The organism is Halobellus ordinarius, from assembly GCF_031823395.1.
In the GTDB taxonomy this organism is placed as follows: domain Archaea; phylum Halobacteriota; class Halobacteria; order Halobacteriales; family Haloferacaceae; genus Haloquadratum; species Haloquadratum ordinarius.
In genome coordinates, this window is the sequence record NZ_JAVQKJ010000010.1 from 57322 (window position 1) to 114992 (window position 57671).

Annotated in this window: 45 protein-coding genes and 2 pseudogenes (1 of these 47 running past the window's edge); 8 read left to right on the forward strand and 39 right to left on the reverse strand. The window is 57.3% G+C overall.

Going from position 1 to position 57671, the window contains the following annotated elements; genetic code table 11:
- From RJT48_RS15560 to RJT48_RS15595, 8 genes and pseudogenes are all read right to left on the reverse strand, one after another.
- On the reverse strand, positions 1–18 hold the start of the coding sequence (locus tag RJT48_RS15560) for a hypothetical protein (protein ID WP_311173269.1). Its footprint begins 189 nt before the window's first position; 18 of the gene's 207 nt are visible here — the first part of the coding sequence; the start codon lies at positions 16–18; the stop codon falls past the left edge of the window.
- Positions 18–749, reverse strand: coding sequence for a DNA polymerase sliding clamp (locus RJT48_RS15565; protein ID WP_311173362.1), 732 nt, complete (start codon positions 747–749; stop codon positions 18–20). Before RJT48_RS15565 ends, RJT48_RS15560 begins: the two co-directional genes overlap by 1 nt.
- Before the next feature lie 402 nt (positions 750–1151).
- Positions 1152–1526, reverse strand: a complete 375-nt coding sequence (locus RJT48_RS15570; RefSeq protein WP_311173270.1) for a hypothetical protein — start codon at positions 1524–1526, stop codon at positions 1152–1154.
- Positions 1527–1859: 333 nt separating this feature from the next.
- Positions 1860–2534, reverse strand: a complete 675-nt coding sequence (locus RJT48_RS15575) for an RPA family protein (RefSeq protein ID WP_425604727.1) — start codon at positions 2532–2534, stop codon at positions 1860–1862.
- Positions 2517–3425 (reverse strand): annotated as a pseudogene (locus tag RJT48_RS15580) (replication factor A); the annotation flags it as partial. The gene RJT48_RS15575 and the pseudogene RJT48_RS15580, both read right to left, overlap by 18 nt.
- 249 nt (positions 3426–3674) lie before the next feature.
- Complete coding sequence (locus RJT48_RS15585; protein WP_311173271.1) at positions 3675–4301, reverse strand: hypothetical protein; 627 nt, start codon at positions 4299–4301, stop codon at positions 3675–3677.
- Positions 4302–4710: 409 nt separating this feature from the next.
- Complete coding sequence (locus RJT48_RS15590; protein ID WP_311173272.1) at positions 4711–6069, reverse strand: hypothetical protein; 1359 nt, start codon at positions 6067–6069, stop codon at positions 4711–4713.
- A gap of 3137 nt (positions 6070–9206) precedes the next feature.
- Positions 9207–16325: a P-loop NTPase family protein gene (locus tag RJT48_RS15595; RefSeq protein WP_311173273.1), complete on the reverse strand. Its 7119-nt coding sequence runs from the start codon at positions 16323–16325 to the stop codon at positions 9207–9209.
- A gap of 1231 nt (positions 16326–17556) precedes the next feature.
- Here RJT48_RS15595 and RJT48_RS15600 point away from each other — a divergent pair.
- Entirely contained in the window at positions 17557–18885 is a 1329-nt protein-coding gene (locus tag RJT48_RS15600; RefSeq protein WP_311173274.1) for a M48 family metallopeptidase, read from the forward strand.
- A 95-nt stretch (positions 18886–18980) separates the two neighbouring features.
- Here the strand turns inward: RJT48_RS15600 and RJT48_RS15605 are convergent, their stop codons facing one another.
- From RJT48_RS15605 to RJT48_RS15615, 3 genes are all read right to left on the reverse strand, one after another.
- Complete coding sequence (locus tag RJT48_RS15605; protein ID WP_123623000.1) at positions 18981–19439, reverse strand: hypothetical protein; 459 nt, start codon at positions 19437–19439, stop codon at positions 18981–18983.
- Between the two features lie 160 nt (positions 19440–19599).
- On the reverse strand, positions 19600–22017 hold the full coding sequence (locus tag RJT48_RS15610; protein WP_311173275.1) for a VirB4 family type IV secretion system protein: 2418 nt from the start codon (positions 22015–22017) through the stop codon (positions 19600–19602).
- A 442-nt stretch (positions 22018–22459) separates the two neighbouring features.
- Positions 22460–23737: a TraC-like domain-containing protein gene (locus tag RJT48_RS15615; protein ID WP_311173276.1), complete on the reverse strand. Its 1278-nt coding sequence runs from the start codon at positions 23735–23737 to the stop codon at positions 22460–22462.
- Between the two features lie 139 nt (positions 23738–23876).
- Here RJT48_RS15615 and RJT48_RS15620 point away from each other — a divergent pair, with 139 nt between their 5' ends.
- Both RJT48_RS15620 and RJT48_RS15625 read left to right on the forward strand, forming a co-directional pair.
- Entirely contained in the window at positions 23877–24335 is a 459-nt protein-coding gene (locus tag RJT48_RS15620) for a MarR family transcriptional regulator (protein WP_049987726.1), read from the forward strand.
- Positions 24336–24338: 3 nt separating this feature from the next.
- Positions 24339–24680, forward strand: coding sequence for a type II toxin-antitoxin system PemK/MazF family toxin (locus RJT48_RS15625; RefSeq protein ID WP_081927557.1), 342 nt, complete (start codon positions 24339–24341; stop codon positions 24678–24680).
- 116 nt (positions 24681–24796) lie between these two features.
- Here the strand turns inward: RJT48_RS15625 and RJT48_RS15630 are convergent, their stop codons facing one another.
- From RJT48_RS15630 to RJT48_RS15660, 7 genes are all read right to left on the reverse strand, one after another.
- Complete coding sequence (locus RJT48_RS15630) at positions 24797–25858, reverse strand: hypothetical protein (protein ID WP_311173277.1); 1062 nt, start codon at positions 25856–25858, stop codon at positions 24797–24799.
- A 270-nt stretch (positions 25859–26128) separates the two neighbouring features.
- On the reverse strand, positions 26129–27934 hold the full coding sequence (locus RJT48_RS15635) for a hypothetical protein (RefSeq protein WP_311173278.1): 1806 nt from the start codon (positions 27932–27934) through the stop codon (positions 26129–26131).
- Between the two features lie 384 nt (positions 27935–28318).
- Positions 28319–30439 (reverse strand): DUF8186 domain-containing protein, encoded by a 2121-nt coding sequence (locus RJT48_RS15640; RefSeq protein ID WP_311173279.1) that lies wholly within the window; start codon positions 30437–30439, stop codon positions 28319–28321.
- 276 nt (positions 30440–30715) lie between these two features.
- A complete protein-coding gene (locus RJT48_RS15645) occupies positions 30716–32506 on the reverse strand; it encodes an archaea-specific SMC-related protein (protein ID WP_311173280.1) in 1791 nt (596 codons plus the stop codon).
- A 2-nt stretch (positions 32507–32508) separates the two neighbouring features.
- Positions 32509–33339, reverse strand: a complete 831-nt coding sequence (gene rdfA, locus RJT48_RS15650; RefSeq protein ID WP_156105788.1) for a rod-determining factor RdfA — start codon at positions 33337–33339, stop codon at positions 32509–32511.
- A gap of 184 nt (positions 33340–33523) precedes the next feature.
- Positions 33524–33925 carry a hypothetical protein gene (locus tag RJT48_RS15655; RefSeq protein WP_139175807.1) on the reverse strand — a complete coding sequence of 134 codons (402 nt, stop codon included), beginning with the start codon at positions 33923–33925 and terminating at the stop codon, positions 33524–33526.
- A 330-nt stretch (positions 33926–34255) separates the two neighbouring features.
- Positions 34256–35641 (reverse strand): cytochrome P450, encoded by a 1386-nt coding sequence (locus tag RJT48_RS15660; RefSeq protein ID WP_311173281.1) that lies wholly within the window; start codon positions 35639–35641, stop codon positions 34256–34258.
- Positions 35642–35803: 162 nt separating this feature from the next.
- On the opposite strand from RJT48_RS15660, the gene RJT48_RS15665 reads away from it, so the two are divergent.
- Positions 35804–36886, forward strand: a complete 1083-nt coding sequence (locus RJT48_RS15665) for a transcriptional regulator FilR1 domain-containing protein (protein WP_254841475.1) — start codon at positions 35804–35806, stop codon at positions 36884–36886.
- A gap of 20 nt (positions 36887–36906) precedes the next feature.
- Here the strand turns inward: RJT48_RS15665 and RJT48_RS15670 are convergent, their stop codons facing one another.
- The 7 genes from RJT48_RS15670 to RJT48_RS15695 form a co-directional block, all read right to left on the reverse strand.
- Positions 36907–37887, reverse strand: a complete 981-nt coding sequence (locus RJT48_RS15670; RefSeq protein ID WP_254841474.1) for a hypothetical protein — start codon at positions 37885–37887, stop codon at positions 36907–36909.
- Between the two features lie 111 nt (positions 37888–37998).
- Positions 37999–38217: a DUF8129 domain-containing protein gene (locus RJT48_RS15675; RefSeq protein ID WP_254841473.1), complete on the reverse strand. Its 219-nt coding sequence runs from the start codon at positions 38215–38217 to the stop codon at positions 37999–38001.
- Between the two features lie 28 nt (positions 38218–38245).
- Positions 38246–38521, reverse strand: coding sequence for a hypothetical protein (locus tag RJT48_RS15680; RefSeq protein WP_311173283.1), 276 nt, complete (start codon positions 38519–38521; stop codon positions 38246–38248).
- A 138-nt stretch (positions 38522–38659) separates the two neighbouring features.
- Complete coding sequence (locus RJT48_RS15685) at positions 38660–39718, reverse strand: DUF6610 family protein (RefSeq protein ID WP_311173284.1); 1059 nt, start codon at positions 39716–39718, stop codon at positions 38660–38662.
- Positions 39719–39980: 262 nt separating this feature from the next.
- Complete coding sequence (locus tag RJT48_RS20805) at positions 39981–40226, reverse strand: HalOD1 output domain-containing protein (RefSeq protein WP_396276144.1); 246 nt, start codon at positions 40224–40226, stop codon at positions 39981–39983.
- A 719-nt stretch (positions 40227–40945) separates the two neighbouring features.
- On the reverse strand, positions 40946–41227 hold the full coding sequence (locus RJT48_RS15690; protein ID WP_311173285.1) for a hypothetical protein: 282 nt from the start codon (positions 41225–41227) through the stop codon (positions 40946–40948).
- Between the two features lie 23 nt (positions 41228–41250).
- The gene (locus tag RJT48_RS15695; protein ID WP_311173286.1) at positions 41251–42717 is read right to left on the reverse strand and encodes a hypothetical protein; all 1467 of its coding nucleotides are present in this window, start codon (positions 42715–42717) and stop codon (positions 41251–41253) included.
- A gap of 251 nt (positions 42718–42968) precedes the next feature.
- On the opposite strand from RJT48_RS15695, the gene RJT48_RS15700 reads away from it, so the two are divergent.
- Entirely contained in the window at positions 42969–43136 is a 168-nt protein-coding gene (locus tag RJT48_RS15700; protein WP_311173287.1) for a DUF1931 domain-containing protein, read from the forward strand.
- A 73-nt stretch (positions 43137–43209) separates the two neighbouring features.
- Here the strand turns inward: RJT48_RS15700 and RJT48_RS15705 are convergent, their stop codons facing one another.
- From RJT48_RS15705 to RJT48_RS15715, 3 genes are all read right to left on the reverse strand, one after another.
- The gene (locus RJT48_RS15705) at positions 43210–43725 is read right to left on the reverse strand and encodes a hypothetical protein (protein WP_311173288.1); all 516 of its coding nucleotides are present in this window, start codon (positions 43723–43725) and stop codon (positions 43210–43212) included.
- Between the two features lie 21 nt (positions 43726–43746).
- Positions 43747–44214: a hypothetical protein gene (locus RJT48_RS15710; RefSeq protein WP_311173289.1), complete on the reverse strand. Its 468-nt coding sequence runs from the start codon at positions 44212–44214 to the stop codon at positions 43747–43749.
- A 488-nt stretch (positions 44215–44702) separates the two neighbouring features.
- Complete coding sequence (locus RJT48_RS15715) at positions 44703–44924, reverse strand: hypothetical protein (protein ID WP_311173290.1); 222 nt, start codon at positions 44922–44924, stop codon at positions 44703–44705.
- 99 nt (positions 44925–45023) lie between these two features.
- Between RJT48_RS15715 and RJT48_RS15720 the strand changes: the two genes are divergently transcribed.
- The gene (locus RJT48_RS15720) at positions 45024–45311 is read left to right on the forward strand and encodes a HalOD1 output domain-containing protein (protein ID WP_311173291.1); all 288 of its coding nucleotides are present in this window, start codon (positions 45024–45026) and stop codon (positions 45309–45311) included.
- 368 nt (positions 45312–45679) lie between these two features.
- On the opposite strand, the gene RJT48_RS15725 is transcribed toward RJT48_RS15720, so the two are convergent.
- From RJT48_RS15725 to RJT48_RS15735, 3 genes are all read right to left on the reverse strand, one after another.
- The gene (locus tag RJT48_RS15725) at positions 45680–46216 is read right to left on the reverse strand and encodes a metal-dependent hydrolase (protein WP_311173292.1); all 537 of its coding nucleotides are present in this window, start codon (positions 46214–46216) and stop codon (positions 45680–45682) included.
- 69 nt (positions 46217–46285) lie between these two features.
- Positions 46286–47077 carry a hypothetical protein gene (locus tag RJT48_RS15730; protein ID WP_311173293.1) on the reverse strand — a complete coding sequence of 264 codons (792 nt, stop codon included), beginning with the start codon at positions 47075–47077 and terminating at the stop codon, positions 46286–46288.
- 869 nt (positions 47078–47946) lie between these two features.
- On the reverse strand, positions 47947–48729 hold the full coding sequence (locus tag RJT48_RS15735) for an N-6 DNA methylase (protein ID WP_311173294.1): 783 nt from the start codon (positions 48727–48729) through the stop codon (positions 47947–47949).
- A gap of 977 nt (positions 48730–49706) precedes the next feature.
- Between RJT48_RS15735 and RJT48_RS15740 the strand changes: the two genes are divergently transcribed.
- Entirely contained in the window at positions 49707–51104 is a 1398-nt protein-coding gene (locus tag RJT48_RS15740; RefSeq protein WP_311173295.1) for a Cdc6/Cdc18 family protein, read from the forward strand.
- A 965-nt stretch (positions 51105–52069) separates the two neighbouring features.
- Here the strand turns inward: RJT48_RS15740 and RJT48_RS15745 are convergent.
- From RJT48_RS15745 to RJT48_RS15765, 5 genes and pseudogenes are all read right to left on the reverse strand, one after another.
- The gene (locus tag RJT48_RS15745; protein ID WP_311173296.1) at positions 52070–52375 is read right to left on the reverse strand and encodes a hypothetical protein; all 306 of its coding nucleotides are present in this window, start codon (positions 52373–52375) and stop codon (positions 52070–52072) included.
- Between the two features lie 6 nt (positions 52376–52381).
- Complete coding sequence (locus tag RJT48_RS15750) at positions 52382–52981, reverse strand: DUF7995 family protein (RefSeq protein WP_311173297.1); 600 nt, start codon at positions 52979–52981, stop codon at positions 52382–52384.
- Between the two features lie 86 nt (positions 52982–53067).
- Positions 53068–53352: pseudogene (locus RJT48_RS15755) on the reverse strand (transposase); the annotation flags it as partial.
- A complete protein-coding gene (locus RJT48_RS15760) occupies positions 53313–53552 on the reverse strand; it encodes a hypothetical protein (RefSeq protein WP_311173363.1) in 240 nt (79 codons plus the stop codon). The pseudogene RJT48_RS15755 and the gene RJT48_RS15760, both read right to left, overlap by 40 nt.
- Positions 53553–53695: 143 nt before the next feature.
- On the reverse strand, positions 53696–54580 hold the full coding sequence (locus RJT48_RS15765; protein ID WP_311173298.1) for a hypothetical protein: 885 nt from the start codon (positions 54578–54580) through the stop codon (positions 53696–53698).
- Between the two features lie 152 nt (positions 54581–54732).
- Between RJT48_RS15765 and RJT48_RS15770 the strand changes: the two genes are divergently transcribed.
- A complete protein-coding gene (locus tag RJT48_RS15770) occupies positions 54733–55545 on the forward strand; it encodes a hypothetical protein (protein ID WP_311173299.1) in 813 nt (270 codons plus the stop codon).
- A gap of 67 nt (positions 55546–55612) precedes the next feature.
- Here RJT48_RS15770 and RJT48_RS15775 read toward each other — a convergent pair whose 3' ends face one another.
- From RJT48_RS15775 to RJT48_RS15785, 3 genes are all read right to left on the reverse strand, one after another.
- Positions 55613–56284: a hypothetical protein gene (locus tag RJT48_RS15775; RefSeq protein WP_311173300.1), complete on the reverse strand. Its 672-nt coding sequence runs from the start codon at positions 56282–56284 to the stop codon at positions 55613–55615.
- 67 nt (positions 56285–56351) lie between these two features.
- Positions 56352–56705, reverse strand: coding sequence for a hypothetical protein (locus RJT48_RS15780; protein ID WP_311173301.1), 354 nt, complete (start codon positions 56703–56705; stop codon positions 56352–56354).
- A gap of 5 nt (positions 56706–56710) precedes the next feature.
- Positions 56711–57592, reverse strand: coding sequence for a hypothetical protein (locus tag RJT48_RS15785; RefSeq protein ID WP_311173302.1), 882 nt, complete (start codon positions 57590–57592; stop codon positions 56711–56713).
- Positions 57593–57671 lie beyond the last annotated feature (79 nt).

Here is a 57671-nt window from a genome sequence, read left to right on the forward strand (position 1 = left end):
CATGGATTCTGGAGACATCAGTCACTTTGAATCCGGGGGGCGAGCATCTGGGTGACAGTGGCGGCGCCGTCGGCGTACTCGTAGTTGAACTTCGCGGGGAAGTCCTCGCCGAGGAGGATTTCGACGTCGGCGTCCTTCGGGATCGCCTTGTTGAGATCCTTGAGGTAGTCCAGCGAGAAGAGCGAGTCGGCAGCGCCGATCTCGAGGTCGATGAGGTCGTCGCGACTGAGTTCGAGGTCGACATCGTCGGTATCGCCTTCGGCGTGGACGCGGAAGGCCTCGTCGTCGGGATCGACGATGAGTTCGACGTGGTCGGAGACCATATCGGCGGCCCGAACAGCACGGTCGATGTCGCGACCTTCGAGGACGACGCGTGCTGGGAGGTCGAGGTCGGGGATGTCGGGCTCTTGGCGGATCGTGTCGGGGTCGAGGAGTGCGAGCGTGTACTCGAGACCGCCGAACTCGATGATGAGCTTGCGGGTCTCCGGGTCGAGCGACATCTGGATGAGGTCGTCGTTGTCAGCCATACCGACGACGTCGGCGAGCTTGGTGAGGTCGACGCCGAGGACGCCACCATCGGCCTGATAAGACTCGAAGGCGGTTTCGGTGATGTTCGTCTCGTCCATCGCGACGTTCGCGGGATCGACAGCGGCGAGGCGAAGGCCGAGATCGTTCAGGTGGACGCGAGACTCGTCGACGAGGACGCTAAGCGTGGTGATCGTCTGGTCGAGGCGGTCAGCCTCGATGATCGCCGAGAACGCCTGGGGTGGGCGGGAGTCGGACGGCGACTCCTCATCGCTGCCGTCACTATCGGTCTCAGCGTCATCTGCTTCCTCGACTTCCGTCCCGTCAGCGTCGGGGGCTTCGGCCTCCGTGTCAGAGGCGTCAACCTCAGTATCGGCCTCGACGCCGATGTCGGGCTCGTCATTTGGGTCGGTGTCTGTACCGTTGGGTGATTCGGGTGTGGATTCTGCCATAGGTGTGATGGATTGTGATCGTTGGGATCGTCGTGATTGTCGGTAGACGCGAGTAGACTGTTCTTGAGGGGGTGTGGGACGTCTCACTCGAGCTTACATCTCCCGTGGAGTGCGAAAAACGGCCGTACTGGACGGACCCGTGAGTCCTTGGTGGAGGCATCGTAGTCTCGACGGTCAGTCCAAGTGGAGGGTCGTCCAGAGATCGAACGCGGCGTCCTTGTAGAGGACAGTCTCGCAGTCCGCGCACTGATACTCGACGGCGCCGAGCCGGTCACCTCCGCCGAGCCGCGTGACTTTGCCGCCACGATGCCGCGCAATTTCCGTCCCGATGAAGGAGGACACGATCAGTCTCGATCCACAGTGCGGGCACGGCTGCCCCGGCTTCCAGTCCGGAGGGCGACTCGTATGCACGTGATGAGCAATGCCATTCGAGCTCGGCGAAGTGACGGCGTACGGTTTGTACTCCGCGAGGGGGTCGTACTCCTCATCGGCGAGCACGGAGTCATCCGAGTGCTGGTTCGGAGACTGTCCGTCACCATTGTCAGTCATAGGAAATCCCTCACTCTCGGCAGGGGAGAACAAACTACTGCCTGTCCGATACGCGAGCGGACGGGTCTAGAGGAGTAGAGGTACTCGACGGAGATTGAGTAGTCCACGATCGATTCTCTTTCGTCGACAGATGCGAGGGACTGCGCTTCGTCGATGAGCCAGTTGTTCGCGGCGTCGACAGCCGGTTCTACATCGTGACCGAGCGCAGGGTGGGGTCGGGAGCGTATGCGAAAAAATCTTGCCGGGGAGAAACCCCCGAAGCGTGGATATGGAAGTGCGTGAGACGAGTCGAACGACGGAGGGAGAGACAGCGTCAGCGGGGAGTGCGCCGCCCTACTCGTCGTCCTCTCCTTCGTTGATCTCGCCAGCCTCGAGGTCGTCGAGAGCGTTGCTGACCATCGCCTCGTAGGCATCGAGGTCAGGGTCGTAGAGGTCGACCGCCATCGCATCGTAGTTGCGCTCGTCGTCGTTCTCGGTGGGGTCGTCGGGGTCGAACGCCTCGAGCCGTGCCTTCGTCTGCTCGGCGGTTTCCGCGACCCACGCGTCCCGAGCCTCACCGTCGACAATGTTGATCGACTCGGGACGGATGGAGACGTTGACGTCACCGTCGTCGGTCTCGTAGGTGCGCGCCTTGCCGACCACTGCGACGTACGCCGGGGCTTCCGCATTCCGCAGGACGCTGGCGGCCTCGGGCTGGTACTGCCCAGCATAGGCGAAGAACGTCCCGGTCGGGCCCACGATGCGGGCCTGCCAGTACTCGGAGTCGTTGCCGACGTCCGTCGTCTCGGTCAGCGTTCCGACCACGAAGACACGATTGGCCTTCTCACCCGACGGCAGCAGCGAGTACACGGGCGCACGGTCTTCGTCGGATTCGGTGAAAGTGCTCGTTGCGTTGTTGAACTCCTCGGCGAAGACGCGCTTGGCGACCTCGCGATCACCATTCGCTGCGCTGCCGGGCGAGACAGCGTCTTCGGAGAGAGTGTTGCCCGCCTCACAGTCGTTGACCACGAGGTAGTTGCCGATGACCGGCCCTGAGACCGTGTAGGAATGTCCGAGGATCTCCTCCTCGACGGCATCGGCGACGACGCTCGTGTCGAGAGCGTCCATCGCCATCTGCTTGGCCTCCTCGATGGTGATGCCGGTGAGATCCTCGGTGGCTTCCTGATTGAAGAGGACGTCGTAGGCCGTCTGGCCGTCGTCGATGACCGCCTTCACGCGGAGATCGAACTCGCCGTCGACCTCGCCGTGTTCGGAGCAGCGCCCGTTCTGGAGAACGCGCGTGCAGTCCTCGCCGGGACATCGCTTGACGAGGCCGCTTCCGGGTTGGACAGCCACGACTGCGCCAGCGGCCTCGACATCGGTCGAGCCGACTTCGAGGTCGGCGGCGTCCTCGTCGTCGACGGGAACGATGTCGGACGCGGAGTTGACCTGGACGCTGAGTCGGTCCTGGTACTCGTCGGAGACGACGTTCTCGAATCGGTACACGCCATCTTCCTCGATGGTCGGTGCGTCGGCGGACTCCCACACAGTCACCTTGATGGTGCCGGTCTCGTCACCGATGAGGCCGACTTGAGCGATGGAGTCGACGTCGTTGTCCCAGAGCTGGACGACCTTCGCCGTGACCGAGAGCCACTCGTTCGGACCCTCAACAGTCGCGATCTCGCGCTCGTCGGCCGGACCGCTAGAACCGCTCTGACCGTCTAAATCGTCGTAGTCGAGTCCGTACGCGTCGAGGAAGTAGTTCCGCGTGGTGCGGACGGCCTCGTCCTTCGGGACGCGGTACTCGTCGACGAGCATCGAGAATCGCTCGGCGATCTCTGCTTCGTCTACGTCGACGTCGTCCGGGAATTGGTCAGCGAGCTCTGCCGCTTCGTCGGGAATGGAATTAGCTACTGCCATCGTTGGTCACTCCGATTCGCGTTCGCGAATCGGCTGGTGGGACGTCTCGAGTCAGGTCGACGCCCTGCGCGCCTTCCTGCTCACGCCCCTGCACCCCAATCCGGGGGAAATAAACCGCCGTTGCGACGGGAACGCGGGTGGTGGGTGTCGCCACGCGCGCCGGGATTCGGCTCATTACCTGCATAGTCGTGAGTCCCCCTTCACCCCGCGCGGGGGGATAAACCGCGTGCGGTGCGTTTCGGTCGTTGGTCAGAGGCGATGCTCGGCCAGCCTCCGGCGAGCGGTGCGGATCGTCGAGGCAAGACGGGCGACAATCCGTGTCCTCCAAATGCGTCTGTAGGTAGAGGCGGCGGTGCCGTCATCTGTCTCCCGCGAATCGGCGTCAAGGATATCTGAGTCGTCGGAGCCAGGGTCGGCGCGGTCGGATGTGGACGACCACTCGTGGTCGTCAAGACTGGGGATCGCGGCCGCGACCTCAGCATCGGTTGCACCCGTTGGAACGCCCGTTGCCGAGTCGAGGCCAGAGTCGGGATCGGCCGGGTCCGCGGGGTCGTACTTCCGGCGGACGACAGCAGAGGCGTCCTCAAGAGGGACACTCCAGTTGGCGAGGAATTCGAGATCCTCGACGACCGCGTCACGGGTCGGCGGCGTCTCAGTCGTCCGAGCGAGATGGGTGACGAGGTACTCCGCCACTCCCTCGCGGGACGCAGTGAGGTACTGCCGAGTGGCTGTCTGTGCACGATCTACAGAGAGGCCGTAGTCCGCGACGAGTCGCTGCATATGCTGGTCGACGATGTCCTCGGACGCGACGTCAGCCGGAAGGTCGTTCATCAGCTCGTTGACCGCCCGTTCGATGCGAAGCGTCCGTTCGGTCATCGATCTTCACCTGCCTTCCCAGGCCACCAGTCGTCGTCCTCGATCGTCGGTGGCTCGTAGAGCCCCGGTTCGCGGGGTCGCCGACGGAAGTCGGACAGCTGTGCTTGACGCGGTCGCGATCGCTCACGGGGAGCTGCTGCGCTGGACATCTGTGAAGTCACCTCACCCCCTGTTGGGAGGGACAAACTCACGTCGGTCGCCACGGGTGATGGCGTCGCCGAGCGCCCCCACGGGCCACGCGGTGCTGTCGAGGTTGTGGCTGCGCGCGCAGCGACGCTCGCGTCGCGAGCACGGAGCGGTGGGTGGGGCGGTGGATAGTGGGTGCCGGGAGCCACACACTAACCAGCCGGTTGCGATGCCTACCTGAGGACTACTCGCGGCACACGCAAAAAAGCGGCCGAGCGATGGCCTACTCGTCGTCCCGCCGTCCGAGCGTGACCTCGATCGCCCGCTCCATATCGATGTGGTTGATCCACGCGTGCTGGTCGCTATCGGCCGACCACGGAGCGATTGTCGGATCATCCGACTGCCGCTTCCGCCGCGTCATCGGGCCGTCACCCCGGTCGAGGATGGTGAGGTCCGTATCACCGACGACTGCCAGGGTCGCATCACCCTTGTAGGCGTTGACACGCACCCGCTCCGCCCGAATCCGGTCGCCCACCGCGAGCGTCGGCTTGTCACCCGCCGCGAACCAGACCGTGAACTTCGCCGTTTCGCCGGCCTCGTCTTGCACCAGTCCCACCTGGTACTGCGACCGATGCTTCGGCGTCCACAGCGTGGTCACCTCCGCCTCGACCGTCGTCTCCCACTGCTCGTAGGGATCGATCGACCCGATGGGCTGCTTGATCTCGAACATCCGCTCGAGTGTCTCCTTGACGGCGATCGTCGCGTTCATCACGTCCGACCCGTCCTGGATGTGCCGGGCGATGCACTTCCCGAACGTCGCTCTGGACATCGCTGCTTCGCCTTGGAAGTGCTCGGCCAGCCGCGCCGCGCCCTTGTTCACCTGGGCGAGCGTCTCCTGGTCAAGTGACGCCCGCGGGTCAGGGCCGTCACTCACGGACGTCGTCGTGACCGGTTCGTCGTCTGCCGGATCAACGCGCTTGACGCCGACCGTCTCTGCCGGCGGGCCCTCCCACGGGTCGTCGCTCTCTGAGACGGAGTGGCGAATCGGCACCCGCGTCCGCATATCGTCTCGCGACCGCGCCGCTCGGTCGATGCCCGCCACCTCTGCCGCGATCGCCTTCGCGCGGTTCCGCTCATCGGCCTCGAACTCGCCGCGCATTCGCTCTTCAGTCGCTAGCGTGTAGTGCTCCGGGGACACCTCCGCGAACGGCGCTTGCAGGTCGCGTCGAGGCTCGGGGATGTCCATTTCCGCGAGTGCCTGCTCCCAGTAGACCCCAGTGGAGACACCACGCACCAGCTCGCCGACATCGCCCTCAACGACGTCGCCCAACTGCTGGCCGTGCATCACTGCCTGAACATCCGCGTAGGTGCCACCTGCGCGGCCGGTCATCTCGCGCCTGTGGGGGAGCCCCGTCTCGTCATCTTGGTCGTCCTCGTCCGACGTTTCGTGCTGTGAGGCAGCCGCCCGGTACTGCGCGTCCATCCGCGCCGAGCGTTCTCGCGCATAGTTTCCAGGAACGAGTTCCTGCCCCCGGCTGTCCTCGACCGGTTCGTCGTTCGGGGTCGGGGGGCGTTTGTCGATGTCCACACCGACCACGTTATCGCCGTTCTCCAGATGGGGACTGCTGTAGAGCAGATCCATCTCGAGTTCGTCGTACTTGTCAGGCTGTCCAACCGCCGATGGGCTTTTTTGCCCTGAGTTGAAACTAGACATTGCTGTTTCACGGGGAGTGATCCCCTGTTGGGCGCGCTCCACCGCGCCCGCCTTCTGACCGCCGACCGACGGGTGTATTCGTACACCCTTCACCCCGCGGAGGGGCGAACAAACCCACCGCGGGGCGCGCCTGAGCGGCCGACGTTCCGCACGCCGACCGCCCGGCGCCGCCTGCCGACGGCCCGACGCCCTGTCACGGGCTACCTGACTCTATGATTTCAATCCCCCTCAACAGTTGGAAGGGACTGTGCGTCTTGGCCGCTGGCGCGGCCGATTTCGGGAGAAGGGACCCGCGGCGCACCGACCGGATGCGCCGCGGGTAGTGTCTGCCGGAATCGAGGCCCGCGCCCAGCGCCACAAGCTGGAAGGCGTCCGGCGGGTGCACCCCTGACGCGGGCGCGTTCGGGAGAAGGGACCCGCCGAAGGCGGGTAGTGTCTGCCGAAGGCGGCCGCGATCAGGGGAATGCACGCGCCAGAGGCATCCGGCAAGTGGTCTCCCCAAGACGTGGAGTTCATATCCGACAAGTGGGGGGGATGGTTTCCTCTTAAGCGTTCCTTCCGACACGGCGAGAGGTACTGAGGCGGCCGATTCCGTGGAGAAGGGGCCCGCGCGAAGCGCGGGAAGTATCTCCGCGGAATCGCGGCCCGCGTCAGGGCCTCGAGCTTGTCGGAACGACGGCGCTCGCGCGTGTGTGATAGCGCGAGCGCCGTCGGGTACCGGCAGGGGAGCCGGCTGCCGTCGTGAGCTGGCCGATGTCAGTGGAAGGGACCCGCGCGAACGTGTGAGCGCGGGTAGGGTCCGCTGAGATCGTGCCAGGTCAGGAACGGCACGGCGGCTTCCCCCGCCCGTCCCGTGGACGCTTAAGAGGAAAGAAATTAATTTTTGCTCGGCGGCTTCTGGCGGGTGGCCCGTACCGCCAGAACGAAGCCCGGTGCGGGGCCCTGCCCGCCGAGGTACGGGAGTCGCGAACCCGGCAGATGCGGCCGATGAACAACGTGAACCAGCCGCGCACGGCCGATTCCGGGAGAAGGGACCCGCCGAAGGCGGGTAGTGTCTGCCGGAATCGAGGTCCGGGTGCGGGTCGGTGAACGCAGATGAATCGGCCGCATATGGCCGGGCTGAGTCGTGCGTCGCCGCGCGCTGGACCGGTCGATTTCGTGTGGAAGGGGCCCGCGCGAGCTTGCGAGCGCGGGAAGGTATCCGCGCGAAATCGTGACCCGGTCCGGTTCAGCGTGCTGGCGACGTATGACTCAGGCGAACGGAGTGAGCGACGCGATCTCCCGTGCCTTCGGCTCGGCAGGCCCCGTGCCCGGCTTCGCCCCGACTCGCCGGGAGGCCGACAGAGGCGCCCGATTTCCGTGGAAGGGACCCGCCCCGGTGGGGGCGGGTAGGGTCCGCGGAAATCGCTGGTGGCTCCGGCGGCCCCTCCCGGTGAGTGCGCGGCGCGCGCTACTGCACGCGCCAGCGCAAGGGGGCCGACCGAGTGAGGAAACCTGGTCGTAGCACGACCCGATGTCTCCCGAGGCCGCCGAATCCGCTCGATGAGCGGTGTTACGAGGCGCCGTCGCGGACTGGAAGGGACCCGCGAGCGGGTTGCGCTCGCGGGTAGGGTCCGGTTCGCGTCGGTGTCTCGTGACCGCGCAATCCGCGGACTTCGGCGGGTGAGTGGACGACATCGGCTCCCACGGACTGGCCGGTGAGGCGGCCGATTTCGGGGAAAGCTACGCGATTCCCCGAAATCGTGGCCCGCCGTCAGCGGCCAGAGCGTGTGGAGCAGGTCCCGGAAATCAGCCGCCGCTACGACGCGGTCCTAATTCACCCACGGAGACCGTCCGACGAGCTCTGCTCGTCGCGGCGGTCTCGATCCAAAGCGCGCGCGACCCCGACGCGCGCGGCACCCTTCTCGAGACACACCGATTGGGCATCCATACGCGCCAGAGCAGCGAGCCGACGGCCGTCACGCCGGAACGCGGTGGCGACAGCGACCACTCGGCCGCCGAGGCCACACCACTATGCTCTATCGACAGCCCACGGCGTCTCACGACGGCGCGACCCCCCGCCTCGAGTACAGCCGACAGCCCCTCGCGAAGTCGACGTCACCGTGCCCAATCCTCACGCTGAGAACGAACCACGAGGCGAGAGCCGCGATACGCAGCACGTCCTAGCCTGTTTGAGATACGCACCCTGACGTCCCCGTGCGATAGCCAGCAGACCCTAGTGTAGGCACCACCGCGACACGACCATCCACTCCCACTCGCTCGTACGCAAAGCCGTATGTTCCCCACGCGCGCTCGATGCTACACCTCGACGCCACCCACCAGCTCCTACGTTACGACAGGCCGCGCTCTCCACGCGACACACAACGGCTATTCACCTCGGCTTCGGCTACCGACTTCTCCACAATCTGATACGCATCAGACACTCGTCTTCGACGACCGCCCAGGGGGCCAGCCTGTACCCGCTGCCAGGGTACCCGCTCGCCGGAACACATCGGTACCCCCCTTTCACACGAATCTGCCCCCTCTATACTAGTGGGAAAGGGGGTGTTCCAGTTTCTCAATAGCCGGGGATAATCACTAGACTGCGTAGCGTTCCAGTTTCGAGAGTGCGGAGAGTCGCTCGAAGGGTGTTCTGAGCACGGAGTTGACTATAGGCCCGAAATCGCAAGACTGCGCGGAGTTCCAGTTTATCGAGATGCTGGTGTGTGGTGGTGCGTAGATGTGTCCAGGTTTCCGGTGAAAACCGCAAGACTGCACGGTGTTCCAGTTTGCAAAAGGATCCGGTCCTTTCGGGAGTGTATGCTAATGATTGACGTTCCAGTTTACCATCCCGACGCTATATGGTGATTTTGTGAGTCCTCAGAGATTCGCGTTCCGATTTACCGTTCCAGTATTGTATTACCGTTCCGTCCGGTGGTTTATCCAAAATATGCTATTCAGTAATAGTTCTAGAAAATCGAGGATTAAGGGACACCGTCAGAAGGGAAATTGTCGGAAATGTCAGTTTGAGTTCATAGTATTAGACGGGAGATCGAGGCGGTAGACTGAGAGAGAAAATCAAGAGGCTACTCGCGCCACTCGAGGTGCGTATAGCACCGCGTAGGCGACCCGTCGATCCGCCGGCGTTTCCGTTCGACCGAGACGCCGAACAGCACCGCACCCCAGATTTGGAGGAACCGTTTGAACGTCACACTCGAACCTCGGTCAGGGAGAGACTCGAATCCCCAGTCGGTGACGGTGTCGACGTATTCGTCATAGGTTTCCGAACTCGGAAGCGCTCCGTCAGGGTCGGACGTGAGCTGGTTCGCAATGAACGCCGCACCACCTGCCGACTGCTCGGGCGCTGCTTCCGTCAAGAACGACGTGTCTTCTTCTGTGGGATCAACCATCTTCACACCCAATATAACGGTTCGAGTGCTGTCTTCGTTTCCACCTGACGTTGAGACAATATTGAATCCCTCTTCGAGGGCACTGATGACGTCGCGATCGATGTCGAAGAGGTCTCCGTCGATTCCGGTGTCCGTGTCGAACGCATCGAAGAGGGAATCGATCGTTTCTGCGAACTCGTCCTCTGATTCTGGTGAGACGAGGTTGTGCGTGCTCGCGAATTCCTGACAACGGTCGAAGGCGATATCCACGTCCACGACGTTGTTCGGTGCAGGACGGAGGTAAGCCGCGATGAACGCGGCGGTAGCTGCTTTCCCCTCATCCTGGAGTGGTTCGGAAGTATCGTCTGTCTCTCCCTCCTCGGACTGCGTTGTGTCAGTATCATCACCGTCAAGCTCTTCGTCCTTGTTGTCAGATGGCTCGGGAGTGGATTCGCCTGGTGCCTCGTCCGTCGATGATGACGCGCCAGTGTCTTCCTCATCCACTTCAGAGTCTTGCGCTTCGTCGGTCGAGACTTCGTCTTCGTGAGTCCATTCGGGTGCCGTTCCGGGGTCAGCGGACGCCGGCTTGAGTTCGCCCGTCTGAATCGCTTCGATGAGGTCCTCGACGGGCCGAAGCGTCCCCATCTCCTCGTCGCCCGAGGTCCGATGATCGAACCAGGCGATACGTGCCTGTGCGTCGTCGCCGGCGCGGGGCGGCTCGTATCGGACGAGGGTGGCATATGCGGTTTCTGGGTAGTCCTGGTGCCGGAATTCGATGTCGGGTACGAATGGCTTGTTGACGCGGACCCAATCCTCACGGAACCGCTCTTCCGTCTCGTACTTGTACGTCTGTTCGCTACCCGGAGTCTCGACGATATAGCGAGCTGATTCGTTTGCACTTCTCGGGGGACATGTCGCCCGGTACGGGATGCTCGAGGGAGTGAGGTTCTGGAAGTCACCGGGAGCGATACGAAGGTGTATATCCTCGTCATCGGGATGGCCGATGTTGTCGGCGGTCGGGGCGACGAGGAGGCAGTCGTCCGAGTCGGGGTCCGGGTCGCGAATCCAGATCGACGCGCCGGCGCTCTCTGTGTCCGATCGGGGGACGACAGCGGTGACACCGCCGTCGCGGGCGCCGCCGTCGAATTCGATTGGCGTGTTCGATTGCGAGTAGAACCGGCGACCCGACCACTGAGTGTTCATCGGATCACGGAGGATGTTCGATAATGCGGTGGCAGGTCCAAGGTCGGGGGCCCCCGCGTCTTCGTCCCACGGCGTTTCGGCGACGAAGATGGGGAGGCGACATTCGCCACTCTTCGTAGTAGTGTTAAGCGCCTTCTTGAGGTTACGGAGTTTCTTCGTGGGGTGTCGACGTGGGTCGGTCTCCTCTTCGACTGTGCATGAGATGATGTCGTCAGCGAAGCACTCCGTAGGCTCGCTGGCGAAGACTGTGAGGACGGCGTCCGGGATGTCCCCGGTGTCTTGGTCGATGATCCGGCCACTGACTCGGGTGGGGACTGCGTCTTCGAGTGCCGTCATAGCGTCTCGAAGGCCGGTATCGTGAGTATCGGTCCCAGCGGTTGCGACCCAGCCAGTCGAAAACACGTTTTCGAGAAGGAGACGAGCACCCTCGGGAGTCAACCGAATGGCGTAGCCCTCGTCGCCGGGGACGTCGTCACGGTGCTTCGCGAGTTCAATCTCGAAGATACCGTCTGTTTCCGGGATGGGAGTGTCGCCAGCGACGCCCCGATGGGTCATAATGGTGCCTAACGCCTCGATCTCATCGGCGCACGCCTTGAGCGAGGGGAGGGCATCGCGGCGACGATTACGTTCTCCCTCGTTGAGGCCCTCTGTGGCGAGGACTTTCTCGACTTCGAGGCGAAGCCGGCGGTACATCTCGTCAAGGCGCACCCAGCGGTACGTTCCGGGTCGTGGTTCCTCCCCATCGAACGGGTCGATCCCAACAGAATTTCTCTCACTGGTCCGGCGGCGTTCGATCGCCGCGGACACACTCTCGTTATCCACAGTGGCGCTTTGCTGTTCGGGAAACGATTTGTCTGCTGGCGCAGTTTCGGACCCCGTGTCGAGACGATCACGAACCGCAGTCGGTGGCCAGTTCCCGGTATCCCGTGCGAGATCGATGAGTTCCTGAATCCGGGCCACTTCATCCTCGGTGAGGATACCTTGGTTGAGGAGAGTCGCGACACGGCTGTTGAGCGCACGGGCTTGGATGGATTCCTCGTCTTTCCGGTACGTCGGGAGGTCGGTGTGAATCGCCCATTCTTCTGGGGAAAGCGACTTCCCCTTCTCGAGGAGGTCGGTAAGCTCCTCCCACTCGTCAGTCGTCATACTGCCCTTCAGGACGTGATGAAGACTGGACGCAGGGCCTGAGCTCTCAGCGGCCGAGGGAGGAGTCTGGCGCTCGGTATTGGATTGGGTGAGCTCGGTCTTCGCCTCATCCCACTGGTCGCGAGCCCACCCACCTGAGTCGAACAGCGTATCTGGCTGCTCGCTCGTAGTGGATGGAGAATCGTTCTCGCGACTGGTAGATACCGATTCAGCTGTGTATTCATCGGGTCCTGCATCGTCCGATAGGACATCTATCGCGCTGACTTCCTCAGCCGGGGAGTCCTCTATCGTCGAATCATTATTTGGTTCAACTGGGTCTTCGAGGTCAGGGAGCTTGCTGTCGGTGTTGGAGACGCTGTGCAGAGTTTCTTCACCGGGCCCGTTGGGTGGGTCACGAGCGACTATCCAAGTCGCCCACGCGAGGACAACCGGGAGGAGTGGGTCGTCTATTGTGAGATGGTGGGCGAGTTCGGGGATGTTGAGAATCGCCCGGTTACGGACAGCCGATTCTGACTCGTCGTCGGGGATTCCGTACTCTTCGTTCGTCTGGTCGATGACATCGGCGCGAACCTCTCGGAAGGCCTCCTCGAAATCTTCGCGAGAATCGTATCCTTCGGGGGCTTCCTCGGCATCCTGATGCCAGTTCGGAAGGGGAATGCGGGCGATTTCGATGGTCTGAGACCGTGTTCCTTCGGAAGGTGTCGGATACTGGACGAGCCGGTGGTCGACGGGGAGATCGCGGACGTGATCCATGAAGTCCTCGACCTCGAGGTCGGCCGGACAAAGCGCCTTTGCCTGCTGACGCGTGATTTCACCGGCACGCACGACGGTCGTCTGAATATTACCGATGATCTCGGCGTACGTCGGGTCGTCGCCAACACTGTTGTCGGTGTCGGCGTCGAAGAGCTGGTCGGGCGTCTGGACGGCAAGTGAGAGGGAGACAGAGTGGTTGCGGGCGACGGCGATCATCTTTGCAAGGTCATCCGGCTCGACGAGGCGGCCGGCCTCGTCGATGAAGACGCTGACGTAGTAATCGTCCGCAGTTGCCTCCTCTTTGAGGAAGGACTTGTAGAGTTCGAGTTCGTACTGCATTAGGAGTTCGTGTGTAAGGACGAAGTCACGCTGGGCGTCCGGATCGAGATCCTCAACGTCGAAAATGAGGACGTCGTTCTGGCGATCGCCAGAAAGGAAGTCGGCAAAGGAGAACCGCCGGGTCGTGTTATTGAAGAGGGGCGCGAGACGGGCGTCCGTCGTAAGCGCGTTCAAACGGTTGGTGACACCGCCGAGGATCTGCTGGGCGGTGTGCTGTTGATTGTTGAACGGCGTCTCCATATTCCGCTTGACTGCGTGCGAGCCCGGATCAGGCAGTATATCCTTAGGATTGATCGGAATATCCGGATCCATCAACCTCGTCAGTTCGGTGACCTGCTGGGTCTGCTCTTGGAGCTGCCAGAGGGGATAGACGTTCGGGCTGGCGTCGTACCCCCAGCGGAACGGCATCACGGTGGGCTGTCGAGATCTTGAATCGTCCTCGTTTTCATCGTTGGAGCGATTTCCGCCGCTCACGAGGTCGTCGGCAGTTGGGAGCGTGTTATTGCTGGTATCACCGCCTTTCCGCTTGTACGCAGGCGTGCCATCGACGCCTGTCGGATATGTGTGTGGTGAAAAGCCAGCCGTCCCGAGGGCCCGAAGGACATCACGAGACACGCGGGCGTTCTGGAAGTCGCTCTCACCCATCAGAAGTTCAGCGATCTTCCGGACAGTCTGCATAACCTGTGAGCCGTGTGTCTCCCAGCTGGTGTCCTTGGAAGCGATATCAGGGCGCTGGGGAGAGATGTCGTCGGTCGCGACGCTCTCTGCAGCCTGGGGGTTGCCGTGGGCGTCGTCAGCCTGTTGGGCGGGTCGTGTGTCGAAGACCGTTAGTCCGGGGAGGACCTCGGGCATATCGAACCAGTGGACGTGCTCGCGCACCCAGTCTTCGCCGAATTCATCCAAGAGACCGCGCACAGCAAGTTCACCGACGTTTGCGCCGGGGCCGGCGTAGATGATAATGGGGCCGTTCGTGGCCTTCCGACGCTCGACGATCTCGTGAGCTTGGTCGACAGACTTCCCGGAGCCGGGGAGCCCTTGGTGGAGGATCGACCGGTCCATATAGTCCGTGCGATGTTTGACGGGACGAGTGAGGTCGCTAGCGTGGAGACGATCGAACGCATAGCCGAGCGTGGCCCCGTCAATGTCCGTACCGATGATTTCGTTGTCCTCGGCAGGAGAGAGTTCAGAGAGTGGGGCTGTGTGGGAGAGTTGGCGTTCCATATGGGCTGCGAGGTCGTCCGAGACAGCGCTGGTACTCGGGAGTGCTGTGAACGAAGGGAGTTCGTCGGCGGCGGCGAGGACGATCGGCCAGCGGCGACGGAGAGAGTAGTGTAGGCCGAATGTGGGTGCCCTACCAGCATACTCCTGAGCGCGGTGAAAACGGTACGAGTCACGGAGCTGTCCGAGCGTATGTCTCCGCCATCCAAACTGCCGTGCCCACTTTGCGAGGCGACTGTTCTCTGGTGGTTCAGTGAGCTTGTTGAACTCGCCGTCAGCAGCAGTCGCCCACGTTTTTGCGAGCCGCCAGGCGTCGTCGCGAGCCGTAGTCCGCTGGCTGGCTGCGGCTTTAGCGAGCGTCTCGGGAGTCACTCGGAGAGTGTCACCTCGACTCGCTAAGGTCTCGATGTCGGTGTCGGAACCAGATAGATCGGCAGTACTGTCTATCTCGTTGAGATCGGGCTGTTCTTCGGTGAAGACGCCCCCGTCACTCGCCGTATTTGTCGAGGCAGAGGTGGAGTCCCCATCTGAATTGAAGAGGAGGGAGGGGACGGGGTGGGCCTCTGAGGAGGGTTCAACTGACCCTCCAGCAGTCTCTTCGAGGGCATCGTTCAAGAAGGGTGTGGGTTGGGTGAAGACATCCATCGTGACTTTGAAACTCCGAGTCACACCCTTGTTCTGGAGTTCTTCGTTCCGTGTCCCTTCCGCGCTCGCGACTTCCCCACGGACCCGACTACTCTCTCGTTCTCGAGCAGCAGCCCGGTCTTCCTCGGTGGTATTCTCTCCCGAGCTTGGTGTCGCACGGCTACGCCCACGGCGATTCGTTCGTTTGTCGAACTGGGTGCTTTCCTCACCCTCGATGACGTCGAGTTTCTGCCGAATGATGTCGCTGAGGTCGCCTGCGGATGTAATCCGGGCACGGAGTAGTGCAGGTTCGTCGGTCTCGAGGAGTGCATCGAGAGCGGCTTCCATCGGAGGGGCTTCTTCGGCAGCGGTTTCGTCGAAGACGTTGAGTCGCTGGAGGAAGTCCCAACGGCGGGTTCCTCGGGAACCGAGTGGATAGCTCACGGGCGCTTCCGGGCAAACCGCAGTGAACTGATCCTCAAGATGCTCTCGGAAGTACCGTTGAGGAATCGCCTCGGCTGCAGCTGCACGTTCGCTCGGTGTGGGCGTGTCCTCGTCGAGAGTCCGCCCACCGTCTGTCGCGGCGTCCGATGATTGCGCGTTACTCCAAGGGAACGTCGCTGATGGGGTCGCATCATTCCCGAGAAGATGCTTGCACCGCCGGTACGGCCGGGCGCGGAGGAGTCGCTGGAGCGTCGTCGAGACGGGTGTGACGTCGTAGTCGGGACCACCGAAGGCTTGTCGTACCCAGTTGTGTTTCGTCCGGTCGAGCGTGCTCGTCTGGCCGTCCTCGATGAAGTGGATTAGAACCTCGATTGCGAGTCGGTTGCCATCGCCTTCAGTAGTTTGAAGCTCGCTTTCTTCTCCTCCGATCTCGGGGTCGTGAGGTGCCGATCGGATGATGACTTCTAGCCCGTCAGTGAGATTGGGTAGACCTTCGATCTGTTTGGTGATTGTCTCCGGTGAGGCCGGCTGATCGGAGGCCGTAATGCGGTACCAGAGGTCGTCTCCTGGTCGCGGTGGTTCATCCTCATCGAGTTCGTACACGGCTGGTGCATCGAGAGGATCGAGGAGGCGCTTGCTCTTCGCGTACGCTGTCTCCGAGACGGCGGCATCAGCTGTGCTACTGGCGCTTGCGTGAGCGGGTGGTGCGATATACGACCACGTGCTGGAGTCTTCGTCGGTGACGTAGTCTGTGATCGTACGGTCGACACGGTGGAACCCTTCGCGGATTGCCCAGCCTGTTATCGCTGCGAGCGCGTGAGCATAGACGTTGAGAGTGCGACGGAATCGGAAGAATTTGATTTGTGTTCGCCGGAGCGTTCCGATGCCAATAGTATCGGCCACCCAGACGATCGCGCGGACGAATCGAGACCAGACCGCAAGCATCGCCGTCCACGTCCGCCGCATCCGACGGGCGACTCCGAGAAGGAGGAACACGACGAGAGACGTGAAGATGACAATCCCTGCGATAATGGGATTCTTGAAGCTCCAAATGAGGAGCCCACCGATGAACTCCTGCACTCCACTCATCCATCCACGAAATTGATTTGCGGCGTCGACGATCCCACTAAGATACGGAGCATACCAAGCGCTACTTGAACTCGACTCGGCGGTACTCTCCGATTCCCCTCCGTTTGAGCCCCCTCCTGCGGTTGCGTTGGTCGTGGTAGTCGTGGATGATTCTGAGTTCGGCCGCCAGCCCTGATCCCACTGAACGGCGTAGTAGTTGAGGAGGGCCATCCGGAGTTCGTTTACCGTCGCGTTATGAGTTGCCGCAAACCGGACGGCTCGAGCATCCTCCGGAAAGACGGAGAGAGATTGAGCGGTCTCGTACTCGTGAACTGTTTCGTTCGTGAGTGGATAGAGCTTGAGCTTCGGGGTTTGCTCAATCTGTTCCTCTGACGGCATCCACCAGTCGGGGTATTGCTCCGTACGATAGTATCGGAAGAGCCAATCCTCGATGGTTTCAGCCGACTCTCCGTTCTTCGCAGCTTCCCGGGCCTGTGTTGCGTCTTCTGGGAAGATCGAGAGATCCTGATCCTGCTGGTAGAGATGAACTTGGATACACGCGTAGTGTTCCGTCCATCCGTACGAGTTATTGTTCTGAGTTTGGCACGGCGAGGTTACATTCGTGGATTGCAGCGAAGTAGAAGAGAGGTTCTGGCTCTCTGTGGTACTCGTGGAGTCAGCGGGGTGTGCTGCGATAGCTGGGCCAGTGGCCGCCGTGAGTAGGATACCGATGACGCTGAGGGTCAACAGAACACCGTAGAGGGGACGTCGGTTCCTCGGGCGGCCTGAGCGAGGGGACCGAGACGTCTGGGTCGGCTCTACCGACCGCGACGGATGCGAAGTGCGATCTGTCCTTGTATCGGGCGGCGACTGGGTATGGTCATCGGTGAGCGGGGCCGGCGAGAGCCAAGCTCGAGTGAAGGCTGGGAGCGTCGGCATAGCCAGTAGTGGCCTCTACAGATATTTCATCTGCTCAGCGTAAAATACTATTCGGGAGTTTTGGGCCGATTGATTGCTCGCTCAGTCGAGGCGCGGTGTCTCCTAAGCACTCGTTTTCATAGCCAGTTGTGGGTCGAGGGACTGGAGCCCCCGGACAATTTTTGGGTTCAGATAGCATGATCTACGGTAAAAGATGACCTCGAATGGCGACTCAAGCCCCTGTCCACGGTGGCGACGAGTCCTATCCGAGGCTCGTTCGTCGCTTGCGTGGCTACCTTCGCCGGTCGATACGTTGGTCTGGTGGGGGCTGGGTGTGTTTCTTACTGCCCCCATAGTGGCGGGCTTCAGTTATGTTCTGGTCAGATTCGTGTTTGGGGTTACATCGGCGACGGCGCTGCTCTTCGTCGGGGTGACGGTCCCGATGCTTATCGCAGTGGGACTTGGCTGGCAGATCGGTGCTGTGGTAAACCGTTACGATGAGTATAGGTTGAACCGCGAAGAGGCATCGGCGTCGACGGAATCATCGGAAAACACGGATCAAACCGCCTCGGAAGAATATGAAGTGTCCGAAGGCTTTCGGTGGGTCTCTTGGCTTCCAGATCACTTGAACAACTTCTTCGTGCTGTTCTTAGGGGGGTCTATCGTCAGTGGTGGATTCACCACTCTGGTCTGGGTGTTCTTTGTTAGACTAACGCCAGAATATCCGATGCCCTCACCGAATGTCGTCGTCAAAGGACTCTTTCCGATGCTCATCCTTGCGAGCTATTTCGGGTGTTTGGCGGTGACAGGTGCGCCGTTCATCTCGATGTTTTGGAGGGAGACGACAAGTCATCTTGAGACGCCGGAGGCGCGCCACGATCACGCTCTCCGGGTTGCGTTGGTCGTTGGTGGACTCTTTATATTAGTTGTAGCACCGTGGACGGCGCTGCCGATTCCATCTGAGCTCAGAATGCCGGTGACCTGGGCGCTCACGTTCACCTACCTGTTCTTCGCAATCACGCTCTTGCCGTTTCTGAATATGGCGCGGCCGCTCACACCTGAAGAATACGCAGCGATCGTACCAGAGGAGATCGATGCTGACCCCCACACGTCGATTTGGGTTGCCACGGTGGGGCTTCGTTCGACGGCGATGGCGGCGGGTGTCTGGCCCTTTCGCCGGGTCTTCGTTGGCGAGACCCTCCTCGAAGATGACAGTATTTCGCCAGAATCACTCCGCGCAATCCTCCACCACGAGCACGGGCATCACGTTCTTGGACATCTTCGCCTCGCTGCTGGGGCCGGATTGATTTTCTTCGGTGGTGTCGGTGGGATACTCGCGGTTGTTTCGCCATCGATGCAGACACTCGGTGTGGTGATGGGCATTCTCGCGTTCGGGTTCCGGTTCGGCCTCGTACGGTGGGTTCGCCGAGCTGAGTTGGCTGCCGACGAATACGAACGACAACGGGTGGGAAGTGAGACTGCGATAACCGCATTGCAGTCGGTTGCCGATCTCCGAGCGAAGGAGAGTTCGAAGAAGACCGGGACGTCGTCCCTTCCGTGGGGGGCTCCGTTTGTTATCGAGTGGTTCCTTCGAGTTCACCCCTCAGTCGAGGATAGGATTGCGGTGCTCCGAGAGCGACAGGGGTGTGGCAGCTCGCGTTAGCAAGAGCGTGGTCAAGGTTGTAGTTACTGATGACGCCGAGAAGGTGGGGACGGCAAGGCGGTAGTCTGCCAGCGCCAGTGATCCACTCAACGCCGTTACGTGGTGGGCGCACAAGTGCCGCCGGTCGCCCACTGGATGAGGTTAGCGATAGCGCCCCAAAGGAGGATGACGCCGGCGATCGCGACCGCGCCAACCATCAGCCGGAGGCCCCGCTTTTTCCAAGACTGGTTCCAGCCGTAGAAGTAGAGGATACCTCCGAGGACGAATCCTCCGGGGACGAGCGTCCACCCAAGGAGGAAGATGAAGTCGTTGATGTTGTGGATGGACTGGATGACTTCATTTGAGCTAACCTCAGTCCCATCTGGACAGTCTGCCTGCAAGATCACACTCATCTGCCGAGTCCAAATCGGCGCGGCCTGAGCCATCAGGTCGGCTTTTATCGTCGCGAACTGTGCGCGGGCAGCCGTGAGGAGTCCAAGCCCGCGTAGGCCACCAGGGAGGGCATCCGCGATGGCAAAAGCTACGAGCTGGACACCGAGGAGTACGCTGGTCATATCTGTCTCCCGGTTAGTTTGAACCATGCTGGTCTAACACTTAACTCCACCGGGGAGTACAGGCGAAAACCCGCTCTCTCCGACTGTGCTGGTGGACTACAGGGGAGGTGAGAAATGACGAGAGGCAAGGTAGACGGAGCGAGAAGAGAATGGAAGAGTATTATTCGGAGTTAGTGTCGTCAGCAGCGTCCCCAGAGGAGGGTGACCCCCCACTTCCGTCTGTGATGGGGTCAGTTGGAGGCTCACTAGTTTCGCTGGATTTCGTACTGGAGTCAGTAGTTTCCTTCTCAGCAACTTCTTCGCCTAAACCACCGGCAGTCTCAGCGCTCTCCTCTGGTTGGGTGGTAGTCTGTTCACTGCGAGCGGTGGCAGCCTGCTGGCGACGCTGTTCAACCAACTGAGCGGTTGCGGCGGCCGTCTCAGGTTCAGTAAGGAGATCAACCGTGAGCTCGCTCGCGTGGATTTCGAGATGTCGACGCGCGATTCCGGTGACGCTCAGGAGACATTCACTGAACTCGGATTCCTGTCCACGTGCAAAGCTCTGGATGGCCTCGACATCAGCTGGGGAGAGGTCGTAGTAGTCGATTACCTCGTCTGAAATTGATTCCTGGTAAAACAGCTGCTTGATGTCGCACTGGTCGTAGATCGCGCGTGGTGAGTGGACATCGTCGGTCTCCTGCATAAATTCTTCTGCAGTCTGGGAGATGAGCGTCAAGCCAGCGTTGAAGTGTCGGGAATGGCGGGTGAACAGGCCGATGAGCGAGCGGGCAGATTTCTGACTGAGCAGGTAGTGAACCTCTTCGAAGATGACCTCCATCCGGCGGGAGTTCTCGCGAGCCCGCTGGTAGCTCCAATCAAGCATAACGTGCTGGAGGAGAGGGGCTTGATTGGTATCTTGGAAGGCACTCATATCGAAGACGATGAGCCGCTCGTCCTCGAGGTCGACGGTCGTCTTCCCAGAGAGGTTCGCAGCGACGCCACCTGGCTGGAAGGCTTCGAGCGAGCGGAGGAGGCTGTTGGCTTCGGACTTGAGGTTGCTATCGTCCTTCGACTGAAGTCGGGAGGTGACTTCGTCGACGCGTTCATCGAGCTCGTCGCGTTCCTCACGGTGAAGTTCAGTAGCATCTCCCTGGTAGCTGACGAATTCAAGTGGGTCCTCACCATCAGCAAGAGCCTTGAGGATGTCGAGGACGTCTTCCATAGTGGGGTTTTCGCGTTCGTGGGTGCGGGGTTCGGAAGTGATACCGTACATAAGGTATGCGAGGTGGAAGACCTGCTGAATGAGGCCAGCACGTTCGGCGCTCAGGCTGTCGCCGCTCTGATCGTAGAACGTCCGCACCATCCCCGTCAAGGAACGGAGTTTGTCCTTGTAGGGGTCTTCAGCCTCACCCGTACCGCGGTGGATTTCGAGCGGGTTGATGGTGACGTCGCCGCCGAAGGTGACGACATCGCCACCGAGGGTCTCGAAGAAGTCGACAAAGTCGTCACCGGTGGGGTCGAATGCGATAGCGGTGAATTCAGGGTCGATAAGGAGACGGCGCCAGAGAGAAAGTTTCGCGGCGAACGTCTTTCCGGACCCGATCTTCCCGGTGATGACTTTAGAGAAGCCGGAGAGGCTGTATCGGTCGACGATGACAGGGTTTCCGGTCTCATCGAAGCCATAGAGGACACCGTCCTCGTGAGCGATGGCGGGTTCGACGAAGCCGAAGAGGGTGGCCGCCGCGTCGTGTTCCATAAGGTCCGTGTTCTGGATAGGGTCGGAGACGACAGGTGCGATCGCGTCTTGAGATTCAAGTTGGCGAAATTCGAGAGGAACGAGTTCGACGTCGCGGTCAGCCACGAGTTGCTGGACCTTCCGAGCGGTCTCTTCGAGTTCATCACGGGTACTGCCAGCGACTTCGATGTAAATACCGATGTCGTAGAGCCGAGTCGTCCCTTCGGTGAGGCGACGAAGGAGACGATCGAGTTCTTCCCGGCGGTTGAGGTCTTCGTGATAGTCTGTCGCGCCCTTTTCCTCCTTCCGAGAGAGGGCGATCTGGAGTTCAGTGAGACGATCCTGGAGGGCACCGCGAATCGTCGTGGGATCGCGGGGAGAGTGATGGTAGCTGACGCGGACGTCAAGATTGGTCGTGGTGAGGTTGATAAGCCAGCCACCGAAGACACTCTCGGGAGCACTTGCGGGTGTGAGGATACGGACGAATTCGCCGTTCCGGTAGAGAGTGGTTGGATCTTCGGGGACGATACTTGGTGGGGCGACGCTCGCTTGGTCGATCTGGGCTTGGCTGTCGGCGTCTTGGATGAGTCCAAGGCGGAATTCGTCGGGGTCGGCGGCCTCGAAGTCGATGAGGCGGGCAACCTGTTCACGGATGTTTGCCCGACTCGTCTCCCGGCCTTCCTGTTCGAGGATGCTGACGGCGCGGTCGAAGGTTTCGTCGTCGATTTCCTCGAGGTTGACGTTGGCTGGATCTGTTCGGGCGGAGGTACCGGCACCAGGGATAGCTCCAAAACTACCGGGAAGCCGAGAGAGAAGACGATTCAGAACGCCGCTGTTGGCCTCCGTCTCAGGTGCGCCTTTCATTGCGTTTGTAGATGGATGTTGAGCCGAACCAACAAATCGACGTGACGCAAGAATACCGAGACCGAGGAGGAGGGCGACGCCGACAGCGACGCCGACAAGAATGAATGGTGACGGAGCGTTCGGGCCGCCTTGGATCGCTCGCTGGATCGTCTGAATGATCTGTTGCACTTGCCCGGTAGCAGATGCTATTCCGAGTACCCAGGCTACTGGGACGCTACTCATGCTATCGTGGGATACGTAGTGCCTCGGTAAATGGTTTCGCCCGTTGATAGCTTTCCGCAAAGAAGGCGTTTCGACAAGTGGGTTGAGGGAGGGCAGCGAGTTACCCCACAAACTACAGAGATAATTCACTCGTGGGGTAACGCTGGCAGTGGTCCTACCTCAAGTGCCGCAGGAACAGTCGAGAAGATGGAAGTAGAGATGTTGGGATGGTCGGGAATCACTACGGCCGGCGAGGTGGGAGAACTTCCGCGTAGGATTTGGGAGAATACTCGTCGAGTGGTGAGTCGGCGTGGTTGTAGTAGCGGTAGAGGACGTCCAGAACGTCTGCCCGGTCGTCCATCACTTCGGTCTGAACACCGGTCCTGGGGAGTGCTTCAGCAAACTCGTGTTGCCGACTTCTAACTTCAGAAATACACTGTCGTTCGATGACGTCGTCGTCGGTATTCGAGCCGATCCGAGAACGAACTGAGGAGGTGACAGAATTGACACAGCCGACAATTCGCTGGAAGAGAGATCCCGAAACAACGTCTGTAGAGTGGCCATAAGACTGTTCTCGGACGTGCGAGCTCTCAACCCTAACGGCGATGTAGAAATCACGGACTTTGACTCGCCGGGTACCGACCGACTCGTTGAGCCAGTCGATGTACGTCGACCGACCAAGCTGCATAATGTCTGGCGGATCCTCAGCCTCGTAGGCTGCACGTTCGATCTCCTCGAAGTGTGTCGTCAGGTCAAATTCACGAGGAAGGGCGAGCACTTGGAAGGGGTAAGAGATTCCACGGAGAACATCAGCGTACGCGTTGATCGTAGACTGGCGTCCTTCATCGTCGAGGGAAAGCCAACTCGTCGGGGTGATGTGAACAAGGCCGACGTACGCGGGTTCCTCATTGTCGCTCTCGGTGACTATAATACCGTCTTCGCGAACGTACTCGAAAGCTAGTTGCGCCTGCGTTGTTGTTTCCTTCTGCGTGAGCTGGTGGTAGTACTGGCTCGGGTCGCGCTGTGGGCGTTCGCGAGAGTGCATCTGCCCGCCATCAGTGACGATTTGCTGACCGCTGTTATCATCTGAGGCGGACTGCTGGGGGGCACTCGAGGACGAGGATTCTGGGTCCGGATCACTGTTGTCGTCCGAGGGGTCGGAATCCTTAGAATGGAGGGTGCAGATGTCGTCAAGGTGCTGTCCAGAAACGAGACCGCGTTCGACGGGTTGCCAGAGATAGCGATCCGGGCCCACGCTGTGTTTTGCAGCCCCGATGAGCCACTCGCGAGGGGTCTGACCGGCAGGTGTTCGCCAGAGAACGTACAAGCCGACAATGAGGCCGAGAATCCCGCTTCCGATAGTAAGTAGCCCACTGAACGAGGGCTCGAAGACGTTGTTGATACCGGACGCAAGGATGATAGCGGCGAGTGGGATTACGCCGACTTCGAGATCGCTGACGCTGAGTCCGAAGAAGAGGCGATGCTCGAGTAACTGGCCGGCTACTGGGTACCGTTTCATGGGACGTCTTGTGTGAATACGTGTCGTGAATGCCTAAAAATTCTCTCCCCAATAGAGATTGAAGGTACTTAGAAGACGACGTCAATGCGGCGCGTCCTGCGAAAGTCTTAATGACACTCGGTGACAAGTAGTGACAACGATGCCAATCCACGTCCGTGAACTAACAAACGACGAACCGTTCCCCGTGAAACCAGAGACGAATGAGTACGAAGCGCTGCGCTTCTTGCTCTCTCACCGTGAGTACGGTTTCACGCCAAGCGAAATCGCAGACCAGACCGATATCAGTAAATCAAGCGCATCGAAGACGATGACGCGGCTCTTCGAGAAGGGGCTCGTCGAACGGTCACAAGGTGCCTACTACGTCGACCCAGACCGAGCCGAGAAGCTAAAGCAGCGGCTCGAATCTCTCGACTCAGTCGTTCAGCTCTTCGAGTCTGCGCCTACCGATGACGCCTACGCTGAAGAAGGATGGGAAGAAAAAGTTCCAAGCATTGACCCGAACGGAAAGTCAGGAACTGACGAAACGCACGAACCAACTGCCGAAGACGAAGCAGGAGAGATCATCGCAGAGCTTGAAGAGGATGCCGTAGAGGAGTAATCGATGGGCTATCAACACGGACACGTTGTATCTATTTCAGATCCATACGAGAGGCGGCCATCTCGTCCAGTCGTTATCATCTCCGACGAAGACTGTCCTGACCACGGTGAGCTCTATACGGTCGCAGCAATGACCGGAAGCGAACAATACGGACAGAATCGCTACGCCGTCACCGTTGAACAAGATGAACCTGAAGTCGGGGAGTTATTGAAACGCTCCTATGTAGAACCGTGGGCGACCAAACAAGTCGACCATAGCGATATCCGCGATGTCCACGCCAGATTCGGTGAAGACACTATGAGACGGCTCGCAAAAGCATTCGCAGCAATGGTTCTCAAGGGGTAGGACAGCCTAGTTCTGATACAGGATATCACCCCATAACACCACATCTCTGACGCGCCGACTGCTCAGTAGCTCCCTTTCGACCGCGGCTACGATGAAGTTGGTTACGCTCGTATAGGTCAATCGGACGCGAAGAGGTCGGGAGCGCTCGTCTCCCACTCGGTGAGCTGGATGAGCGGCTTTTGCGACGGAGCGACGAGCGCGCCGTACTGGCTCTGAAGCCAGCCGTCGAGGGTGTTGCCGATCTCTCTGTTCAGGTATTTGTCGACGGGGACATCGAAGGAAATGATTTTCTTCCAGGTGTCGTTCTGGCGGTTGAGGCCGACATAGACGCCAGTTTTCGTTCCCTCGAGGTAGCCGAGGACAGTCAATTCACCGGGATTCTCGTCAGTATTTAGGCCGACAATAGGAGCACCGTACTCGATGGACGGAAACCAGTCAGATGCCGCAGTCCACATACCACCGGGGGCCGGCTCTGGTGCCATCACATCGATGTAGACCTCAATCTGGATGTGGTCGGCCGGTGGCTCCACGAGCAGGTCGATCTCGTTGAGGTAATCGTGATTGGCGTCTTCGATGAGAGTGGCGACTGGCCGGTCGCGAAGACCGACTTCCTCGGCCTCTTCTCCGGAGATAGAGTCGGCCCACGCCTTCCGCCAGACCCCGTCAGTGTGGATCCGGTAGCCGTATTCAACGACGTGACCGGACCGATCGGGGGCAGTGACCTTCATCAGAAAGGCGATTACCTTGTCGGTGTGTTCGATCTGAATGAGGGGAATGGGGATCACCTCGACGAAGGACTCCTGGTAGATCCCCCCAGGGGTGAGTATCTCCCCAAGTTCACCGTGCTGGAGCGGGCGCGGTGGGAGCTGAGACACACAGGCGGCCGCGAAAGTATCATAGAACGACGGCCGGACGGTTTCCTCCTTGTAGAAGGTGGTCGCCCAAGTCGCGATACGATCATCGATAGCCTGGGAGAACTTCTCGTCGATGGAGTCCTCGGTGAGGATGGTCCAGCCGGTCTCTGGTTCGAAGCCGACACCGAACCAGGAGTCTCCGGCCACGAAGCGGAAGCCGACGATGCCCTCACGGTCAACCCAGTCATCACCGATAGCGACGACGCCACCCAGATTTTGAATGCTGGAGGTGTCGACACGGGTGTGAATATCGGTGCCGTCCAAAGTTGAAGGGGACTCGAAACTATCGGGTGCTTGGAGACTGATGAAATCCGAAATCGAGAGTGGGTACCTAGGGAGAGCCGCCAGCACGCGACGGGCGGTGGTGGTTTCGGAACCCATGTGTTTGTGTTTCTGTACTAATCTACCGTGTTCTGCTATTTAAAATATCAGCCGGGAAGCACGCTCAGCGAACACAGCACAAAAGAGCCAGTGACTAGTTCTAACGTGGTTCTGGAAGTGATTCGGAATCAACGAAGAATTTGAGTTGAATCGTTATGAGCCGGTGTTGCGAGTTCTGTCGACGTAGTCGTCGACGGACTCCTGGATTTGTTCCTCCGATGGTGAGGAAGAGGGCGGAGAGACATCTCGATTGACGAGGTCAGGGCGCATCGCCTCCACTTTTTGCTGGTCTTTTGCCTTCACGCGGTCGTACCAAGCTTGGACTGATTCGTTGACCGAATGCGGATTCGCCTGATCGATGTCGGACCCGCCAGCGACCGCTTGGGCCTCCCTAGGATTCGGTGCTCTGTCTTCGTATTCGAGAGTCGACATCTCACCCTCCGGAAGAGGAGGATTCCCCTCAGGTAGTGCCAATACTTCATTATCCGCTGCCACTTCGCTGTCCGTACTTGCCCCCAAATCGTCATTCGGTGGGTTCCAATCGCCGTTCTTCACTCGCCGATAGGCGTGGCCGGGCCAATTCGCAATCGGCTCGTTGAGATTATTTTTCACGTGGCTCACACCCGCTTTCGCCTCACGAGCGCCGAGCGCCACGCCACCGCCTGCTAATCCGGCCCCAGCTCGAGCACCCTGTCCCCACGTAGCCTGACTCATCCATTCTTTCCGTGATTTTACGCCACGGTAGGCGCGCTGCGCGTTACTCAGTGCAGTATTCCGTGCCGACGAGACACGTTGTTTTAGATTGGTCTTCGTCGAACTAGCTGCCTGTCGAGGGTGGAATTCGGGTTTTGCTGAGCCAGTCGCTCCATACGCCTTTGGGCCGGTTCCGCTACCGCCGCCGAAGTTTCGGAGGGTATGCTGTCCGGCGCCACCGCCACCGGGCGGAGTCGGTCCACCGCCACCTCCTCCGCCACCACCACTTCCTCCAGACGAAGACGGACTACCACTGCCACCGCCGCGTAACGCACTCAGGCCACTAAACCCCAGAAGGTGACCGGCGGAACTCCCACCCATCGACAGGGCCTGGATCCCGACGAAACCGGCGAGGCCGAGGCCGGAAAGCCAGCCGAGGAACCGCTTCCAAAGGACGAGCTTATTCTGCGATGGGTCAATTCCGGCAGTGAGTGCTTCTGGACCGTGAGCCCCGCTCGCGTTAGCCACACAGATGTCCGGGGCAGACATACTGCAGCCGGTCTGAAGAGCGAGCGCGACGAGCGGCCCCGCGAGGAGGAGATACGCTGTGACCTTGAAGACAAACATAGCGACGTCGTTCGCGTACCGAAGTGGTCCCCAGTCGGTGTACCACATAACAAGCAGGATCGGGAAAGCGGTGTAGACGAGATGGATCATAAAGATGCGGAGGAAGAGGATCATCACAACGAGAGCGATAGCGATGAGAGAGATTGTACCGGCGGCGAGGTAAACGAGCACAGCGGCGATAGCCGAGCCCATCAAATCGCCGATGGCGTTGTTGAGGGCGGGGCCGGCGAGGGAGACCGCGTAAGTCTCGGGCATCACGAGCTTCGTAACGCTATTCGTGAAGACGACCGCGACGTGGAGGAATGGACGGATGAGAGCGAGTGCGAAGAGGGCTTTAACAATACGGATTCCCTGCCGTAAATAGGAGCCCTCTGGGGCTTCCGAAAAGAGTGCCGCGATCGTCCCGAGGACGATGACGGTCGGAAAGAGAATCAGCGAGTACTGGAGATTCTGTATAAAAGTGGCATTCGCCCCTTCCTGGTAGTATAATGGGTCGATGACGAGAAACTCCTGGACCATGCCCACGAAAACCTCGCCTAGGACGTTCGTCAAGCCGGTCGCGAGCGTGTTGACGATCCCCTCGAACCAATCCTCTGGGTCAAGAGGATTAAATAGTGGAATGATCGGGAGGGCAGCCATCGCCGCAGTGGAGGATACAGTCTGTTGAGCTGTGGGTGCGACACCCAAAAGACGATCTTGAACTTTGGCCGAGAGGACGCTGGATGACGTCGACGGTTCCGTTGCGGAGGTTTCTGTTGAGTCCCCAGACTTTCGGTGGCGAAGACGGCGACCGACACGGTAGAGCCACCTACTAAGGGTGGTTGGAGAGCGCTCCATGTGAATCGCTGTGTCAAGATATGTTGTCCAATACCTAAAACTTCTACCCCCGAACCAATCGGAGATAGCCACTGACCGAGGACAGTGAGTCGCGCTACGATCTCATCGTCAACTGAAGTTCGTAAGGCTGGCTGAATGACGCAGAAGTGAGTATCGTCAGTCTTGAGAAAATGTTGCGAGGGGTGGCTACTTGATGGTATACCAGCCGACTCCGACGAGCAAGCCTACGCTCACAGCCAGCGAGAGGAGAGCGGCCTGTAATGGCCGTAAAAAGAACGTCCAGAGATCGGCAATCAGGCTCCCGTTTCCGGGAGAGATAGCGGTTGTGTGGCTGGACGAGTAGTAGATGTCGTGATTCTCTGTGTATGGGTCACCAGGGAAGCGCGCGGTGATCGTCGCACTATCGAACGTAGCGTAGGCGACACCGTTGTCGTTTGTAGTGACTGAGGATTCGGTCGCTCCGGTCAAGATCAGTTTCCGATCCGGGAGTGGAGTTCCGTCTGGGCCAGTGAGACGGAGTCGGAGTTCCGGCGGCTCGTTCTCTTCTCCCTCTCCCGGCGGAATCGTTGTGTAGGTGAGCGACGAATCCTCCATCGAGGTGACCTCTGTTGTCGAGACGGGGATTTCATCCCCGAAGACCGACGTTACGGAGGTGATCTGACCGGGGGCGTCCCTGATGACAATTCTCGAGGTCTGGTTGGCAGTCGCCGTAGTGAGGTTCACATTTTCCGCCAGGGTCGCCCGCTTCGAGACGCCAGGAACAGTGCGCTGGCGGAGATCCGTCACCCGTCCGTGACGATACACATCCGTTTCTCCGACGGCCTCAACACTGGGGGACGGTTGTCGAGCAGTGAGCCGGAGGGCAAGTGTTGGTGGGAACTCCGTACGTTGTGGGTCTGTGTCCCAGTTCGACGTTGTTTCACCCCAGCGGTACTGACGGACACCATAGACCTGCCAGACGTTCGTTAGGCGGTGGGAACTGGCATTCGAGTCTCCTTCTACGTTGAAGGCGGCCCAACTCCAGAGTGCCCGCTCAGAGAGATACTCCGGCCCCTCGATAGAGAGGACGATGGAGCGGCGGTCGTGTGGTTCCTCAATTACGCGCTGGGAAATCGAGACGCTGTCTGGTGGGACAACGTGGACTGGCCGATCGTCGCTAACGGTGAGCTCATCATAGGTGGCATTAACCTCCGTATGGGTGTACGTCCACGTATCGTTGTGCGGATGGTAGAAATAGTGATCAGTGGTGACTTCCGCGGTGACGTTGATCGTCGCCTGGAGCTCTAGATGTTGCCTCTCGCCATCCGACGGGGGAGCGTTTGCGTAGTCGATATGCCGGGCCTCTCGTGGCGATGTTTCTGGTGTCGTGTGTTTCGACCACGTCTGATCGCCGATGCTGAGGTTACGCTCAACCCGTTGTGAGGCGAGATCGTATGTGGTATTAGTGCGATAGCCGCCGACTATGGCCGTCACAGAGCGATTTACGGTTAGCGGGCCACGACCGGTGGCGCTGACGGTACGTGTGATGGTATGACCGTCGAGCGTCTCGAACTCAACGGTCTTGGTGACAGTCTGTACGTCGTCCGACGAGTTGTTCTCCGGCGCAGGGATGTTGAGGGTGACGTCCTTTGTTTCGCGGACATAGCGGGTTGTCGTATTTGGTTCTGGGAGGGCGACGCGGTAGTCGACGTACTCAAGGACACGCCCGTCGGGCCCCATCAGATAAGTGCCGTTTGTTTCCGCTCCCGGGGCGTTCACTTCGGCAGCGCTGGTCGCACCCATATAGGCGATGAAGCCGTCTTTGATGAATAGGCTATCCTCCCGGTCCGGTGCGCTCGCCGGCCACCGACTGGTTGAGTTTGTTCGTTCGACTCTCGCTAGCTGGTCAAGGCGGTACTCCTGCAGTGTCCGGGGTGACCCATCAATACGGACGCGCGTCTCTGGATTGGTCGTAAGCGTGTAGGTATCGACTGCGCGGGAGAGATTTTCAGTCGACGCATTGGCCTCCACAACATACTGGAGGAGGATGCCACCACGACCGCCACCCGGGATGCCGAGAGCCTCCGTATCGCGGTCACTCGCAACAAATACGCGAGCATTCCCGTCAACCGACGGTTGCGCGGTGGAGTTGGATCCGTTGGCCGCGACTACCGCAATCGTAGAGAAGCAGACACTCGAAAGGAGAAGGAAGGCGACGAAGAGGCTAGAAAACTGCCGAGGTGTAGCCCTAGTGATAGTCACCGAAGGCTCGTCGGATGGGCGGGGGTTGTCTTGATCCCCCGCGGGGGTATCAAACCGGGAGGTCATACATCACCACTCCGGGACTGGATAGTAACCCGGATGATGGTAGCTTCGAGTGCTACTGGCCGCATAGGGGGCGAACTTACCTGCGAATATGTGGTCCGGCGACAAAGTGTTTTCCGCGATTGGGAAACAGTAGAGCAGCTACTCGTGGGCGTGATGAGTGAACGCCAGGGCGGTCGGACAGAGTCGTATATGGGAGCCAGAAGTCGCGTCTTCGCAAAAAGTCGTTGAGAGATTAACCCCCCGCGGGGGTATAAAATCAATAGTGAGCAGCGAGAGCTATCCTACGACTTCCTCAACATCGTCTCCGTAGGAGATGGTCTCCCAGTTGGTTGGAGTGACTTCGTGACCCTCGAAGGCGTCGTACTCGGGGAAGGCGGAGAGGACGAGGACATCGACGCGTTCGGAGAGGTAATCGACGAGATGGTGGATGTTGGTATCGTCGAGACCGGTATGCCCGTCGAGTAGCATAACGGGAACCCGGTCAGCGACATCGAATGCTTCGTGGCCGGCAAGGGCAGCGATGATGCCGAGGAGTTCCCGCTCGCCTTCACTGAGAGCGTCAAGTCTAGCTTCGCGGCCTCCACGTGCGACGATGAGGTCGAAGTTGTTGGTGAGGCGTGCTGTCTCGAACCCAACGTCGAATCTCGTGAGAATGTCGGAGAGCGCCGAATCGAATGCGTCCCGAGTATTTCGCTTCACACGCTCTTTGCGTGTTCGGAGGTCCTCGACCTCAGAGCGGAGAGATTCGAGTTCCTCTTCGAGGACATCACGCTGCGAGGCTTCCGACTTGACTGTCTCAAGTTCGCCACGAGCGTCTTCAAGCTCGGCTTCCATGTATTTGATCTCACTCTGGAGGTCAGTCGCGTGGTCTTGCGTCTCACTGACCAGACCTTCGAGTTCGTCAATCTGTGCTTCGAGGGAAGCTTTTCGTTCTCTGGCCGATTCAAGATTCGTCTGTGCGTCATCAAGCTGGGATTCAAGCTCTCCGATGCGGTCGCGAAGGTCGCGTTCTTTCCGCTCCGCGTCCCGTACGGTCCGTTGTTTTTCTTGAAGCTCGTTTACCTTCTTGCGGAGAGTCGACTCTTGGTCGCGAAGTGAGTTAAGACGGTCAGAGATACTGTCTAACTGTGCCTCGACCTCTTCACTAGAGGTGTCGTTCCCACAAATCCAGCACGCAAGCTGGTCAGAGAGCATATCGTGAGAGACGTCTGTGAGAAGCGAGAGACGGTCTTCTTCGAGAACGCGCTGATTTACCTCATAGATCGACTGGAGGAGTTCTTTATCGCGTTCGATTTCGTGGAGATCAGATTGGAGATCCTCGAGGTCGTCTTCGAGCTCCTCGTGTGTTGGGACATCCAACATCTCAAGTTCCTCTTTCTTTGCTTCAAGTTCATCCCCGACGCGATCTGCGGTTGATTCGTACCGGTTGATGTCTGTCTTGGTCTTCTCGAGCTGGGCGCGGAGGTTACTCAGCTCGTCTCGAGCGTCACTATCTGAAGATGCTTCGTTGTCGAGCTCGTCCCACTCTTCTTGGAGGTCTTCGAGTTGTGATTCGAGCGTTGTGACTTTCTCTTGGAGGCGCGGGAGGCGGTTAGCAGCGTTTTGGGCTCGCTCGAGTTCGGCCTCAACCTGTTTTTGTTCGGCTTTGAGGTCGGCAATCTGCTCGTCGATGTTCTCGAAATCGAGGGGACGAGTGAGGAGGTCCTCAAGATTTTCACCCATACGGACGGCTTGCCGGACCTCATTGGTCTCATCGAGGAACGCAAAGAGGGCAGCACAGATATGATCGACATCATCGGTGAGGTATGGATTGCCGGATTGTGTAATCGTGCCGTTGGTACGGGCAAGATCGACAGCGTAGGTGGTGTCGTCGATTTCGAGCTCAACGTGACCGTGATCTTGGCCTTCGGTGAGGCTTGTTTCAGTCCCGAAGGCTGTTTGAATTGCGGTGAGGAAGCTCGATTTTCCTTGCCAGTTGCTCGCTCGGACAGCGTTCACACCGGATTCGATCGTAGCCTCCCCTCGATGGATGCCTGCAATATTTTCGATTTCTAGATTCCAGGTCATGGTTACGTGGTGTTGAGCATACTATCTATTAGCATAGGCGATTGGGACGAGAACGAAGTAACTCCGAGGGCCAGTAGAGAGAGCAGAAGAGAGGTTTGTGATGATGGCATAGAATTCATCGTTGTATCAGACTGGTGGTGTGAATCTTCTTCGTCAGATTCGGTATTCTCCGGCGGATCTGGAGTTGAGTTATTGGGTGGGTCTGTATTGTTTGGATCCGTCATATGGTCGTTACAGACGTACCCCCGTTTGATTGCATCTTCGATGGGGACCCGTGTGTCGCATTTGGGGCATTGTAGTCTGATTTCGACATCGACGGTGGCTTGGTCTGCAAAAGGAACAACGCCGTCTTTTGTAAGTTCTGGAAGGATGTTTTCTGTTTTTGAGGCAGCCATTCGTTTCGCCGACGTGATGGCTTTCTCTCGAGACGTAGTAGTGGAATTGGTTGTGGACTGAGTGTCTTTTTCGACTTCGAGACAGTTTTTGAGGTGATTTCGGATTGTGCCGTGAGAGACGAGCGTTTTCTTGAGTTCGTCGATGTCCATCCCGTCGCCCTCGAGGTCGGCCGCGAGCTCGGCGCGTTGGATGTTATCTTCGTTTACAATAACATCGTATTCTCGGTCCAAATGGATGCTGACAGTTGATCTCCCGTGGTTTTCATATATCGACTTGAGAACTCGTTTGTTGAACCAGTCTGTGAGTTTTTTATATCCTTCTGAAGTGCGGCCGTCGGTTCCAGTCCACCGTTTCGCGAGGTAGTCATCTACAGAGTCATAGTCAGATCCGGGGGCTGTTAACCCATACTCTGCGATGAGATCGTCGACTTTGCACATCTCCGGGTAGGAATTCTATGTCCGCATCAATAAAAGCGAAGTGTTCTTCAGACCGCCCGACATTCAATTAAACTTGAGCTAAATGTCCGTTTCTTGTTCAAGGAGTGACTAATTGAGTGATGAGTACGTTGTAGCTGTGTTCTCAATAGCTAGGCTCCGTGACGCTGAGCGAGTCGTAGTCGGCCTATTCAGATAGTGTGTGATAGGGGATGTGGAGGAGGTGTGTCCGGCATTCTTTGCAGACAATCGAGAGCTGTGGTCCTGTGTTATCAGTAAAGTGGTCAAAGTCGAACTCGCCGTCAGAGGAAGTGTAGGTAGCTTCTCTAAGCTCCATTATAGCGAGTTCGGTGTTTTCACAGACAGGGCAAGGGTCACCTCGGGACCAGTTTGGATATTTGGTGCTCTGTCGGGCGCAGATCTCATCTTCGGACATTTGTTCGACGAGATCAACCACTGTATCGAGGTCGAGGTGACGATTGATATTGTGGGAATCAGTGGTTGGGGCCGTCGATTGGCTGGACGAAACATCGATTCCTCCGTCGGTGGATATCTTTCCGTCTTTCAGTGTGATGACGATGGTCGTCATTGGGGCATTCTACTATTGCAGGGAGCGGTTGGCAGGGCAGTACTTCCGGAGCGGTGGGTTTTGAACTAGTGGTGTGCTGACATTGTCTAATTCGGGCAGGGCGGGCAGGCAGATATCGAACAGTAATGACTGCTTTAGAGATGGGAAGAGTAGGAGATCGCCGATTGAATTCCGGTTCATGAGATACGCTTTTGAATATCACCGGGTTGTGTGTTATACTCACCCGTGTTTACACCGTCAAAATGTATGAACATACACAGGTTCAGAAGGCGGGGATTTAATCGATGATTACGGAGGGGATTTTTATCAGATCAGATGTATGTTATGCTCTCAACGTTGTCGAATTCGCAATGGGATGCCTTCTTTTGATCGAGTCGTAACCCGCGGTTCAAGTTCAATTGCTTCGTCGTTCTCCCAATCAAATTGGAATTTCTGTCCGACCGTTGCTAGGACTACTTTTGCTTCTAAGAGAGCGAACTCCCGACCGATGCAAGTTCGACGTCCACCACCAAAGGGGGCATACGCAAAGTCGTGGAGTTCCTCCTCAAACTCATCAGTCCATCGTTCCGGGCGGAACGCCAGAGGTTCATCATAGAACCGTCCATCTCGATGAATATGGATTATCGATAGATGGATCTCGTGGTCCTCGGGAATCCGATATCCACCGACTTCGACATCAGTGAGCGCCCGACGCGGAATCGTATGAACTGGTGGGTAGAGCCGTAGCGCCTCAGAGATTATTCGCTCTGTGAACTCCAAGTTTTGGAGGTCGTCGTAAGTGGGCGAGTCTCCATCGAGAACTGTGTCCAGTTCCGTATGAAGTTGCTCTTGGAGGTCTGGGTTCGTCGCCAGCGCGTACCAAGTAAATGCAAGAGCTGCGGCGGTCGTCTCGTGCCCCGCAAAAACCATAGTGATCAGTTGATCTTCGATCTCTTCGATTGTGAGATCTGTTTCATCCGCCCTATTACGCGCCTTTTGGAGCTGTGTGAGCAGGTCTGGAGTATTTGAGTGAGCAGCCTGCTTAGAGTTCGATTGGTCCTTGGACCCACTTGCCTCGTCGCCTGAGATTCTTGTTCGGTCGTTTCCTTCTTCGAGTAATCTTCGAACCTCCTGACGGAGGCGCTTCGTGGATTGATTGAATCGACGCCGTGCTGGTGTCGGAATCCACGGTGGCAGAATCCACGATGATGGTGTGAACCATTCGTTGAGTCCGTCAGCGGCATCCCGAAGTTCTTGATCCTCGCCTGGGACCAACGAACGACCGAACAGCGTGGAAAAGAGGACCTCCAGAGTGAGATTCTTCATCTCAGGCTCCATATCTAGTGTTTCACCCTCAATCCACGTCTCGAGACGTCGTTCGGTACACGCAACCATTTGCTCTGTGTAGCCTCTTATGTGGTCTCGGTAGAAGAGCGGTTGTAACATATCGCGCTGTTGTCGCCACTTCTGCCCCTCGACCGAAAGGAGACCGTTCCCGAACGCACGTTGATAGTCCTCGGTTTTCCCGAAGGCTTCGACATCAGACACGAGGATACGGTCAAGATGGTCCGGGTGAGTGAAAACAAAGACATCGTCAACTGCCGGGAGAGCCATCCGGTAGATGTCTCCGCACTCCGACGTCGCCCGCTCTACAAACGTGAATGGATCGCGAGCGAACTGGACAGCGTTTTTGAGGACCGGATAACCCGACGGTGCCGGTGGTAGTTGGGAGCTCACGATAGTCGCTCTTTGTATCAGTATATGTAAAAAGTACCGCTGAGAGATGGGTTTCGGGTGGGTTTTGAAAAGGAAGGGTATTCCAATAAGCTCGAATCAATATCAGATTTGTGCGATATATTCATAGCATTGGGTGTGCACTTTAGTAACGGGTGAAAACAAGTGACGCAGTCCGAGCGTGCGACCACAAATCCACTCACGGACGAACGGATTGTCGTCCGTGAATTCATTAGTGATCTTGCTGGGTCCACCTCTTTAGATATACTGCGTTCACTCGACGAGGGCGCAAAGACGGCCTCGACTATCGCACAATCGGGAGAGATCACCCGACAGACGGTATCGAAACATCTCGTGCAACTCACCGATTTGGGGTTGACGAAAACAGCTGATACTGGTGGATATGAGCTGACGGCAGGTGGGAAAATCACGCTGGAAGCGTTTGAATCGTGTCCAAATGGTCTCGATCGCGAGCCACTCACCCAGCTAACTCGGTCAGAACATACCATCCCGCTGTTACAAACGCTTGCAGAGCAACCCAGCCGCCCGAGCGAATTGGTGGACATAACCAACGGGTCTCCGTCTCGCGCAACTGTTCGGAGAGCGTTACGGATGTTTGAGACGGAAGGATGGAGTGTAGAGAGCGACGGTGTTCACAGGCTCACGCCCGCTGGGCAACAAACAGTAGAACGGTATGAGGAACTGGCCGAGACAATCGAGCAGGTGTTGGATAAAGCACCTTGGTTCCAACGGCTCAATCCAATTAGAACGGATATTCCAGTTCGAGCCCTCGCTGACGCAAAGCTGTATGTCTCCTCACCCCACTCTCCGGGAATCGTCCTGGCGACAGCTCTCAAACTCTGCGATCCACGGCTTGACCACTTCCGCGTGTTGACATCGATTTTCAACCCGACGCTCTTTAGCGCGTACAATAAACTGCTCAAACTTGGTCTGAAAGGGGAGGCAATCGTCGACGCCTCGCTCTACCAGCGACTCCATGAAGAAGAGATGGAGTACTTTCTGGACGACTCAAACTACGACAACTTTCAGATATTCTGTCTCGACGAACCACTGACGCTCGGCATTGGTATCTACGATAGGGAGCAGATCGCGGTTGGGGCGTACAATAAAATTGGGGAGGGAGAACATATCGCGATGATCCTCAGTTCAAATGAAGCGGTAGTCCAATGGGGTGAAGAGCTCTATAATCACTATCGGAAACGGGCTCGAGACCCTGCGGAAATGTAGACGTATTGAGTGAGTTAGGGCTATTCGTCTATAATAGATTTCTTGACGCCAATCAGCTCTTCGTATAATTGGATTCCGTCTTCGATGAGTCCTTCGTCTTCTGCGTCAGTGCTATAGGTGCTGTCGAAAGATTCGATGTCGTGGGCGTAGTCGTTTCTTGCGTCTCGGATTTTATTGATGGTGTTGTAGTCCTCATCTTCGATGAGTCCGAAGCTTCTGCACCCGTTGAGACATCGGTCGAATCCCCAGTCGTCGTCATAGAAATTTGAGGCAGCAGGGTTGTCTTGAGCCTCCTCAAAGTAATCCTCTAGCGAGTCTTTGACATAGTTCTCGAAGTAGACAGACAGCAGGATTACGAGTATATTGTTTCGGTCGTGATTGTAGGCCCAGAGGACGTCGTTGAAGTGGTAGAATATCTCGGGATCGGATCGTCGGACCTTTTCTTCTAAATTGAAAGTTTCAAGCAGTTCTTGATCGGAATATCTGGCTATATGAGCCTTGATCGGTTCGACTATGCTGTGCTGTATTGTGGAATAATTCGCTGAGTTTAATTTGGAATAGACGATGTTGTTGTCTTTTTCGAAGGTGGGGGAAGAGCTACCGAAACGTGCGTATCGTACTCTTATCGGTAAGAGAGCGTCAAATTTCGAAAGAGATTCGAGAGCGATCTGATTTACCGCTGCACTCGATGTGAGTGGTTGTTCTTCGGTGAATTCGACGACTGCGATCGGTATCTCAACGGAGTCGGTTCCTTCGAGGAACCATCTTTCGAGATCGTCAATCTGATCTAACCCAGTCGGTTCCCAGCTTACTTCGCGGTATACTATGGCGTCGAATGGATGCTTGGTGAATTTCTCACCGGAGTCAAAGAGGAACGGGTTGAAGTAGGATAATCGGAGTTCTGGAGAGACTTGGAGCTTGGTACCACCAATATCCGTCAATTCGTCTTCCAGAATTCTCACGGCCTGAGTAGAGAACTCGCTGAATGGTTCAGCCGACATTTGTAGTTGTATACCCTTGATGTCCGATTGTGTAGTAGTTCTTTGGGACGGAGTTGATGGAACTCTTTTTTGTGTTCTGAGTGACCACTTGACGCAGTGGTGTGTTCGGGACTACTCCGACTGTTCGTCGGCGAGTTCGCGAGCTCGTCTCGCGAGGAGGCGTTGTATCCAAGTTCGGTTTTCGTGCTGGTTCTCGTAAGCGAGGTACTGCTGGACTGTTTCTCGGGAGTGCATACAGTGCAGGCCCGCCTTGATGAGGCATGCGTTGGACGTGTCGAGAAATCGGTCCGGTGGGAGTTCCTCGAGGATCTTGTCGTCTGAGTCAGTCACGATGTCTTCACCTCCGTTGGATGACGCCTTACTCATAGGCAGGGGGTGAGGTGTGGATCGCCGGCGGGTCAGACCACGACTCTACTTCCTCCTGGACGGCTGTGAGGACGGCTTGCGCTTGCCTCGAATGTGAATCTTCGTTCGTCGGCAGGTCAATGAGCACCCGGAGTTCGAGGACATCCTCGAGTTCGATTCCCGGGACAGTGTAATAAAGCGTGTAGAGAACCTTGTCGCGGATGGTTTCAGGCGAGTCACCGGCTTGTGCGATCGTGTCCGGGTCGACGGTAGAGGCAGCTGTTGACATATGAAACACTTCACCTGCTTGGCGGTGGGGAGAAACCCGCGTGTCTGGGTGAATTCCCGTTCAGAGGTGATAGCGGTCTCCGTAGTTACCCCACGAGGAACGTTGTGGATGCCTCGTTGTGGGGTAACTTGAGAGAGACTAATCACCGTTGACGGGCGTGAGTCCCTCCTGGTACTCGATACGCTGCCGTTCCGACTCGTTGCGGTACGCAAGCGTCCATCCGTTCTCGTACTCGACAACGATCGCATCCTCGAGTGGATCGTAGTCGGGATTCTCCGGTTCGTAGACCGGTGCATCGTCAGGAGCGAGGGGGCTCGGGTCTTCGTAGATGTTTCGCCCGTTCGCTGCCCAGACGGGGTCCTGAGGCTCCTGAACCGCTTCTCCGTAGACGTCACAGGGGGTCGTCTCCGGCCAGAGGTCGTGTTCCTGCCAGAAGGCACGCATCTCACGGAGACTCTGACGGACAGTCTCGCGAATCCCGAGATGGTCAGCGGATTGCCAGCCATCGCGACTCCAGTACTCTCCGAGGTAGGCGACCTTCGCCGGCCCGTTCCAGTCCATCCCGACGATGTTCGCCGGCGGCGCACCTGTGAGCGTTGGCTGCGTGAGGTCCTGGAGCGCCTCGTACTGGACGGAAGGACTCCCACCGAGGAGGTGAATATGGCGGCCACGCCAGTCCGCAGGGTCACTGTAGTCGTCTGCGTGGAGGGACGAGTAGCCGAGCGGATACCCGAGGACCTGGTCGTCGTCGATGATCTCGATTGCCTCGTGGCACTTCGGGACGATAATGTACGTTGTCGACGGGTACTCTTCGCGGAGGTTGCGAGCGAGTTGGGTGTACTCGCGAGCGTCCTGCGGCGTGTCAGCGTCACCGATGACGGCTACATCGGGCTCGTACTCGCGGAACCGGTCAACGTATCGGTCGGGATCGGGGTCGTGGAACTCGTTGTCGAGCATAACCACCGGGAGGTCGACGTTCCGGTAGGAATCAATCTGAAGGCGATAGTCCTCTCGGATGCCCGTGGTGAAGCCAAGTTTGTAGGCGTCTGTCGCGAACGGCGCTCTGAAGAGGAAGCCGATATATTCAGGGCGGCGAGCCGCGTCGAGGGTGTCCGGTTCGGGTGTCGCATGCGGTGGTGCGAACGGACGCTGTAACTCGGCCGGTGCCGAGGCTGTCTGAAGGGAACTGGAAGCCATACGCGGGACGTGTGAACAGCTGGTTGCGAGGAGTCTTGACGGACGATACGGATACCGTGTTGTGCAGCGGGTCAGGCCAGCTGCCGCGAAGAAAGACTTGCGAAGAGCGTAAGGAAGCGAGAGTGAGAGTCGGCCACTTTCCGTGTTCGGATGGACTGTTCAGCGTCTCTGTGGCGTCGATTGGCTAGTAGTTGTAGGCGTTCAGGTTTCTTTATTCAGCCGTGATCCCGGAATTGAGATTAGAGCTCGTTAAATTGCCTTCTTAACGCTTGATGACGATTGTCCGATCGCTGTGAACTGTAACTGGATGTCCACAGTACCGAAACGAAAAGGATTGCGTGTGTTCTTCAGACTCTTGTGGCGGCGAGTCAACGAGTTCCTCTAGTTCCTCTATATCAATTACGTCTTGAAGAGTTCCAAGTTGGGTCGGTCGGCATTCCTCTACCTCTGCAATGACCCGCTTGACTGCAGTTTCGACCGATTCCGTATGTTGTACCTCGCGCTCCATACCCTAGAGAAATCACGAAACCCCAAATCACCCATACAATTTCATGCAAATCATTCAATAGAATAAAAAGCGAGCTTAACAGCTATTGTTGGGATCTATTGTACTGATTACGCTGCGTGCGTAGACACCGTCTGTTTCCGGGGCGGCTACGATCGCCTGACGGGCGGTGTTCGCGGCCTCGACGTCGACGTCGTCAGTGAAATCGAGGCGGAAAGTCGATATCGACGAGACAGCGACAGTGAACCGCCTCGGGGTCAAGCCCCGAGGCACTCGGCCTGCTCCACCTGTAGAACTCATTCTGAGTCGTCATAGTCGAAATTGTTGGAGAGGGCGAGCCAAAGAGCGTATGCGGCATGGCGGTAGAGGACGGTCTCGCAGTCGGGACAGCAATACTCGACTGTACCCAGTCGATCGATGGCGGCGCTAAACGCGCTCGACCCCTCGTGATGTATCGCACATTCCTCGTTCAGATGCAACTCGTGGAGATGAGTCGTCCCACAGTTAGGGCAGGGCTGTCCTGGCTCCCAGTCATCGCGTTCGATAGCTTTGACGGAGTATGGTTCGTCGCTGGGATGAGGACCTGTGAACGTGTAGGGAGTCTCGCTGCGGGCGTCGGTCGACGTAGTGGAACCTGTCTCAGTCATATGGATCACACAGCCCGTTCGACGGGCTTTCAGGCTCGAAGAGTGAGAAAAACACACCGAGCGAGGAGGGTGCTGTTAGAACGGTGGTTCGACGTCGATCGCTGCGACGTACTCGTTGATATTCTCCTGTGCTAACGGGGCCTGAGGAGTGGGTTCGTCGTCAGTTGTTGGTATCGCACGAAGCGCCGAAGTGAAGGTGCAGTGTGGACAGTCGAACCAGTAGGTCGCGTCCTCGTTCGGGGCGGGGTCAGTGAAGATGATGATGAGCGGATCAGCTCCGCATTCGGGACAGGCGTGGGCCGAGGCGCGCTGATGATGCTGGCGGCGATCCGTCGTGGAGTGAGCACGAGAGGACATAGTGCGGGGAAGGGGAGCAGTAGTTAGTTCGGCTGGGAAGCGAACTGTTCGAGCGTTTCCTGTTCGGTTGGTGCTGTCGAGGTAGTCGTAGAGCCGTTCTCTTGGTTATTCGAGCGGGTGACTGGCGTTCTGGAAGTGACGCCGGGGTCGCATTCGTGTCGGTCGTGATGCTCTTCGAGGTAGGCAAGGCGCTCGGGATGTGACTGGTGAAGGATAGAACCGTCGTCGGTGACGCAGTAATTCTCGGGTCGTGCGCCGCAGGTAGGACAGTCGACGTACCAGGAGGGATGGAGATACCAGCCCTCACCACACCGAATACACGAGTGCTGTGCCTCGGCATCTGAGTCGGTCACGTGGATATCCTGGGGTGAGCGGTCGGTCGCGTGGACATCGAGTCCCGTGGTCTGTTTCGTATCGATACTGATGAGACAGTCTTGCTCAGCGTCGGGATGCTCGATGATGGCGACGTGGGAGCGACGATAGTCGAGGCGCTTCGGCATACAGGTCGCGGTGTGGCCAACTTGAATGATGTCACCGCCTGCGGCGATGAGTGGATGGAGTTCCTGTTTGAGTGCTGTATCCCGGCCAGTAGTGCGGCCAGCGTAATCGGTGGTCTGCTGGAACGCCTCACTCGGGAGGTCCACGAGGACGGTGTTGAAGATGCCGGCAGCGAATTCGGCTGCGAGTTCGCGCTCGTCGAAGTGGTACGCGGCGTCGACGGATTCGTCAACGCTCATCTGCACCAGGTGGCCGTCGTGGGGGAGAGACCGTTCACGCGTCGAGACGTTGAGGACACGTCCGGAGAGGTGGGTGGCAAGGTAGTCGGCGACGCCGGCTTGAGGCATAATCTCAGGACTGAGGCGGATGTACTCGAGGGTGAGGGGCGTGTTCCCGTTTCCGCTGGTCGCGGCGCCACCTGATGCGGTGGCTCCTGCGTTCGGAACTGCGGCGTCGGTCACGTGTACTGGGCGTCGTGCCGACGTGATCTCGTTTGTGGGTTTCTGAGCGACGACACCGAGCCAGTCGTGCTGGCGGCCAAGGGTATTCCAGACGGCGACTTCTTCGAGCGTGTACTCCTCTTCAGGCGGCATAAGCGACGTCGTATAACCGAGCCGGATGACGCGACCACGGGGTTTCAGGAGGGCGTCGACGACGCGAGCGAGTTCGGTGACCGTGGGTAGTGTGTCCTCCTCGCGGTCGTAGGTGGTCGTGCTCTGTCGTTTCGAGAATGGCGGGTCGAGGACGACCGTGTCGAACGATTCAGCCTGGAGGATGTGAGGAAGGTCGCGGACGTCAACGTGATAATCGGCATCGATCTCGGGATTGATGTCGTTCCGGACGATCCGCCCATTATGGGTGAGCTGGGTCCGTCCAGCACACGCGTTGAGGACGCGACCGTCGAGGTGCGATTCGACCCAGTCACGAAGCTTCTGTGCGTTGAACGTCCAGCGGTCGGGCTGGATCGTCCAGTAGGAGAGCGAGGTGGGCATACTGGTGAGTGGAGGATGGTTCGCGAAGCGGGCGCTATAGGGGGGTTGAGTGCTACTGATGGGTTACGCCGGGGGCTTGGCCGGTTCGGCCGAGATTGTATCTGACGTATCTGATGTTAGTGAGGCATATGAGTTATTCAACGGAGTTGATTGAGTTTCAAGCATACGGAGTCCTCGAAACCGCTCGGACGAGAGAAACCAGGAGATAGAGGCGTTAATAATTAAGCCGGAGTCTGATAATCGGGAATCGTATGGCAGACCTGATTGTCCAATCGAAGGTTCGAGAGCATCTCGATGGAATGAACGTCTCGGCAGACATCTTCGACACGCTTGACGAGGAAGTCGCTGACCTCCTTGACGATGCTGCGCGTCGTGCAGACGCGAACGACAGGAAGACCGTTCAAACTCGAGATCTCTAAGCCGATTTCGTCATCCTATTTCGTTTGATTCGCTGTTGTTATATGCACTTTCTGTAGCCGCCGCTCTGAGACACTATACAGTGACGATGGTGTCGCAGTTCACGCATCGAAAGAGGATGGTTTCGCAGTCGGGATCATCGTAGTCGACATCGTGGTCGGGGAGGACGGTTGGATCGGAGACGAGCTCGTTTCCTGTGAGGTTCTCGCCGCAGTCACAGGTGAGCGGCCAGTCAAGGGATGAGAGGAGGTCGCTGTCGGGGAGTATCCCATATGATGCATCATCGACGTACTCGTTCTGGATAGGGGTGAGGAGATCCTGCGAAACGGCGCTATGTTGGCCGTCGAATCCGCCGTGCCAGAAGACATCAATGGCACGATACTCGATGGTGAGCTGGGTCTTGCATCTCGCACATCTGACGTGGACGTAGTGGGTGTCGAAATTGTTCGGCACCCCTTCTTCGGTAGATTCGAACTTGGAGTTCTGACAGACTGGACACGCTGGCTGTATACTGATGTATGTCGGCTTAGCGGCTGGGTCTGCGTTCTCGTCAGTATCTTGATTCTCGGACGTTGTATCTGGTGGTTCCATAATGATGAGCTGGGTGTGGGATTACGCAGACGATTCAGACGGTGCGTCGGGAGTTTCCGTAGCCGACTCCTCGGACGGGTTCTCAGGAGCGTGGTCGAACGAATTGTAGGTAAGAGTCCCATCAGGCCAAGCGACCCACTGGCCGGCAAGCAGCGGAAAACGGCACTTCTCGAAGCCGACGGTCTCCACGACGAGTTGCTCCTCAAGATGGGGAGCGAGACGTTCAAGGAACTCCTCGGTACAGTGTTCTTTTCGATCGACGACACTCCCGTCTTCGTCAAGGATGGGCTTGGTGACCTCGAATGCAACGTACCCGTAGATTTCGAGGTAAGGGTCGGTGCCCTCCTGGCAGGGGTCGACAACGCCGATGGTCAGGGAATCGAAACTTCCGTAGAAGTCGTAGTCGTCGATTATTGCTTCGATTGCCTCGACAGCTTCGGAGTCGACAGTCGGGTGGTTCGATGCGGTGGTCGCTTGAAGGGTTGCCATAAGCGGTTCAAGCCCGTGGCCGCAAACAAAGACACATCAATAGAGAGACAACAGGGATGATCGAGGGTACCAATATAATTAGGCGGTGACGGCTTTAGAGAACTCTTCACAAAGGGGCTATTTCCAGAGTGAACTGGTTGAATATGCCGATCAGTAAATGTGCCTACTAATCGAAACAGGAGACAATCTCATTGGTACACAATGCAGGACTGTTTTCGGGATAGGAGTCTTGATTGTGATATGGGAGTGGGCTCACCAACTTCGAAAGCGGAATTACAAGAAGCGCTTACAGTGTTGATTCGGAGATCGCATCAAAATAACGTGGCTATCGAAGGGGCATATGAAATTCGCTCCCCCGAAAAAACAATACCAGATTGGGAGTGTGTCTGTATCCGGCTGAAATAATTCGCTCTTCTATTCGAATTGTAGCCTGTATTGAGTGAACAATGGGTAAATAAATAGTGTGGCAACTGTTCTATGCAACCCTATTAGGCAGTTTTAGTTGACGAGTGGATAGTATCTTGAAGAGTGCCCCATTCACCGGGGTACTCGACCCCAGCGTCCTGGTTGATCGTAGTCTGGACGGCGCCAGATGACTCAACCTCGACGAGGACATCGTCGCGACCGAATCGAGTCGCGAGGAAGTCGTGAATCTCCTCGGCCGAACAGATGCCAGCTTCGGGAGCGTCTTGTGCAGTTTCGATCGTCATAGACGGATCGCTCAATAAGGCCGTGGACAAATCTCCCAATAAAAGCGATAATGCTAATGAATAACACAGATTTATAATACCGACGAATAACACATCTATATGGATGAGCAGCAGTGTGAATACCATCAAACGATAGATCCAGATCGAGGATCGATTACCCACGAGTTGGTACAGGTGGTGGCCTGTTACAAAAACCGACCTATCGAAGACCTCCCACCGTTCGCTTACTGGATCGATCCAGATGCTCTTGCTGAGGTTCTCCAGGGTGAGAGCGGCCAGTCTTCACAAGGAGACGTGAGGGTTCAATTCGATTACGACGGGATTCACGTGCGAGTATCAAGTGCTGGCGATGTCTGGATATGGGAGCCTAGTGACACCGCAACCTGAGAACGGATGGAGGCGGGTATCGTATCGTCGAAGTAGTTGTGGTATGCCATCTTCTGCTACTCGCGTGAACGGTGCTGTTCAAGTCGGTCCTTGATCGCGATGACCTTGTCTCGAAGGTACTGAACTTCTTCAGGGTCAATCTGTCCGTTGTTGACCAGGCTATTGATAGTGTTGTCGAGGGCTTGGATGTGTGCGTTGCTTTGCGCGGTATCGGGAAAGACTACCCATACGTGAATTCCTCCATCAACAAAGGGGAGAGAGAAATTTGCTCGATGATCGAGCCGAGTTACCCCACACTGGGGCGACACACCCCTTTCGTGGGGTAACTGATAGAGACTGCCTGCTCGATGACCGCGTTAAAGCCACAGTTACGCGCCGATCGTCGCGAGGATCTGCGGGATATAGATGGCCGCTCCTGTGGCCCCGAGCCCAGCGACGAACAGAGCGTTGTTTGCCGTGCTGTTCGCTGACGTCGTAAGCTTCCACGTGTACTCCGTGTCGTCCACGGGCGCGAACGGTTTGATTCCCATCGGCGTGATCACGTCACCGATAAGGTGTGTCGTGAGCCCCAGCGCGACGAGAAAGCCGACGCCGAACGCAGGAAGAACGAGGGATGGAGCACTTGCTGTTGACAGCGTCCCGTTTACCGATTGTGTTCCCTGGAGCGTCGTGGCCCACGTCACGGCCGTAGCGATCGTGGACGCGACGATAATGAACCAGACGGTGTGCGTGATGCCCCGGTGCGAAACGAAGGGGATACGCTGGTCGATATCGGGAATCGGTGCTACGCCGGCGACGATGAGAATTCCTACGAGGGCTTCGCCAGATGCGTGACTAACGGTAAGGAGAAACGCCAGCGGTGAGAAGGCGAGAAGAGCGAGTCCGTAATGACCACGTCGATGCATCTCTGGAGCCGTAGCTCCATCTTCTTCGTCCGGCAAAAAGACTATTCCGGGGGTGATAATGTCTCATCCTCACTGTGGAAGCGCGATGGCTTCAAGAACCTCCTCGACTGGCTGTTTGAGGATAGGCTCGATGAGCAGCGGGGAAAGCGAGGAGGCAACAACGGTGGTCGCTCGCTCGGTTTGAGTCGCACAGGCGGGCGGGATCGAATCAGGTATGGGGACAGGCACGCGGTCGTGGTGAGCTGATGACTCGTTCTCCTTGAGCCCCTTGAGGTAGACGCGATCCTGCGTTGCGGTGAGACGCAAGTAGTCGTAATCTGTTTCGTTTGGTGCCAGCCGCTCGTAAGTAGCCGTCCTGAGGCCGTATTTGGACAGCGTCCACTCCAGGTCGTCGGTGTCGGGGAGGTGCGTTCGGGTTGTGGAGGGCTCTGTATGGAGTTGGGCAACGACCGTCGCGACTGCGGTCTTGATGTCTTCAAAGCGTGCGTTCGTCCCTCCGGAGACGCCGTAGTCGCCGTCGTTGTTCTGGACGCTGTGGCCGCGTATCCCGGAGAGTCGCGCCTTATCGCTGGTGTCTGCCTTCCGAACCTGTGAGGGGTTCCCGTAGCCGGTCACGAGTTCGGTCATATAGTGCCACATCCCGTCGCGGTTCGCTCCGGAGTCGTTCAAGTAGACGCGGTGACGGACGATCGACCCGCCTTCTCCCCATCGTTCGTCGAAGGCACGTCCCGAGGCTCGGTAGGTGATGGTCGTATCGTCGTGGTAGTCGAGTTCCCACTGACCGATACGGGCTGGAGAGACCTCGAGCTCATCAGGAAGGTCAGATGTACAGAAGACGTTATGATCCGGAGTGAGCGCCATAACCTGATCGACATTCAACAGTGCTGACGGATATGTTTCCTCGAAGACCCTCTGGATATCCTCGTAGAAATCGTTTAGCGGTGTTTTCGCTGTGGAGTGGGTCGCTTCAGACTTCTCAGTCGTCGATGTTACTGCGGAAGTATTTGTTGAGTGGTCGGATGTCGATTCTTCGGTCGTCGTGAACGCATCGAGTTGGGATTGGGAATTCGATGGCATCGTGAGGACTCCGTAATGTTACGAATGACCAACGTGAACTGGCTAGTCGTCGACGCGAGCGAGCGTGTAGTCGTCGTTCCTATCGAGGAGCAGTGTTGTTCACATATTCGTCGATGGGTCGAAAGCTGGTTGATATCGAGTGCGCTGATAGAGTGCGTGGACGTCTCGAGCGGAGCCAACAATCGTCTTCTCAAGGACACGTCGACCGTCACGGATGATAGGAGAGAATTGCTCGCTGGCGATCCGGAGAATTTCGTCCAGTCTCGTGTGATTTTCGAAGTGGGTAGCAGAAAGATCGAGGACGAACACTTGACAGGTGACGAGGTGATCTTCTACGAAGTTCCCTTGGACGTGATCGCGGGGATCCGTAGTTGGTTTTCGAATGTGAGTCGGGTCGAAACAGTACGCTCGGAAGACCTGCGCTCCGGTGGTTTCTTCGCTGGCCTTGAGATGAGGATATCGCTCGAGGAACCACGCACGGGTGGTCATCGGGGCGGGCCTGATCGTAGCTACGACGCCAGACTTGGTTTGTGTGAGACCTCGTGGCGGCGGCGTATGGTCCTCAAGGGCCTGGAAGAGTTCTCGAAGGGCTTGACGCCGGTTCGCCTCGGATTGGAGAACAACGGACATTGTAGAGTGTGGTATACAGATAGTTATTCGCTGAAGGCGTCAAGCGTGACGTTCTCGATGGTATCGGGATCATCGATCGTGACGGCGTCCTCAACGTTTCCTTCGGAGAGGTCGCTATCGTTGTTGGTGTCGTCCTGAGCGGAGCCATCGGCCTGCTCAAAGCTCGTTATGATGGGTGCGTTGTCAGGGTCGAATTCAGTGATAGCCCCGTTGACGGTTGAGTCAGTAAGGATTCGCGTGGGATGGTTTACTCGCCATACGTGCCACGTCTCGTAGGTGAGGGAGTTTCCGTGGACGACAAACGCGGGGATGGCGGGGAGTGCAAAGTTGATGACGGCCATATGAGCGCACGTCTTGTCGATGTCGCGTCCAACGACGACAGTGGGCGTGTTAGGAGAGATGTGACGGAGCTGCTGGACAGCGTGGAACGGGAGTCGACCACTCCCGCACGCCGGATCGCTGATCGTGATAGGGTCCTCCTGAGTGGCGTCACGAATGCCTTCGGGGGCGCTGAAGAGCATCTGAGCCTTCGCGATGGCGACATTCTGGGGTGTGAAGTGCTGGCCGAAGGCATCACTGTTAGCTCCGTAGTGTTCGTAAATCCCGCCGAGGAGTTCCGCCGAGTGCGGGTATCCCGGAACGGTCGTTTCTTCCATTGTATTGACGAGGGCTCCGAGTGCAGTCCCATAGGTCTCGAGAACATCTCTGATGAGATCGTCATCATCGTGGAGACGATCTGTGAAATCGTGAACGAGGTCAAGGTAGTCGTCGTCGTTCCGACTAAGAGCGGTGACGGTGAACTTCATCGAGATTCTCGGTGATTGGTTCGTATGTACTCGGGTCGGTGATGGAAGCCATCGACGAATCGCCTCAGTTCAACGTAGGGAGAGAAAAATCCAGAGAGGGGACACCCCACCAGTTCCGTCGTAAGGCGAGGGGGAAAACACCCCACTGGTTCCGGCGTTATCGCAATGAGGACACCCCTGGACTTCCGTCGTAAACGAGGGACAAATCGTATGAAGTCTCCAGATCTCGGGTGGGGACACCCCACCAGTTCCGACGTTAGCGTGCGAATTTACTCGCTTTAGATGAGAGTAAGAGCGGGATGAGTGGAACGAAAAAACGGAAGAAAAGCCTGATAACTCTCGTCAAGAATGAATACTTCAGGATACCACGGGCAGAACAGGTCTATAAACGAAGGTTAGAGACGAGAATTGGTCTCGGGGAAATCCTACCACTACTCGATGACGGACCCACACCCCTTCGGTTCCGTCGTTAGATAGACAAGGGCAACGCAGCTCAAGATCACGATGACCAGACACACCCCACCAGTTCCGACGTTAGCGGCCGCGAAAAGCGGTAACTAGACTGAGAATAGCAAGAGTCGCCTGGATTCTGTCCCACGATAAGAATATGTAAAAGTTGAGTTATTTCACCCCTAGGTTTATTACAATACAGCTTGAATACCTCCGCGGGACGAAATACTAAGGATGAAGAAGCGGAGCGGCTGGTACGTTCGAGACGAAGGTCGGTAACGGGTTGGAACGTCCAAAAACGCCGTAGAGACGCGTTCTATCCTCTATACCGTGATTGCACCTATCCTTCCCGTGGGGGGTACACGTTCATCGGTAACGACGGAACCGAAGGGGTGTGTGTGTGTGTTGGGTTCCGTGATTGTTCGAAGATCGAGGTAGTCCTTCCAGTAGACTTTCCGTCGTGGGAGATTTACGTCGGAAGTCGAGGTGGGAATACTTTTAAGTAATCGGGTTTCGTCGATGCTTCTATGTCAAACGGCACCTCGACTTCCGATGAAAGTCGAGATTTGGATTCTACGTCTTCAGACGGTCAAGACGACCGATCTCGTGTCCAAACATCGGAACCGGAGGGGAGTCAAAACGAGAATGGAAAACCGCCATCAAGCGAAGGGGACGGTCAACAATTCAAGGTTGACGATCCGCTCTTTTCTCAACGGAAGGGGGTTTTCCAAAATAAGGAGATGGTCCGTGTCGGTTGGGTACCTGATGGCGATCGAATTGTCGGACGTGACGATTATATTTCCACTATCAGTAGCTGTCTGAACGACGCTGTCTATGGTGGTGCCCCAAATCACATCTCAATTACCGGGAAAACAGGAACGGGAAAATCTCTCGTCTCCCGATATGTCACTCGTCGAGCTGTCAATGCGGCAGTTGATGATATCCGAATAGGTCATACGTATCTAGACTGCTCGAAATCCTCAACTGAAGTCCAAGTCATCTCGACAATCGGGCAACAGCTGAACGACGATGATATCTATGACGAGGATGAGGACATCGTAAAAATGCCCGATACCGGGCTACCGAAAGACAAGTTCTACAAACGGCTCTGGCAGATTCTCGATCACTACGACTCGGCTATCATTATTCTTGACGAAGTCGACCTTCTCAAGAGCGACCACGTTCTGATGAGTCTCGCGAAGGCCGTCGAATCGAATGATACGTCGTGTCAAATCGGAATTATAGCAATAAGCAATCAAATCAACTTCTTCGACGAGCTGAACCCACGCACCAAGAGTGCCTTCCAGACCCAAGAACTCAACTTCGACCCATATAACGCAAATCAGATTCAAGAGATTCTTCGAGGGCGTGATGACGCATTCCGTGATGGTGTTCTCACTGATGAGGTTATTCCTCTTGTCGCGGCTTTCTCAGCCCAGGAACACGGAGATGCACGGAAAGCAATGCGGTTATTCAGGACCGCAGGAGAGCTAGCCGATCGTGAGGGAGCTGATATGGTCGAAGAAGACCACGTGCGAAGAGCCCAAGACGCACTTGAAAAGGATCGATTCCGCGACTTCCTCCAGGGAACCCCCACTCAAATGAAAGCAGCTTGTCTCTCGATCGCTGCTAAGTCACTTTTCTCGCGTGACGATTACATCATCACAGGTGAACTCTACGATGCGTACCAGCAGATCACTAACGCGATAGATATGGACACGATCGGGATACGGCGCTTCCGGGATATCCTCGATGAGATGCAGCTCAGCCAGGTAATCGAAACTAAAGAGGTGAATATGGGAAAAGGCGGTGGCCGCCACAACTCTCATCGGTTACTCCACAATCCAGAGGCTATCCTTGATATCGTAATGGAGGATTCTCGATTCGGAGATATCTCTAAATCCTCGCTGAAACGGTTCGCCTGACTAATCAGTTGTTATACTGATGAGACGTACCTTCGTTTAGTCCACTCGTCGCGACGGGGCACAGTACGTCCTTCACGGTTCTCCCAATCAGTACTCGAGACGGGTTTGATCCGATCGAGTTCGAACCCAGCGGCTCGGTAGCAGACTCCAGTGTTGTCGTCGACGCCGGCGATCGCGACGAGCCGCTTTCGCTCGGTATGCTCACGTACCCAGTCTCGAAGACGCGCAAGCATCCAACTCGACGTATTCGGTGGGCGATTCGGGTGATTCGCAAGCCGTGTAACGTACAGCTCTTCACGAGCCCCGTCGTAACTGTATGTGTACGGCTGTGCGAGCACCGCCACTGAGTACGGATGCCCATCCTGGGTAGCGATGAATCCGGCCTTCCATTTCGCGACACCGCCGAGGCGATGGTCGATGTGGCCGTCCGGACCACCGATAAGAAGGTGATTGACGAATTGCCGACTCCCTCGTCCACAAACGCGGTGGACTGTGAGGTCGGTGACGTCCTCGAGAGGCGGTGGCGTGACACGCTTGGGTTCCCAATGGGAGACCCTCCAGTCCGATTTTTCACCAGGTTCGACGTCCAGTCGTGGGAAATCCGGCATTCCCGCTGGCGGGTATGTACGCCACTCTGGATCACTCGAATGGAGCGCTGCGACCATCGACTCATCGGCAGGGAGCCGTTCTTGGAAGTGAACGGCCAATGAACGGCCTCCTCGAGTGAGCTGAACGTTAGTGATGACGCGACGTCGGTAAACAGCCTTCACCTCGGGAATGGGGAATCGACTTCGAGAGTCGATGACGGTTCGCTCAAAGATGTGATCTCCAGTGCGGATCGTCGATGCGAGTTCGGTTGGTTTGTTGCTGGCCAGCGAGGAATGGTCAAGTGGTGCTGGTTCCGAACCGTCGCGAACGGGGAAAGCAAGTGATGACATACTGATGGGTCGAAAGTGTGATGGCGGTTACTCGGTCTGCGGAGCGATGTGGTGGAGGGAGTCACCGTCTGGAGTAAACCACTCACAGTCGAAGGAGACTGATCGGGGGATATCTCCACAGCCGAATTCGAGGACTGCTTCAACCGTCGTGTCGTCGACGATCGTGACGCGGTATAGTTCGCCGTCGTAGGAATTCCAGTACCGCTCGCCGACTGCAACGTCGGTCCGTCCAGTCGTCGCGAACGCTGTTGATTTCCCGTCAGGGAGCTCTACCCGGAAGGCTATCCGATTCGGGTCGTTAAGCGTCTCGAAGAGGTGTGACTCACTCGGCATAACGCGCTAGAAATGGACGTCGGCGGGGACGAGCCATCCCCGGGACATCTGCTCATCTTCTTTTGTGGCCGCTGCGGCGTCACCGTCGCCGCCGACAGTACCGGACGAAGCGTTTTGTAGGCGATCGACGTATTCGTCGACGGCCGTCGGTGATACGAGACCGCCTCCGTATTCGTTATAGATGTACACTGACGGTCCTCGACATTCGGCGAGCTGTCCTAGGTGGAATCGTACCCCGTCGACGTTGTTCATAACGCCCTCGACGGAGAGATCTTCGACTTTCGACTGGAATCTCGACAACGTATCTCGGAACTCCTCTGTTTGTTCCTCGAGCGCGTCATCGAGGAGTGCTTGCCCCTCGTCGCTGTCGAGTGGGAACGCTGGGGCGACCGTTGTCTCGTCGACAGTCTCAGAGCTGCCATCACTGATGACGTTCGCGACGTGTGGCTTGTAACGAGAGTCCGATTGATCGAACGTCCCGTAGTAGTCGTAGACACTGGCAGTATCGACGCCGACACCGACGAGTTTGTCGAGGGCGCTGTGAGCGCAGACGAGGGCGTCGTCTTGAGTGGTACCGGGAACAAGTACGCGGATAAGCTGGTGCATCTATCGATGAAACCTCCACTCTTAGTGGAGGGTGAGAAATACACGGTGAGAGCGTGTCGTATTGTGGGGGTAAACTATAGTAATCGTTAGAAGTAATTACGTATATCTGGGGCAGAAAGCTGTTCAAGAGCGTGGTCGATCGCTGACGTAAGTTCATCAAGTGAGTCGAACAACCGGTTGCTGAGCGTCTGTTTCAGCTGTCGCCAACACTCTTCGACTGGATTTAGCTCGGGTGTGTACGCTGGTAACTGAACGAATTCGAGGTCGTCACGTGCCGCCAGGTCCGTGACGGCCGACGCCCTGAAGTACGGCGCGCCGTCAAGAACAATGATCAAATTTCCTTGGAATTCTTCACACAACGCGAGGATATATCGATGTTGCCCGCGAAGGGATTTACTGCCCATGTTACCTGTCTCGGTTCATACTGGAAGATCCCAACATCAGGCTCAGGGTTCCCCACCAATCGGAGGCTCTCAACTGCATTCACGCCGTCGCTTAACTGCTCACTATAGACTCGATCGACAACAGCCCTGATTTTCTCGATGAGCTCTGAATCGGTCTCTCCAGCCATCCTACCTTAACAAATAAAATTCGATTGTTAAATAGAACTGCCAACACCTGTAAAAGTGGATTTGCTAACGAGGAGTCACACGGTTTTGTATGAGGCCTTTTGATTGATACCGGTCATCTTCGTACTTTGGTTCCGTCAGATAGCTACTGTCGACGTCTTCGATAGACTAGGTAGGTCGTGGGTCCGAAGAATCCGAAGACAAGCCCCAAGTAGTGGGATAGAATGTTCACTGCGCCATCGCCTTGGGCAATATCTTGAGGAAAGAGCAGTACTGGAGAGATCAGGAACAGGAGACTGGTGATCATAACCAGTTCAAAATATCCCTCCATCGAAGTTAGCTCGACAGCAGCATTCTTTGCTTCGCCAAGACCTATCTGGTATATGTCGTAGATGGTAAGGAGTACTGCGATCAGCAGGATTCCGGCTGCTGCAGTAACGCCGGAGTAGGTTAGTGCGATGATTCCGGCGGCTATTAGAAACAGTACGACTCCGTGGGTTGGTTCTATCTTCTCTGAGACTTTATTGTGGATGAATAGGAATAGCGAGACGGGGAGAAGGCCAAAGAATGCGGAGCCGATTCCGGAGAAGCCTGCTCCGGTTCCAGAGCCAAGGACGGCTATGTTGATTAGGGCTATCACGAACGGCAGGATGAAGAGAAGTGACAGAAACGTGTATCGGAACAGCTTCCGTTCATTCGCCAGCACAAAGAGCAGATATATTGGGCCGATCAGGACGCAGTAAGCCGCTAAATTATTGCTGAAGTGATCGAATCCTCGATGTACAAAGGCAGAGCTCCAGAGGTTGAAAATAGAGTAATCACCGTAGTCCAGGATCAAAGCGTTCTGAATTGATTCAGGAAGCAGGAAGATCAGCAAGAGAAGGATTGGCACCGAAGAAATCAAAACCAAATCCGAAACCCGTGCTTTCTCTCTTACTTCGCTCCGAAAATCACCAAACCACGTCATAGAACGAAACATCCCCTCAAGGGCTAAATAATCGGGTTTGTTGAAATCATCAGCTGATGACACATTCTTTTTCTGCTGCGGTCAATAAATTGGTGTTCTTCATAGTGAAAACAGCTGTTATATAGTCTACATTTCCCCCTTCCAGCATATCAAACACATCCACAAACTGTTTGTATTGGCGATAAACGTATGTTCCTTAATCAATATAACCTGGTATGGACCGTAGAGACTTTCTCCTGAGTTCGACTGCGGTGCTCACATTTGGTTTCTCGTCGGTTGGCAGTGCGGTAACATCTGCTAATGAAAACACAATTAACGGAATAACTCTCCCCGAGTTTGGCGATCAGTGGGATGACGAGGAAATATCCGAAGAAGCGTATAGCTTCGATTGGGAGGGGGTTCGAGCAGAGCAAGCAGAGCTTGGGGGAACCGCTGACGAATTCGCGTCAAATGCACCGTCTATTGCGTCCTTCCTAGCTATTCGTGCAACCCCTACACAGATGATTCAGAATGATGAAGAGGATACCTCATCACGAATTACAATCGGTGGTGGTCCAGTCCCATTTTCTGTATCGGTCAATAACCCGATGACGATTCTTCGAGAGAATACTTGCGGAGAGAACCCCTATAGTGAGACAACCACTAATTTCGCCCAGGAGGTATATACACAACAAACGCGCGAGTTGCATGGTTATGGGGGTGAGCCGTCTATACAGGATGGGTTACAGAAAGATTGGTCCATAAGCTGTATCAGGGAATTCGGGTATGAGAAACCCCAGTACCGCCACTTCGGCTTCACATTTGAGGTAGAGTGGGAAGCTGGTGACAACGACGAATTGGAAAACATCGATTTCCGAGGTCTCCTTTCCCTCGAAAGCTCTGGAGAAGAGTTTCTGCTCGTCGGTGGTATGGTGCCGGACGAAAGCGTGTCAACTGGGCTCCTCGGTGAAGAGATCGTTGAGAATGAGAGTAGCTTACAGTCGACGTTAGTGTCTATGATGGAAGAGACCACGCTGGCTGAGGAGTAAGTCAACCCGCTGTATGTATCGACGGCGGTGGAACACTTGTCACAATCTGGTGATCTCACAGAGTCAGTTAGAACATATCGAGACCGGCCTGTGCTGAATCGCTCTCGTTGATCATCTGTGTTGCTGTACTCTCGGCTGTATCGGGATTCTCCCCGGGAGCCTGTCCAGGAAGACAGGGGAGACTCTGGAGAAGCTGGTCGGAGATCTCACCGGCCGCGAACCCCTCGGCAAGACGTTCCGCTGCCGTCGTCGTGGAATCGTGTAGCCAGAACGCCTTGGGGACGTCACCGGTTTCGACGTCAAGATCATCGACGTGCTCGGTAAACCAGCGGTCGCGGTCGCGCTTGAGCACTTCGCGGAGGTTACGGGCTTGATCGCGAATTTCGTCGTCTGCGGGGAGGATCGTGAAGTTTGAGGGAAGCATCGCGTCCGCATCTTGGTCATCGTCACCGATTCCGTCGAGGTACTGGCGGAAGGCGTACTGATAGAGGCTGACGAACTCCGTGTTCGTGAATGCCGCGTGGGTGAGGGAGGCCGTCGAACAGAGTACTGTGAGCTCGCCCCACGTTGCGACGGGCACACGTTCACCTGGAGGTGTGTCCTTGACGAGTGCGCGGCGCTCCTCGTAGATACCGTCAGTAAGGTTGGCGGTGCCGGCAGCGTGGTCACTCGCGATGACCGGGTCTGCGGTTACGCGATACGTCTGGATCTGGGTGAGGGTGCTTGTGTCGATCTGCATAGTTAGGAGGAGTGGGGTGCTCGAGTAGCCTCCTGTCGAACGGGTGAAATATGAGAGATATCGGAACTCACGAACAGGCTGGTGACGGATCGTGTGGATGGTGGTCGGTGCTATCGAGTGAATCGCAATCGGTCGTGTCTCCTTGAGTAGCACACGACGGACAAGAAGCCGGGTCGTTGTCGTGTGGGCAGCGGAGAGGAGCACCGTCCCGTTCGAGGATGGTTTGGACCGTATCGAATTGGACGACGATGATGGTGTCTGTCGCGACGTGATAGTAGGCTTCAGCGTCGACAACGGTGTTGTCGAGGACCTCGACAGGGATGGCGTTGTGGAGAGCTTCAGTGAGCGTAATCGCGGGCGACCCGCGAATGAGCCACTGCAGCTGGGGGTGGCTCCCCGGGTCTGTGATGGAAGGCGTCATCGTGATCACCGTTGCTTCCGGGGCGTGTGAGTGGCTGCGACGGTCGGGCTGACGAACCGGCGGGCGCGCTGCGGGATGTCAACACCGACGTCGATCGGGAGAACGTACTTGGCATCGACGTCTCCTTCGTGAGCGGTGGCGAGACAGGATGCAGCCGCCAGTTCGTGTTTGCACATCACCGCCCACTTGTTCGTCTGCTTATAGGGACAACCACAGACGACGGCGTCCGACCAGGGAAGGAACGCGTAAGTGGACCCGCTGGCGAATTCCCCGACGAGGAGCGGCGCCGGGAGAGTGATCCCGTATTCGGAGGGCAGGATGTGGTTATCGAGCTGGGCTTCCCGAATGACATCGTCTACATCGAGATCGTGTCCGTCGGCATACCCGATTGGATCGGTGTTCCCGTCGACGATGACGACTCCGTGGAAAGTGTTTGCGTGGAGGGGAAGAAGGGAATCGGCTGTTCCTTGAATAGTGTCGAGGTTTTTCGGAATGAGCTCCGTGTACCACTTTCGGCGATCGGCACGAATCTGTTCGAGCTCACGGTAATGTGGTTCGAGCTCACCTGTGAGGAAGGCAGGAGCCTCGTCCAGGAAGTCATCGAGGCGGTCGTAGGAGGGGAAGAACCGGCGTTCGCTCTCGTAAGTATCGACAAGTGTTTTCTGGATGTACTGCCGGGCGAGCGGGGTGGGGGCGTGGGTGTCGTGAGACAAGAGCCCGCCAGCCTCGATGATGTCGAGACGAATGCGGTGCTCGATAGGCTCGATCTCCGGTGGGTCACTACCCGTGGTGTTCTCATAGTCAGGGTGCGATGCGTCGAGCGCGCCTGGGGGAAGTTCGAGGGGTGGGAGGTGCTCGTCCGCCGGGGTGATCTGGTGGGTAGACATGCGTAGTTACCTCCACCACCTGTGGGGGGCGAGAAACCAACCGGAGAGTGCTCACCACGAGTTACCCCACAAAAGTTAT

Excerpts from the sequence above, each read along its gene's own strand:
- RJT48_RS15570 (WP_311173270.1), bottom strand. The coding sequence starts at position 1,526 with ATGACTGACAATGGTGACGGACAGTCTCCGAACCAGCACTCGGATGAC.
- RJT48_RS15585 (WP_311173271.1), bottom strand. The coding sequence starts at position 4,301 with ATGACCGAACGGACGCTTCGCATCGAACGGGCGGTCAACGAGCTGATG.
- RJT48_RS15590 (WP_311173272.1), bottom strand. The coding sequence starts at position 6,069 with ATGGATCTGCTCTACAGCAGTCCCCATCTGGAGAACGGCGATAACGTG.
- RJT48_RS15595 (WP_311173273.1), bottom strand. The coding sequence starts at position 16,325 with ATGAGTGGAGTGCAGGAGTTCATCGGTGGGCTCCTCATTTGGAGCTTC.
- RJT48_RS15605 (WP_123623000.1), bottom strand. The coding sequence starts at position 19,439 with ATGACCAGCGTACTCCTCGGTGTCCAGCTCGTAGCTTTTGCCATCGCG.
- RJT48_RS15610 (WP_311173275.1), bottom strand. The coding sequence starts at position 22,017 with ATGAAAGGCGCACCTGAGACGGAGGCCAACAGCGGCGTTCTGAATCGT.
- RJT48_RS15615 (WP_311173276.1), bottom strand. The coding sequence starts at position 23,737 with ATGAAACGGTACCCAGTAGCCGGCCAGTTACTCGAGCATCGCCTCTTC.
- RJT48_RS15620 (WP_049987726.1), top strand. The coding sequence starts at position 23,877 with ATGCCAATCCACGTCCGTGAACTAACAAACGACGAACCGTTCCCCGTG.
- RJT48_RS15625 (WP_081927557.1), top strand. The coding sequence starts at position 24,339 with ATGGGCTATCAACACGGACACGTTGTATCTATTTCAGATCCATACGAG.
- RJT48_RS15635 (WP_311173278.1), bottom strand. The coding sequence starts at position 27,934 with ATGGCTGCCCTCCCGATCATTCCACTATTTAATCCTCTTGACCCAGAG.
- RJT48_RS15640 (WP_311173279.1), bottom strand. The coding sequence starts at position 30,439 with ATGACCTCCCGGTTTGATACCCCCGCGGGGGATCAAGACAACCCCCGC.
- RJT48_RS15645 (WP_311173280.1), bottom strand. The coding sequence starts at position 32,506 with ATGACCTGGAATCTAGAAATCGAAAATATTGCAGGCATCCATCGAGGG.
- rdfA (WP_156105788.1), bottom strand. The coding sequence starts at position 33,339 with ATGTGCAAAGTCGACGATCTCATCGCAGAGTATGGGTTAACAGCCCCC.
- RJT48_RS15655 (WP_139175807.1), bottom strand. The coding sequence starts at position 33,925 with ATGACGACCATCGTCATCACACTGAAAGACGGAAAGATATCCACCGAC.
- RJT48_RS15670 (WP_254841474.1), bottom strand. The coding sequence starts at position 37,887 with ATGTCGGCTGAACCATTCAGCGAGTTCTCTACTCAGGCCGTGAGAATT.
- RJT48_RS15680 (WP_311173283.1), bottom strand. The coding sequence starts at position 38,521 with ATGTCAACAGCTGCCTCTACCGTCGACCCGGACACGATCGCACAAGCC.
- RJT48_RS15685 (WP_311173284.1), bottom strand. The coding sequence starts at position 39,718 with ATGGCTTCCAGTTCCCTTCAGACAGCCTCGGCACCGGCCGAGTTACAG.
- RJT48_RS20805 (WP_396276144.1), bottom strand. The coding sequence starts at position 40,226 with ATGGAGCGCGAGGTACAACATACGGAATCGGTCGAAACTGCAGTCAAG.
- RJT48_RS15690 (WP_311173285.1), bottom strand. The coding sequence starts at position 41,227 with ATGTCCTCTCGTGCTCACTCCACGACGGATCGCCGCCAGCATCATCAG.
- RJT48_RS15695 (WP_311173286.1), bottom strand. The coding sequence starts at position 42,717 with ATGCCCACCTCGCTCTCCTACTGGACGATCCAGCCCGACCGCTGGACG.
- RJT48_RS15700 (WP_311173287.1), top strand. The coding sequence starts at position 42,969 with ATGGCAGACCTGATTGTCCAATCGAAGGTTCGAGAGCATCTCGATGGA.
- RJT48_RS15705 (WP_311173288.1), bottom strand. The coding sequence starts at position 43,725 with ATGGAACCACCAGATACAACGTCCGAGAATCAAGATACTGACGAGAAC.
- RJT48_RS15710 (WP_311173289.1), bottom strand. The coding sequence starts at position 44,214 with ATGGCAACCCTTCAAGCGACCACCGCATCGAACCACCCGACTGTCGAC.
- RJT48_RS15715 (WP_311173290.1), bottom strand. The coding sequence starts at position 44,924 with ATGACGATCGAAACTGCACAAGACGCTCCCGAAGCTGGCATCTGTTCG.
- RJT48_RS15720 (WP_311173291.1), top strand. The coding sequence starts at position 45,024 with ATGGATGAGCAGCAGTGTGAATACCATCAAACGATAGATCCAGATCGA.
- RJT48_RS15725 (WP_311173292.1), bottom strand. The coding sequence starts at position 46,216 with ATGCATCGACGTGGTCATTACGGACTCGCTCTTCTCGCCTTCTCACCG.
- RJT48_RS15730 (WP_311173293.1), bottom strand. The coding sequence starts at position 47,077 with ATGGCGCTCACTCCGGATCATAACGTCTTCTGTACATCTGACCTTCCT.
- RJT48_RS15735 (WP_311173294.1), bottom strand. The coding sequence starts at position 48,729 with ATGAAGTTCACCGTCACCGCTCTTAGTCGGAACGACGACGACTACCTT.
- RJT48_RS15740 (WP_311173295.1), top strand. The coding sequence starts at position 49,707 with ATGTCAAACGGCACCTCGACTTCCGATGAAAGTCGAGATTTGGATTCT.
- RJT48_RS15745 (WP_311173296.1), bottom strand. The coding sequence starts at position 52,375 with ATGCCGAGTGAGTCACACCTCTTCGAGACGCTTAACGACCCGAATCGG.
- RJT48_RS15750 (WP_311173297.1), bottom strand. The coding sequence starts at position 52,981 with ATGCACCAGCTTATCCGCGTACTTGTTCCCGGTACCACTCAAGACGAC.
- RJT48_RS15760 (WP_311173363.1), bottom strand. The coding sequence starts at position 53,552 with ATGGCTGGAGAGACCGATTCAGAGCTCATCGAGAAAATCAGGGCTGTT.
- RJT48_RS15770 (WP_311173299.1), top strand. The coding sequence starts at position 54,733 with ATGGACCGTAGAGACTTTCTCCTGAGTTCGACTGCGGTGCTCACATTT.
- RJT48_RS15775 (WP_311173300.1), bottom strand. The coding sequence starts at position 56,284 with ATGCAGATCGACACAAGCACCCTCACCCAGATCCAGACGTATCGCGTA.
- RJT48_RS15780 (WP_311173301.1), bottom strand. The coding sequence starts at position 56,705 with ATGACGCCTTCCATCACAGACCCGGGGAGCCACCCCCAGCTGCAGTGG.
- RJT48_RS15785 (WP_311173302.1), bottom strand. The coding sequence starts at position 57,592 with ATGTCTACCCACCAGATCACCCCGGCGGACGAGCACCTCCCACCCCTC.